Here is a 56,631-nt window from a genome sequence, read left to right on the forward strand (position 1 = left end):
CGGTGCGCTGCCCGCCACGCCCGCGGTGCGCTGCCCGCCACGCCCGCGGTGCGCTGCCCGCCACGCCCGCGGTGCGCTGCCCGCCACGCCCGCGGTGCGCTGCCCGTCCCGCCCGCGGTGCGCTGCCCGTCCCGCCCGCGGTGCGCTGCCCGTCCCGCCCGCGGTGCGCTGCCCGTCCCGCCCGCGGTGCGCTGCCCGTCCCGCCCGCGGCCGTGCCTCTGCGGGACGATGGTGGGTGACGCGCGTGCCGCGCGCGCCGCGGATCTCCGTTGACGCGCGGCGGCCCCGGTCGTACGGTCTGGGCGGGGAAAGCGCTTTCCCAACCGGAGAGGAGAACGGGTGACCACTCTCGGCGTCGTCATGAACGGGGTGACCGGGCGGATGGGCTACCGCCAGCACCTGGTCAGGTCCGTCCTCGCGATCAACGAGCAGGGCGGGGTCCTGCTGTCGGACGGCCGCCGGGTGACGCTGCGGCCGGTGCTCGTGGGACGCAGCGCCGCCAAGCTGGCCGACATCGCGGCCAGGCACGGCGTCCCCGACTGGACCACCGATCTGGACGCCGCCCTCGCGGACGAGCGCAACGTCGTCTACTTCGACGCGCAGACCACCAACGCCAGGGTCGCCGCCGTCACCCGGGCGATCCAGGCCGGCAAGCACGTCTACACCGAGAAGCCCACGGCGGAGAACCTCGCCGGCGCGGTCGCCCTGGTCCGGGCGGCGCGGCAGGCGGGCGTCAAGAACGGCGTCGTCCAGGACAAGCTGTTCCTGCCCGGGTTGCTCAAGCTGCGACGGCTGATCGAGAGCGGCTTCTTCGGCCGCGTCCTGTCGGTGCGCGGCGAGTTCGGCTACTGGGTGTTCGAGGGGGACTGGCAGCCCGCCCAGCGCCCGTCGTGGAACTACCGGGCCGAGGACGGCGGCGGCATCGTCCTCGACATGTTCCCCCACTGGACGTACGTGCTGGAGACCCTGTTCGGGCGGGTGGAGGCGGTGACCGCGCGGGCGGTCACGCACATCGGCGAGCGGGTGGACGAGCACGGCCGGCCGTACAAGGTCACCGCCGACGACGCCGCCTACGCCATATTCGAGCTGGCGGGCGGCGTCATCGCCCAGATCAACTCATCGTGGGCGGTGCGGGTGAACCGCGACGAACTGGTGGAGTTCCAGGTCGACGGCACGCACGGCAGCGCCGTCGCGGGGTTGCGCCGCTGCCGCGCCCAGCACCGCGCCCTCACCCCGATGCCGGTGTGGAACCCCGACCTGCCCGCGACCGAGCCCTTCCGCGAGCAGTGGCAGGAGGTGCCGGACAACGCCGGCTTCGACAACGGCTTCAAGGTGCAGTGGGAGATGTTCCTCCGCCATGTCCTGGAGGACGCGCCGTTCCCGCACGACTTCGCCTCCGGCGCCCGGGGCACGCAGATCGCGGAGCTGGGCCTGCGCTCCTCCGAGCGGGGCACGCGCGTCGAGGTGCCCGAGGCGGCGGTGTGACCGCCGTCACGCTGCCGGGCCAGGACCGGGCACTGCGCACCTACCGCCTTCGCGAGCCGGTCGCCTGGACCCCGCCGCCGTCGCCGCCGCGCGACCGGGTCGCCTACGCGGCCGCGCACGTGGTCGCCGACCCGCTCGCCCCCCAGGCGCCCGGCTCCCCGGCCGCGCTGGACTGGGACGCCACCCTGCGGTTCCGCCACCACCTGTGGTCGTACGGGCTGCGGGTGGCCGACGCGATGGACACGGCCCAGCGCAACATGGGCCTGGACTGGGCGGCCACGCGGGAACTGATCCGGCGCAGCGCCGCGGAGGCGCGCCACCACGGAGACCCGGCCGACCTGCTGGCCTGCGGCGCGGGCACCGACCACCTGCCCGGGGCCGCCACGCTGGAGGAGGTCGTGGCCGGCTACCTGGAGCAGGTCGCCGTCGTCCAGGAGGCCGGCGCCCGCGTCGTCGTCATGGCGAGCCGGCAGCTCGCCCGCCTCGCCCGCGGCCCGGAGGACTACCACGCGGTGTACGGCAAGGTGCTCGGCCAGGCGGAGCGGCCGGTGATCCTGCACTGGCTGGGCGAGATGTTCGACCCCGCCCTCGCCGGATACTGGGGGTCGCGCGATCAGGACGCCGCCACCGAGGCGTTCCTCGCGCTGGTCCGCGACCACGCGCGCCGGGTGGGCGGCGTCAAGGTCTCGCTGCTGGACGCCGCCCACGAGGTGCGGCTGCGAGAGCGGCTGCCGGCGGGCGTGCGGCTCTACACCGGCGACGACTTCAACTATCCCGGCCTGATCCGCGGCGGCAGTCACGCGCTGCTCGGCATTTTCGACCCGATCGCGCCCGCCGCGGCGGCGGCCCTGCACGCGCTCGACGGCGGCGACGCCGAGCGGTTCGAGTCGATCCTCGCGCCGACCGTGCCGCTCGCCCGCAAGATCTTCGAGGCGCCGACCTACCACTACAAGACCGGCATCGTCCTGCTGGCCTGGCTCGCCGGCCACCAGGACGCGTTCGTGATGGTGAACGGCGCGCACAGCGCCCGGTCGATCGTCCACCTGGCGGAGGTGTTCCGCCTCGCCGACCAGGCAGGCCTCCTGCCCGACCCCGAGCTGGCCGCCGCCCGGATGCGCTGCCTGCTCGCCACCGCCGGGGTGACCGCGTGACCCCCGCCGCTTCCCGCCTGTCCCTCAACCAGTGGACGACCCGCCGCTGGTCGATGCGCGAGGCGGTGCAGGGTTGCGTACGTCACGGCGTTCCCGCGATCGGGGTGTGGCGGGAGGCCGTGGCCGAGCAGGGCCTGGCCGCGACCGCGAAGCTGATCACGGACGCGGGCCTGCGGGTCTCCTCGCTGTGCCGGGGCGGGTTCATGACCGGCCCCGGCCACGCCCTGGACGACAACCGGGCGGCGGTCGACGAGGCGGCCGCCCTCGGCGCCGCCTGCCTGGTGCTGGTGGTGGGCGGCCTGCCCGGAGTCGCCCCAGGTGGGGCTCGCGAGGACGGCTTCAGCCGTGACCTGCCCGCCGCGCGGGCCCGCGTGGCGCAAGGACTAGCCGAACTGGTCCCGTACGCCGCCGAGCGCGGCGTGCGGCTGGCCCTGGAGCCGCTGCATCCCATGTACTGCGCCGACCGCGCCGTGCTGTCGACGCTGCGCCAGGCGCTCGACCTTGCGGAGCCGTACCCGGCCGGGCGGGTGGGGGTGGTGGTCGACACCTTCCACCTGTGGTGGGACCCCGATGTCCTGCCGCAGATCGAACGGGCCGGCGCCCGCATCGCGAGTTACCAGGTGAGCGACTTCCTGGTGCCGCTGCCCGCCGACCCGTTGCTCGGCCGCGGCATGATGGGCGACGGCGTGATCGACTTCCGGCCCCTCACCACGGCCGTCGAAGCCGCCGGCTACCGGGGCGACATAGAGGTCGAGATCTTCAACGCCGACATCTGGGCCACCGACCCCGACGACGTGGTCGCCACGATGAAACGGCGCTTCGCCACCGAGGTCGGCTGAGTTCGTCAGCGGGAGAGTCTCGCCGGGTCGGCCGCGGATGTCACCGCGTCCTTCTCCGTGGGAGTCAGCAGTCCGGTGTCGGCCCAGTCGCTGGCGATGCCGGCCACCGCGGACCGGAACCGTCCGTGGTCGGCGAAGGACAGGCTCCACATGCGGTCCAGCTATGAGCCGGCCTCAACTTGGCCGTCGGCTTGAACGAAGCGCGCGGCGAAGGCGTGGCGCCGTCCCGCCTGAATAACGGGACATCGCCGCGTGGCGGAGGGGGCCCGCGCCTCCTCCGCCACGCGGCGCGCCCGGCGGGACCCGCGCGCCGGGACGGGCCACGCGGCGACGGGGCCGAGCTCAGATCAGAGCGCCTGCACCCAGTAGGGCGCGACGTCCATCCAGCCGTTCGCGGCCGCGCCGTTCAACCGGCCACTGCTGCCGGTGGACAGCGTGTACCAAGAGTCGACGTAGTCGGGATCGTCGGTCCACCAGGAGGTGGGGATGGCGGACAGGATGGCGCTGACCAGCGGGATGTACGCGCCGCCGTCCGCGATCGTGAGCAGCGCGGCGGTGATGGCCTGGGCGAGCTGTTGATAGTTGGTGTCCCCGTCGTCCTCCATCATCACGACGTCGGCCAGGTTGTACTTGTAGGCGGAGAAGTGCACGAGGAGCTGGTTCGGGTAATAGGTGGTGCCGTCGTTGTCGAGGTAGGGCATCTGGACGACGTTCACGGTGGCCTTGCCGTCCAGGCCGAACCCGCCGACGATGCTGTAGATCTCGGCTGATCCCTTGATCCAGGGCTCCTTGTCGTCGGACAGCCGGACGGCGTTGACCTTGGTCGCCCAGTACCCGCCGCCCTGGGCGGTGGCGAGCGGCTCCGCGGCCGTCACTCCGCCGGCGGCGAGGGTGTCCCGCATGACGTCCAGCCCCATGGGAAGCGCCTTGGCCACGTCGACCTCGACCACCAGCACGGGACGCCTCGGGGCCTTCGCCGGGTCGAGGACGACCTTGCCGCCGAGCGGGTCGTAGGCGGTGATCGGCGCGGGCTCGTCGTCGGTGGGCGCGGCCGCGACCAGAGGCACCTCTCCGCGCGCCAGCGCGGCGGCCATGTCCGGGGTCGCCGGCCGCAGCCGCAGTAGCGACCCGCCGGACGCGGGGAGCCCCTTGGCCGCGAGGACGGCCCGGTTGGCGGCCTGCGCCGCGCGGCCGAGGCTGGTGCCGGATCCGAGCGCCAGCAGGTCGGCCGGTCCGGACGCGGTGGCCGAGGCCGTGCGGTCGCGCACCGTCCGGTCGGCCAGGGCGGCGGCGACCTGGCCGGCGAGACGGTCGGTGGCGGTGAACACGGCGTAGGCGGGCGCCGCGGCGGATCCTGCGCGCGACGGCTCGGTCAGGGAGGCTGGGGAGCCGGAGACCGGAGTGGTGGAGGCCGGGGAGGTGGAGGCCGGGGAGGTGGACGGCGGGGAGGTGGGGGCGGCCGCGGCGGTGCCGCAGGTCAGTGCCAGCGCGGCCACTGTGGCGACGGCGGTCATGAGGACTCGGGTCACGAGCCTTCTCCTTCTGCTCAGGGTTCCGGCTCGGAGGGGTGTCCTGGCCGGAGCAGCGAGACAGATGGAGAGTGACAAGTTTTGACGATCTAGGAAATGTAGAGACTTGCTGAGGAGTCAATGGTGCTTTAGCGCCTTTTACCGCTCACCGAGACCGGAGCGCCGCCCTTCCGACCTGCTTGGAGGGGAAATAGTGCTGCACCATCCGGACGAGACCCCGCGTCCTGCGCGATCCTCCCGCACGGTCGCCCCCTTGAAGCTCCGCGCAGCGAACTGCCGCAGTGCGGCGTCCCGGATGTGCTCCCGCGGTCTCGCGCCCACAGGCCCCGGCTCGACGTCCACGCGCGACCAGGCTTTCGAGGGCGGCCGCCCGCCGCGAACTTGACGCCGCCGCGAACACCGTGACCTCGCCGGCGCCGCCCGTGGCGGCCGGCTCGGAGGCGGTGGCCGTGGAGGCGGCCGGTCGGACTCGGCGAGCCGCTGGGTGTAGCGGATCGCTCGCGAATCCGGGCCGCACGCCTGATGGGCTCCGCTCGCCGAGCACGCGCGCGGTGTACGCCTCGAAGGCCGCGGAGTCGACCAGAGCCCGCGGGTCGACATCATCGACGAACCAGGGAACCGGATAGTCGGAGTCGGCGCGGAACTCCGCCACGGCGGCCAGGAACGATGTCATCAACCTGCTGGTCGGATCGACGAATGCCGGCATGGCGACCATGATGCCTGCGAAGGCGGGCAGGGCCACACTGTGCGGCGCCGCCCACCACCGCCGGCAGACCTACCGTGTGCGGGCCGAAGTCGGGGTCGGGCATCCACCAACTGCGCCACGCCCACGCCATGGAGCTCATGCATCTCGATCCACTGGTGCCGTCCGAGACTCCGGACCATGATCGATTGAAGATCTGGACGTGTGTGATGGGAGGTGGCCGGCGCGATGATGGACGGCGTGATCGGATGGATGCGGCGGATCCCGCGATGGGCGGTGGCACTGGTACTCGTGTACGTCGTCATCCTGATTTTCGTAGGCACCGCGTCGCACCTCACCGATTTGGTCCGCGGCGGCCTACGGCCCTACCACTGGGCTCCCGGCTGGCTGAACCTGTTCTGGACCTCATTGATGATCTTCGATACGGCGGCGGCTGCGCTTCTGACCCTCGGCAGGAGGGTCGGTGTGGATCTGACCTGCGCCATCATGGTGACCGACCTGGCGGCCAACTGGTACGCGGTGTACGGCATCCAGCACAGCGACTTCTCGGCCCAGCCCGGCTTGCAGCGCATCACCGCCTTCGCGCTGTTCGTCTTCATCACCGCCCCTCTCCTGCGCCGCCGCGGCTTTCGCGCAATGCCCGCCGACGCCGCCGCACAACAAGCGCGACCGCAGGTCACGACGCCCGAGCCATGATCGAATGCAGATTCTCTGAACCAGATCAAGGCGGCCCCGCCGACGGCGGGGCCGCGGGGTGCTACCCGTATTCGCCACGCTCGCATTTCGCTCGGTGTGCTTGAGATCAGCAGGTGGTGTCGGCGGGCGGAAGTTCACCGGTGGTGAGGTAGCGGGTGACCGTGGCGTTGAGGCAGGGGTTTCCGTAATGCGGGAACGGGGCGTGGGTCTGGGCGTCGATCGTGACGAGGCGGGATCCGTGGATGCGCGCGGCGACGGCCCTGCTCACGGACACCGGCACCGCCACGTCCCGTAGGGCCGCCACGACCAGGGCGGCCGGCGCGCGGTTGTGGTCGAGCCGCACCGGCTCGTCCTTGGCGGGCGGCCAGAACGCGCAGGGGTTGATGTTGGCGTTGCCCGGCCCGAACAGCGGGTGACGCGCCCGGTAAGCGGCGATGTCGCGCAGGTAGACGCGCGGGTCGCGCGGCCAGGGGGCGTCGGCGCAGCGGTAGGCGGTGTTGGTGGCGGTGTGGTGGCCGGCGGGCACACCGGGCACGCCCTCCGGCGGCGCGGGACGGATGGGAAACGGCACGAACGGCTCCCGTCCGGCGGCGACGGCGGCGAAGGCCGCGGCGACCATGCCGAAGGCACGCTCGTCGTAGATCCCGGCGACCAGCAGGGCGCCCAGTTCGCCGCCGGTCCAGGCGTGGCCGGCGATGACGATGGGCGCCCGGGTGGCCCGTTCGAGGATGCCGGTGAGCGCGGCATGCGCCTTCGCGGTGGTGTCCCCCAGGCCGTATTCGGCGTGCCGCGCGGCGACCCAGGCGGCGAAGGCCATCGTGCCCTCCTCGAACGCCGGGGTGCGGCTCAGCTCGAACGGCCGCCAGATCGTGTCGGCGTTCACCGGGCTGTCCAGCACGAACCGGTCCACGCGGTGCGGGAACAGCGTGCCGTAGACGGCGCCGAGCAGTCCCGCGTACGAGCCGCCCAGGTAGGAGATCTTCTCCTCGCCGAGGGCCGCACGGATGAGGTCCATGTCGCGGGCGGCGTTCGCGGTGGTGGCGTGCGGCAGGGCCCAGCCGGAGGCGCGCACGCAGTCCTCGGCGTACCGCCGGGCCTCGGCAGCCTCGGCGGGGAAGCGTCCGGGTGTCGCGGGCCGCACCCAGAACCCGCCCGGCTCCTCCTCGGGCCGCCCGCAGCCGATGGGTGTGCTGCGCTCGACGAACCTCATGTCGAATCCGACCAGGTCGTAGGTGGCGCGGACGTCGGCGGACAACGCGGTGGCGAGGCTCGCGGGCAGCGGAACGCCCGGCCCGCCCGGTCCGCCGCCGGTGGTGAGCAGCACCCCCCGGCGCCGCTCCGGGTCGGTGGCGGGCAGCCGGGAGATCACGATGGAGATCTTGTGGCCGGACGGGCGGCGGTGGTCGAGGGGGACGGTTACCCGGGCGCACAGCAGGTCCGGCGCGCTCACTCCGGCGCACGCCTCCCACCGCAGCCCCGGGCGTCCAGCAGCGGCGGCGGTGCCGGGGGCGGCGACGGTGGAGACCGCGAGGGCCGCTGCGACGACCGGTGCGAGCGCGGCGACCGGCACCGCACGGGCGAGGCGTCCGAGCCCGGCCTGCCCGCGCGCCGTACGGGTGAGCCACCCGAGCCCGATCCGTCCGCGCGCCGTAGGGGTGAGGCGCCCAAGCCGGCCCCGTCCGCGTGCCGTAGGGGCGAGTGGCCCGAGCCGGTCCCGTACGCGCGCCGTTCGGGACAGGGCCGCGCTCGCACCGTCCTGCTCTTCGTCGACCGGCACGGTCGCAACGGTGGGCGAGGGGTAGGCGCCGAGCGGGGCTTTGCGTACGGGCATGAGTTCCCCTGTCGTGCAGGCGGTCCGCGATCGGCTCGGGGGGAGCCAAGCCCTGACGATCACCTGGCGCGCGGGCCGCGTCAAGCCAGGGGCACCGACCTGATCATGTCGGCCCTGGTCAGGGGATCGCCGCTCATGATCGTTTTCATGGCGTTTTCATGGCTCCGTAAGGACGTCCGGCTATGGCGTGGAGGTCAAGGTGGCGTCCGGGCGGTCGACGTACAGCTTGCTGGATTCGGCGAGTGGGGCGGAGCCGGAGAAGTTGGTGTTCACCTCGGTGCGCTCGGCGGCGCTGGGGTTGGCGTTGGTGCAGCTCACCGGAGCGCTGGAGCCGGACATCAGGTCGCCGCAGCGGCCCGTCCGGCGGTCGGGGAGGCCGAGGATGTGGCCCATTTCGTGGGTGGCGATGCGCAGCGGGTAGTAGCCCTGGGCGGTCGCCTCGCGGCCCATCCAGATGGTCCCGCGGCCCAGGCCGGTCACCTGGGTGCGCGGCCAGCCGTTGTCGGCGAGCACGACGAAGTCGGCGGGGGTTCCGGCGACGAGCCGGACGTTGGTCACCGCGGCGTTCCATACCTGTGCGGCCTGGTCCATGACGGCGCGGAACTCGGCGGCGCGGCCGGCGTCGTACCGCAGCACCCGCACTGCGACTCCGGCCTGCGCGGAGGCCGCCGGTGCGGGTGAGAGTGAGATGAGGAAGGCCAGTCCAAGGAGCAGGGCAGAGACGGTGCGAAGGATTCTTGACACGAGAATCGAGTCTCCTCAGGGTGGGGGACGGCCACCGCGAGGCGCACCGGAGGGGTCATCGGCGCGGCGGGCGCCGATGACCTGCGGAGTCCTCAGGTGGGGCTGGTGCCAAGGTATGCGCGGCGAGACCCACAGGGGATACGCCAGTTGTCCCCTACCACCGAGTTATGGACTGCATCAGCGTCTTGGGCGGCTCGGTTCGGCTCAGCGTTATGGGTGGCGCGCTGGGGGCGCGCTGTGAAGCGGCTCATGGGCGGGGACGGGGTGGGTGGGTACATGGGCGGAGCGAGGAGGAGGGCAAGGGGTATGGGTGGACGCGGTGGGCAGCCGGCCTTTGGCGGTGGCTGAGGGCGCCGGGGGACGGGGTGCGGGCGGATCAGGGGGTTTCGAAGCCGGCGTTGGTCAGGGCGTTCTTGCCTTGGGGGGAGAGGACCAGGTCGGTGAACTGCCGGGCCAGGCTCGCGGCGGGTGCCTTGGTCAGCGTCGCGATCGGGTAGTCGTTGATCGCCTTGTCGGCCTCGGGGAAGGCGATGCCCCGCACCTTGCCCGCCGAGGCGAGCACGTCGGTCGTGTAGACCAGTGCCGCGTCCACCTCGCCCAGCTCGACCTTCGTCAGCGTGGCCTTGACGTCCTGCTCCAGCGTGACCGGCTCGACCTTCAGCCCGGCGGCGTCCAGCGCCTTGACGGCCGCGACCCCGCACGGCACCTGCTCGGCGCACAGCGCCACCTTGACCTTCGGGTCGGTCAGGTCGCGGAGATCGTCCACCTTGGCCGGATTGTCGGCGGGGACGGCGATCTGCAGCTTGTTGCGCGCGAACGTGGCCGGCGCGCTCGCCAGACCGGCATCGGTGACGATCTGCATGGTGGCCGGGCTGGCGGCGGCGAACACGTCCGCCGGCGCACCCTGGACGATCTGCTGGGCCAGGGTGGCGCTGGAGCCGAAGTTGAACCTCACCGAGGTGCCCGGGTGCGCCGCCTCGAAGGTCTCGCCCAGCTCGGTGAACGTGTCGGTCAGTGACGCCGCCGCGAACACCGTGACCTCGCCGGCGCCGCCCGCGGCGGCCGGATCGGAGGCGGTGGCCGTGGAGGCGGCCGGTCGGACAGAGCCGCACCCGGAGAGCCCCAGGGCGAGCACGAGGGCGACGCCCCACCGGGAAGGACGGCCGAACACCGCGGGCCTTCTCACTGGCCACCGGCCGCGCGTTCGTGGCCGGGGAGCTCGACGACGACGTTGGTGGACTTGATCACGGCGACGGCCACCACGCCCGCCGTCAGCCCGAGCTCGTCGACGGCCTGCCGGCTCATCAGCGACACCACTCGGAACGGCCCGGCGGCGATCTCGACCTGGGCCATCACCGCGTCCTTGATCACCTCGGTGACGATGCCGCGGAAGCGGTTGCGCGCCGAGGAGCGGCCGCCGTCGACCACCTCGACCTGCGAACGGGCGAAGGCCGCAAGATCGGCGCCGTCGACCCGCCGGTGACCGTGCTCGTCACGCTCGGCCGCCAGCCGGCCCGCGTCCACCCAGCGGCGGACGGTGTCGGAGCTGACCCCGAGCAACGCGGCGGCCTCACTGATCCGGAACGTCGTCACAGGCTAACCATATATTCCGCATCTGCGAGGTCAATAGCGATCATTCGCCGCAGAAGCGGGTCGTATGACGGTTGTGCCATCGCGTCCGCAAGAGCTTGGTGCGGGTACGCGGCCGCTCGCCTCGCCGAGGATCACACTGCTTGGGTCCGTGGTCTCGGCGCCGGGTGCGCGTCGCGCGTGGCCGGTGGGTAAGGCGGCGGAGGCCGAGAGGCCAGGTAGCGGAGGTCGAGGGTCAGGCGGCGGAGGCTGAGGGGTTGTCGGCGGCCCAGTCCAGCAGGGACTCGGCGGTGGAGAAGCGGCGGTTGGAGACGTCCTCGCCGAGGATCACGCCGACCAGGCGGCGGCCGTCGCGGTCGGCGGCGAAGGTCAGGCAGAATCCGGCGGCGTTGGTGAACCCCGTCTTCACGCCGAGCACGCCCGGCTCGCCGAGCAGGTGGTTGGTGTTGGTCCAGGTGTAGGCCCCATGCTCGGCCGTCTCGTCGAGCGAGTGGCTCGCGGTCGAGGTGACCTTCGTGAAGGTCGCGTCGCGCAGCGCCGCCGCGGCCAGCCGGGCCTGATCCCGGGCCGTGGAGTAGCCGTCGCCGCCCGGCATGGGCAGCCCGTCGGCGTTGACGTACAGGGTGTCGCGCAGGCCGAGCCGCTTGGCGGCGGCGTTCATCTTGGCGACGAAGCCTTCGACGCCGGGGCCGTAGGTGCGGGCCAGGGCGTGGGCGGCGTCGGCGCCCGAGGGCAGCATCAGCCCGTAGAGCAGTTCGCCCACCGGGACCCGGTCGCCGGGACGCAGATCGGCGCTCGTGCCGCCGTGGTCGTCGGCGTAGCTCTGGTCCGCGCCGGTGATCTTGATCGTGTCGGTGAGCCGGGCCTCCTGCAGGACGACGTAAGCGGTCATCACCTTGGTCAGGCTCGCGATCGGCAACCGGTCGCCGGCGTTGTCGTCGAGCAGGGCCTTGCCGGTCGAGGCGTCCAACAGGTACGCGGCGCGCCCGTAGACCTCCGGTTCCAGGCGGGTCGCGCCCGCCTGGGCGGTGGCGATCGTGCCCGGGGCGGAGCGGGCCGGCGCCTGCGCCGACTGGGCCGACGCGGGGGAGGCGACCCCGATGACCAGGGCGAACATGGCCGCGCACGCGCCGGTGATGATGTTCTGTCTACGCACGAGCTTCAGGCTGCCATGGCGTTATGAGTGGTTTCGTGGGCCTTTGTGGAAAACAGTCCTGTTCTTTACGGCTGGAGGAGGTTAGTGGGGCTGTTGCGGCCCGGGGTGCGACGACCGGCCCGCCGACCGGCGCTGGCGTCCGGCCGCCGTCCGGTGTGGCGTCGGGCGCGGTGACTGGCGCGGTGACCCGGTGCGGTGCGAGAGCCGTGGTCGGCCTTGTGTCGGCTGTCCGGCTTGTTCCACTTGACCTTGAATCGTAGCCGCGCGATCGTCGACCGGGTTAGGCTGCCAAGCCCTGCGACCGGGCGCGGCGATCGGAAGGGCATCTCATGGACGGTGGTCCTGGCGGCGGATCGGCGTCCCAGGCCGGCGGCGGGGCCGGCAGTGGCCGGTTCCTCGCCCTGACGGCATCCCCAATGGCCGTCCTGACGGCCGCCCCACCGGTCGCCTCGACGGCCGCCCTGATGGCCGCCCCGCCGGCCGCGGTGCTGACGCTGACCCCGGCCGCGGTGCCGACGCTGATGCCGGTCGTCGATGCCTCCGCCGGCCGCGTCGTCGGCGTGGTCCGGCGAGCCGGGTAGAACAGGAGCCGGAGATGCACGATCCAGTCGATTCCGCCGAGTCGCCGTTACCCCCGTATCCCCTGCTGGAGGCGCTGCGAAGCGCGCCAGGCAGCCCCGCCTTCGAACACCGGGGCGCGATCACCTCACGCGGTGAGCTGCTGGACCTCATCCGGCGCCTGGCCAACGCGCTGCGCGACGCGGGGCTCGGTCCCGGCCGGGGCGTCGCCCTGTACACCGGGGTCTCCCCGGAGGCGTTCGCCGCGCACATGGCGGCGCTCGCGCTGGGCTGCCGCGTGTTGTGCGTACGCCCCGGGTACACCTACCGCCGGCTCGCCCATGTGCTCGGCATGCACATCGACGCCGTGGTCGTCGACGGGTCGACGGCGACGCCGGAGCTGCTCCGCGCGGCCGGGCCGGCCGCGGTGCTGTCCCTCGGCCCCGTCACGGGTGCGGCCGACCTGATGGCGCACCCCGGCGGCGACCGCTTCCCCGCCGTCACGGTCCACCCGCACGACGTGGCGCTGCTGACCTTCACCAGCGGCAGCACCGGGGAGCCCAAGGGCTGTGCGTTCACCTACCGTGCGCTCGACGCGCACTGGTCGTGGCAGCCCCGCGTGTGGTCACCGGTCGCGACCACACTGGCCGGGTCCTTCGAGCGGTTCCTCGTGTTCGGCACCCTGGCCGCCACGGTGATCATGGACTACCTGATGCTGTGCCTGCTCGGCGGCGGCACCGCGGTGATCCCCGAGGAGGACGGAAGGCCGCTGTTCCCGTACGTGATCGAGCGGCACCGGATCACCGGCTCGGTCATGGCGGCGCCCCGGCTGTGCCGCATGCTCGACCTGCTCCGCACCGAGCGGGCCGACGTCGGCAGCCTGCGCGCGCTGATGGTCGGCGGATCGTCGATCAGCGGTCACCGGCTGAGGGAGGCGGTGGACCGGCTGGGCCCCGTGGTCTACCACGGGTACGGGACGACCGAGTCCGGGCTGATCTCCATCCTCACCCCGGCCGACATCGCCGCCCTCCCGGACAGCGCGCCGGACTCGGTCGGCCGCCCGCACACCGGGGTCGAGGTCGGCGTACGCGACCAGGAAGGCCGCCCGGTCGCCGCGGGAGAGTCCGGCGAGGTCCACGTCCGCACCCCGTACATGATGACCGGCTACTGGGGCCGGCCGGAGGAGACCCGTGAGGTGCTGCGGGACGGCGTGCTGCGCACCCGCGACCTCGGCCGTCTCGACGAGGACGGCCTGCTGCACCTGGACGGCCGCATCAGGGACGTCATCATGGTCAACGCCGCGGTGGTGTACGCGGGCCCCATCGAGCGCGTGCTGGCAGGCCACCCCGACGTGGCGGAGGCGTACGTGGCCGGCGCGCCGGACGAGCGCACCGGGGAGTCCGTCCACGCGTTCGTCGTGCCGGCCGCCGGCCGCACCCCCGACCCGGACGCGCTGGCCGCGCTGGTGCGCGCCGAGTTCGGCCCTGAGGAGGTTCCCGCGACGATCACGACGGTGTCCGACGTGCCGGTCGCGCCCAGCGGCAAACCGGACAAGCGCGCCCTGTTGGCGCGGTATGGCCCGGCAGCGGGTTGATCGATAGATTTCCGGCTACTTGTACCGACTGTTCGTCGTCTCTCCTATACAACGGTCGAGGAGCTACCGGAGGGCGGCACGTGCTGGCGCAGGTTGAGGAATGCATCACGGCCGGACGGCTGGACCAGGCGCTGAGCCTGCTCGGCGACCCGGCCGGCCCCGATGCGCTGCGCCTGCGGGCGGTGACGCTGCTGAAGATGGGGCGCAGCCGGGAGAGCGAACGCGTCTTCGACGCCTACCTGGCCCGATGCCCGCCCGGCGAACTCCGCGACCGGAACCTCGAGGCGGCCCTGGCGTTCGGGGACGCCTGGGAGAACGTCCGTGCCGCCCGCTACGCCGCCCGCGCGGTGGCGGCCGATCCGTGTCACGCCGAGGCACACGAGCGGCATGTCACCTTTCTGGCGTTCGCCGGCCGTACGGGCGAGGCGCTGCGGGAGGCTCGTGCGGCGGTCGAGCGCTGCCCGGACAGCGCACCGCTCTGGCTGCTGCTGGCCCGGCAGGCGGCCGAGGCCCGTCTGCCCGGTGACGCGCTGCGGGCGGCCCGCGCCGGTCTCCTGCGCGAACCCGGCGATCCCGGCCTGACGATGGTGTGCGGCGTCGCCCTTCTCGACCTGCTGCGGCTTGCCGAGGCCGGCGAGGTGTTCGCGTCGCTGCCGCCGGACAGGTGGCGGGAGGCCGCCGGCGCGCACACCGCCCGCGGCCACCACGCGCTCGCGCTGCCCTTCCTCGACCGGGCGTTCCAGGCGGGCCGCTCCGCCGGCTCGCCGCCGGACATCGGGGCGATCTTGGGCCGGCTCTCCTGCCTGCGCGCCCTCGGCAGGCACCAGGAGGCCGAGGCATGGCGGGCGGACCCCGGGTTCCCGCCGGAGGCCGGGGCGGCCGATCTGGCCGCCCGGGGACACCCGGCGCGGGCCGAGCGCGCGGCGGACGCGGCCGGCGAGCAGGTCACCGCCACGACCTGGGCGGACATCGCGGAAGCCTACCGGGAACGTGGCCGCGAGACCGACGCGCTGCGCGTCATCGAACACGCCCTGCGGGTCTATCCCGATGACGCGGCGCTGCTCAGGTCGCGAGCGTCGTCGCTGGTCGGCCTCGGCCGCAGGGCCGAGGCGCGGGAGGTCCTGGAACGGCTCCGCCAGGAGGCCGAGGGCGTGGAAGCCGAGGGCGTGGAAGCCGAGGGCGTGGAAGCGGCGCGGCTGTACGCGGACGCGGGCCTGACGGACGACGCGGTCCGGCACTACAGGGCGGCGGTCGCGCGGCACCCCTGGGACCCGGACGCGTGGCGTGTCCTGGTCGGGCTGCTCATCGAGGACCGGCGTCACGGCGAGGCGGTCAGGGCGGCGAAGGCGGCGATCAGCAGCAGGCCGGGCGATTCCGGGATGTGGGACCTCGCCCGCGAGGCGCATCTCGCCCGAGGCCGGCGGCGCCGCGCCCTGCGGGCGGCCCGCCGCGCGGCCACCTGCGAACCCGGCCATATCGAGGTCTACCGGGGACAGCTCGCCCTGCTCATCGAGCTCGGCAGGTGGCGCCGGGCCGAGGCGCTCGCGCGGACGGTGGCGGCGCGTCACCCCGACGGGGCCGACCTGCTGTGCGACGTGGCCGAGGCGCTGGACACCCAGCGCGCGGACACCTCCTTACGGCTGCTGGACGAGGCGGCCCTGCGCGACCCCGAGGCGACACGTCCCCTGGCGGCGCGGGCGAAGGCGCTGCTCGCCGTGCACGCCTTCGCCGAGGCGGAACGGACGCTCGAAGAGCTGGTCGCCCGGTGCGGCGGCGGGGGCGAGGTCCTGCTCACGGCCGCGCAGCTGCTGTCGGACATGGACCGCGACGAACGGGCCGCCGCCTACGCGCAGAAGGTCATCACGCGGGTCCCCGGCCACGCCGAGGCGTACGCGGCCCGGGTCCGCTATCTCTACTACGCCGATCTGGAGGACCAGGCGCAGAGCACCGCCCGCGAAGCGGTCACCCGGATGCCGGGGAACGTCGCGCTGTGGGAGCAGCTGATCCGTTACGGCCCGGCGACCGAGGCGATGCGGACCGCCGAGGAAGCGCTCGCCCTGTTCCCCCGGGAGCGGCACGCGGAGATACTCCCTCAACTGGCGGACGCGGTGGAGTCCAGCGGGGCGGCGGAGGCGGCGCTGACCCTGCGGCGGCGGGTGCTGGACCAGGAGCCGGGCGACCCCGCCGTGCTCACGGCGCAGGCGTCCCTGCTGGAGACGCTCGGCTGCACGGTGGAGGCCGTACGGCTGCTCACCGCGGCGCCCGGCGACGACGCGGCGGACCGGCTGGCCCGCCTGTATGAGCGTCACCGGTTCTACGCGCTCGCCGGCCTGGCGTACGGCCGGCACGCGGGGACGTGGAGCGTGGCGGGCACGTGGCTCCGCAGGGAGGGACGGCTCGGCGGCGGCCCTGTGCGGTGGCTGCGCCGCCGCGTCCTCGCCTTCGACCGCAGCGTCATGAGCACCTGGCAGAGCTGGCACTTCAACCTGCGGGTGCTGGACTCCCTCGACATCCCGCAAGACGGCCGCGCGCCGGCCGTGCGCGCCGAGGTCGAGTCGTACCACCTGCGCTGGGCGCGAGCCGAGCAGCTGATGAGCACGCTCCTCGACCCCGGGCGGCGGGTCGCCGCCGGGCTCGGGGCGCTCGCCGGCGGAGTGGCCGCCGTGCGGGCGAACGTCGCCTCACCGGGGGCGGCGGTCACGGCCGCCCTGGCCGCCGCGACGCTGCTCGCCGTGATCGCGGCCGGATACCGGGTGACGTTCGTCAAAGGCGCCCTGATCGCGGGTGGTTGCGCGGCCGCCGCCATGGCGCTGTCGAGGACGGGCCTCGGCCCGGCCGCGGCGACCGCCGGGGTCATCCTGCTGGGTCAGTCGTCCGCCTACGCCGCGCGCGGCGCGTTCGTCTGGCTGCACAGGCGCCTCGGGAGCGTGCCGGTCAAGGTCATCCGCCGGCGCAACGCCCGGGCGGCCGTCCTCGACCGGCTCTTCGACCTGATCCTGCGGCTGGAGCGGCCCGTCGCCGGAAGCTCTCCCATCGAGCGCCGATATGACGCCTGGTTGCTCGAACAGGCCGCCCAGGGCATGGAGCGCGACCTTCCCCGGCAGCTCAGGGCATCGGACGCCGGAATGGACCAGTGGCTGACCGAGCGGGCCGCCGCGGCCGCGTGCGCCCTGCGCCGGCTCAAACGGCAGATCCTCACCTCCGGGCCCGGCGATCTCGGACCGGTGCGCGCCGAGTTGCGCCGCTGCGCCGGCGCCATCGCCGGCGGCGAGCTGTCGCGCCTGCGCCAGGCGAAGGCCGAGGCGGCGGTGGCCGCACCGGGGTGGCGCGGCCGCGTGCTGCCCGTCACCCGGGCGGTCGCCGTCATGGGCCTGCCGGTCCTCGGCGTGATCGCCGTCCGGCCGCTGCTCGGACTGGACGCCGAGACCTACCGCTCGGCCCTGCTCGCCGGCCTCGTCTGGGCGCTGCTGTACCTGCTGCTCGTCCTCGACCCCGCGCTGCGCGACAAGATCGAGACCGCCCGCAGTCTGCTGTCCTCGGCGTCCACCCCCGCCAAGCCGGACGCCCCGGCCGAACCGAAGCCCGACGGGCGTCAGGGATCGGGGACGTAGCGGGCGGCGAGCTCGGCGGCGATGCGGGCGAGCTCGCGCCGGACGGAGGGAGGTTCGAGAACCTCGACCATCGACCCCCAGCCGGCGAGGTGGCGGGCGATGTCCAGCGGAGTCGGCGCGGCGAGGCGCACCCGGGTGCGCCCGTCGCCGGCCTCGCCGTCGGTGCGGCAGTGCCGGCCGAACTGGTCGTGGAGCACCCGCGCGAACCTGGTCTCGACCAGTACGGTCGCCCAGGTGCGTGAACGCCGCCGTTCCATCTCGCCGACGACCTCCTCCCAGGCGGCGGCGAGGGTGAAGTCGTCCGGACGGTCGGCGGGCAGCGCGGTCGGCTCGGCCTCGGCGATCCGGTCGACCCGGAAGGTGCGCCGCCCGCGCTCGGTGCCGGCGAGCAGGTACCAGACGTCGTCCTTGGCGACCAGCCCCCACGGGTCGACCAGCCGTTCGCCACGCTCCCGCCCGCGTCCCGCGTAGGTGAGACGGACCTTCTGCCGGCGCACGACGGCCGCCTGCAGCAGGTCGACCAGCGGCGGCCGGTCCCGGTCGCGCTCGCCCCACCGGGCCGGGTCGACCACCGTGGCCTGCGCGGCGGCCTCGGCGTCGGCGCGGAACGTCGTCGGCAGTGCCCGCACGAGCTTGCGCAACGCCGTCCTGGCCTCGGCGGAGACGGCCGCGGCCGGGCCGAGGAGGAGGAACAGCGCCTGCGCCTCGGCCGCCGACAGGCCGCTGAGGTCGGTGCGGGCGCCGCCGACGAGCGACCAGCCGCCGCCGCGTCCGGGCTGCGGATAGACCGGGACGCCCGCGGCGGACAGCGCCTCCAGGTCGCGGCGGGCGGTGGCGACGGACACCTCCAGCTCGGCGGCCAGCTCGGCGGCGGTCACCCGGCCGCGGGACTGCATGAGCAGCAGGACGGCGACAAGACGGTCGGCTCGCATGCCGGAAGCCTGCCAAACAAAGTGCTCAATCGGTGAGCACTTTGACGGAGAGGATGGTCTCAGAAGCGGACGAGAAGCCGACGAGAAGGGCACGACATGCTGCGAGGACCAGCCACCGTCAACCTCTGGGCCGACGATCTGGAGGCGGCCAGGAAGTGGTACTCCGACCTGCTGGACGCCGAGCCGTACTTCGAGCGGCCGGGCGGCGGGCGGCCGGCCGCCTACTACGAGTTCCGGATCGGCGACCACCAGACCGAGCTCGGCCTCATCGATCGGCGGTACGCGCCGCCGCAGGCCGCCGAGGGCCCCGGAGGAGTGGTGCTCCACTGGCACGTGGACGACGTCCAGGCCGCGCTGGAGCGGCTGCTGGCCCTGGGCGCCACGCCGTACCTGCCGCTCACCGAGCGCGGCGAGGGGTTCGTCACCGCCGCGGTGGTCGACCCGTTCGGCAACGTGCTGGGCGTCATGTACAACGAGCACTACCTGGAGAGGCTGGGCGGATGACGCACCGTGCGTGGTCAGGTGGTCGCAAAGCGGTGACAATCTTCTGGGTGCGAGGGCCGTCCGGGCGGGGCGCGCGCCGGGCGGGAGGGTATGGGCTGGGCAACGCCGCCGCCGGAACGCATCGGACGGGCCGGCGGGCGCCTTCTCGGATCGGACGGGCCGGCGAGCGACTTGTGGAGGCAAGGTGCGAAATGCGATGAGACGCCGCAGGGAGGCCGGCTGCTCGCCCGCCAGGGTGTCGCCCGGCGCCGGGTGGCAGGCGTGCGCGGTGCTCGTGTTCGCGGTGTCCGCGGCCCTCGCCTTGCCACAGGCGCCCGCGCGGGCCGGGGCGGTTCCCCGGCGGCCGCACGCCGGCCTGGTGGCCGGCGACCGGGGGCCCATCGTGATCGGCAACGGCCGGCGCAATTACAACTACTCGCAGGTGCTGAGCCCCACGAATATGCGCGGCATCCAGCACGTGTCCAACGCGAGCGTCACCGGGCACGCCCCGTCCCAGTCCGGCTACTGCAACAAACGTCGCCGGGTCTGCCACATTTCAGAGAAATTCTGGATCGTCCGCAAGCGCTGACGCGCCGCCCCGGAGGCCTCCCGCCGAAGGCCAGGGCCGTGGCCCGCGTCCGGGCCCGCCGGACGCACGGCCACGCAGGGGGGTCGGTTGGGACCATGACGTGACCGGTTTAGATGACGAAACGGGCTCATAGGGCGCTACCGTTTACGGAGTGGAGGAGATCGATCGTCGAATAGTGATGCTGCTGGCCGCGGACGGCCGCATGAGCTTCACCGACCTCGCCAAGGAGACCGGCCTGTCGGTGTCGGCCGTGCACCAGCGGGTGCGCAGGCTGGAGAAGCGCGGCGTCATCCGGGGATACGCGGCTCTCGTCGATCACGACGCGGTCGGCCTCCCGCTCACCGCGTTCGTGTCGATCAAGCCGATCGACCCTTCGGCCCCCGACGACGCGCCCGAGAAGCTCGAACATCTGACGGCGGTCGAGGCCTGTCACAGCGTCGCCGGCGACGAGAGCTACATCCTGAAGGTGCGGGTTGACTCCCCGATCGCGCTGGAGCACCTGTTGCAGCAGATCAGGGCGTCGGCGAACGTCTCCACCCGCACCACCATCGTGCTGAGCACCCCCTACGAGCACCGCACCCCCGACCTCACCGCAGAACCCTCGTAGCCTTCCCCGCCCACCGCGGGCGTCCGGAACCGCGTGCGCGTCTCCCGGCGACAGAGGTGGAGCGCATCCGTGACGCGGTCTTCGCATTGCGGCAAAAAAGCGAAAAATCATGCTATATCACCTCCAGTCGCGCAGGCGTCCATGCGACGGTGCAGGTGGAGGTGGTTGTGATGACCACGATGCCGAAAGCGTTCGCGCGGGTCGCGAAGAAACACGGCGTACCGGAGAGCGTCCTGCTCGCCGTTTCCTACATGGAGTCGCGCTGGGACTGCAACGACGGCAGGCCCAGCACGGCCGCCGGCTTCGGCCCCATGCACCTCACCGACGGAGCCGGGCTGAGCCGGACGCGGCACCACCACATCGACGGTGAGGAGGACCCGCGCGGCGACGACTCCCGCCCCGCGCCGCGTCCCGCCGGGCCGGCCGGGCGGCGAGACGGCCTGCCCGGGTCCCTGCACACCCTGGAGCGCGCCGCCGAGTTGACCGGTGAGAGCCTCAGGCGCCTGCGCGAGGACCCCGCGGCCAATATCGACGGCGGCGCGGCGCTGCTCGCCCACTACCAGCGGGCCCTCGGCGCACCGCCGAGCGCCGACCCCGCCGACTGGTACGGCGCGGTGGCGCGCTACTCGGGCGCCGCGGCCGAGGAGATCGCGGCCGACTTCGCCGACGAGGTGTACGAGGTCATCCGCGAGGGCGCCACCCGGATCACCGACACCGGCGCGGAGGTGACACTGCCGCCCTCTCCGCAGGTGCGCCCGTCCCGCGCGTGGCTGGCACGGCTGAACCTGCCGCACCTGGAGCGCGCCGACACCGTGGAGTGCCCCGAATCGGTCTCCTGCGAGTGGATCCCGGCGCCCTACCAGAGGGTGCCGGCGGACACCTACGGCAACCACGACATCGCCGACCGTCCCTCCAGCCAGACGATCCAGTACATCGTCATCCACGACACCGAAGAGGTGTACGACACGACGGTCGACCTCGTACAGAACCCGGCGCGCAAGGCGAGCTGGCACTACACGCTGCGCTCACACGACGGGCACCTCGCCCAGCACGTGCGCACCAAGGACGTGGCCTGGCACGCCGGCAACTGGTACGTCAACACCAAGGCGATCGGCCTGGAGCACGAGGGTTTCCTCGCCGCCGGCGGCGCCTGGTACACCGAGGCGATGTACCGCACGTCCGCCAAGCTCGTGCGCTACCTGGCCGATCGGTTCGGCGTCCCGCTGGACCGCGCCCACATCGTCGGCCATGACAACGTGCCCGGCCTGCTGCCGGACAAGGTGGCGGGGATGCACGAGGACCCGGGTCCGTACTGGGACTGGGCGCATCTGTTCGACCTGATGGGCGCTCCCTTGCGCCCGGACGGCGACCCCGGCACGGCCACGGTCATGATCCTGCCGGACTACGCCCGCAACCGTCCGCGTTACGACGGCTGCGACGAGGTTCACCCCGCCTCGCCCTGCCCGCCGCACGGATCGGCCTCGGTGTGGCTGCACACCGAGCCGCGCGAGGAGTCGCCCCTGGTGAAGGACATCGGCAAGCACCCGGCGGGCGAGTCGACCTTCAGCGTCTATGATCACGCCGCCCGCGCGGTCACCGGCCAGCGCTACGTCGTCGCCGGGCGGCGGGGCGACTGGACGGCCATCTGGTACCTGGGTCAGAAGGCGTGGTTCCTCAACCCGGGGTCCGGCCCCGTGGCCGTGCCCAGCCGCACCCTGATCGCGACGCCCCGGCCCGGTCTCGCGTCGGTTCCCGTGTACGGCCGCGCGTACCCGGAGCCGGCCGCGTACCCGGCGGACGTGCCGGCGCAGCCGCTGGTGCCGCTGCAGTACACCTTCCCCGCCGGACAGTCGTACACGGTCGGCATGACCACGACCGGCGAGTTCTACAAGGCGAACACCTTCGACAGCACGCTGCATCGCGTGGTCCGCGGCGCCGATGAGTACCACCAGATCCAGTTCGGCCACCGCTTCATGTTCGTCAGGAGCGAGGACGTGGTGGTGACCGAGACCTGAGCGTCCGGCCGTACGGCGTCGCGCGTGCCGTAGGCGGCATATGGCCATAGATGGGGCTTATATCGGGTATCGCAGGGATTGGCTTCCTTTGTCATGTTTCGCTGCTCAGGATGGTAGGCGTAACTCACTTTGGGAGATGCGGTCATGCCTATCGGAACAAGCAGCGGCTTCCCTCCGACCGTGGACACCGTGGACGTGCACGCCCATGTCTGGCTGCCCGAGGTCCACGCGATCGCCGAGGGCCGCGCCGGGTGCACCGCCTACGAGGCGCTCCAGCGCAGGCGGTGGGGAGCGGCCTCGGCCGAGGTCAGCGCGCGCCGCTTCGACGAGTGGCGGGAACGGCTGACCGACCCCGGCGCCCGCATCGCGACGATGACGGCGGCGGGCGTCGACGCCCAGGTCGTCTCGGTGGCGCCACACCTCTACCATCCGTGGGCCGGACCCTGCCTGGCCTGGGACATCGCGCAGGCGACCAACGAGGGCGTCGCGGCGCACTGCGCCACCCGCCCCAAGCGGCTGTGCGGCCTCGGCGTCGCGCCCCTGCGGCATCCCGAGGTCGCCGTCGCGGCGCTGGAGGACGCCGTCCACCGCTGCGGCCTGCGCGGCGTCGAGATCACCTCGCACGTCGCCGACCCGGAGGGCGGGCCGCCGACCGAGCTGTCGGACCCGCGGCTGGACCGGCTGTGGCGGCGCGCCGAGGAACTCGACGCGGTGATCTTCCTCCACCCGTGGGGATGTTCGCTCGACGACCGCCTGGACCGCTGGTACCTGTCCAACAGCGTGGGGCAGCCCATCGAGCACGCCATCGCCCTCTCCCACCTGATATTCGCCGGCGTGCTCGACCGCTTCCCCGCGCTGCGCCTGCTGGCCGCCCACGGCGGCGGGTACCTGCCGGCCTTCGCCGGGCGCGTCGACCACGCCTGGCTCGTCCGGCCCGAGGCCAGGTCGTGCAGGCACCTGCCGAGCAGCTACCTGCGCCGCCTGTACTACGACTCCCTCGTCCACACCCCCGACGCGCTGCTCGCGCTGATCCGCACGGCCGGCGTCGGCCGGGTCGTCCTCGGGTCGGACTACCCGTTCGACATGGGCGTCGAGGACCCCGTACGGCGGCTGCACGAGGCCGTGCCCGACCCGGTCGCGGCGGCGGCGATCAAGGGCGGGAACGCCGCCGACCTGCGCCTGCTGCCCGCGGCCCGCGCCCTCGGATAGCGCCCACCGGCCCGCCGCGCGCCTCGCGGGGGCGCGTAGGGTGCTGACGTGGGCACGGAGCGGCCGAGGACGTCCCTGGAGGCGCAGTCCGCGCACCTGCACGGCCTGGACACCGTGCACCTTCAGGCGCTGCACGCCCTGCTGGCCGAGCGCACGGTCACCGGGGCGGCGCTCCGGCTGGGACGCACCCAGCCCACCCTGTCGGCCGCGCTGGCCCGGCTGCGCCGCCACTTCCGCGACGAGCTGCTCACCAGGGTGGGCAACCACTACGAGCTGACGCCCTTCGCCCAGCAGCTGCGCCCGCTCGCCGCCGTCGCCGTCGCCGCGGTGGAGCGGGTGTTCTCGGCCCAGGCGGGATTCGACCCCGCCCGGTCGGGCCGCACCTTCACCATCGTGTCCTCCGACTACGGGGTCGGGGTCGCGGGGGAGCACCTGGTCGGGGCGGTGGAGCGCTCGGCGCCGCACGCCCGCGTCCGCTTCGAGCCGGTGACCCCCGAGGCGTTCGCCAGGAACCCCGACTTCTACCGCACCGTCGACGGCGTGTTCATGCCGCAGGGCTACATCGAGCTGCCGCGGCGGATGGACCTCTTCCAGGACCGCTGGGTCTGCGTCGTCGCCGAGGACAACCCGGCCGTCGGAGACCGGCTGACGATGGCCCACCTGGAGGCCCTGCCATGGGTCACGACGTTCCAGGACCCGATGGGCAGGGCCGCCCCGTGGCGCCAGATGGAGCTGCTCGGGATGCGGCTCAACGTGATCGCGGTCGTCGACTCCTTCCTGGCCGTCCCCTGGCTGATCCGGCGCACGCGCGCCCTCGCCCTCATGCAGGAGAGGCTGGCCGCCGGGATGGCCGGGGCGCTGGGCGTGCGCGTGCTGGACGTTCCGTTCGAGGCCGTCCCGCTGGTCGAGGCGTTCTGGTGGCACCCCATGCACGACGCCGACCCCGGGCACGACTGGCTGCGCCGCCGCCTGGCCGAGCTGCGTACCGGCTTCGGCTGACCACCACGGCCGGGCGCGCCGATCAGCCAGAGGAGGCCCCGGTCAGGCGGAGGGGGCGGCGGTGGGCGCCGGCCGGCCGCCGGGGGCGCCGGCGAAGGCGTCCCTGAGCCGCTCGGCGGCGGCGGGCCCGGCGCCGAGACGGTCCAGGCCGAGCAGCGCGGCCCCCGCGATGGGCGGCAGCGCGGCCACCACCAGCACCGCCCGGGGCGCCCGCGCGGCGTACCGCTCCTCCACCAGTGACATCAGCAGGGGATCGCCCGCGGTGAGCACGCCGCCGCCGAGCACCACCTCGCAGGGGTCGTCCAGCATGCCGAGGCGGCGCATCGCCGCCACGCCCATCACGGCCACCTCGTCGGCCTGGCGCTCCACCACGCCCCGCGCGACGGCGTCCCCGCCGGCCGCGGCGGCCAGCAGCTCGGGCACCAGCCCCAGGAGCCGGTCGCCTCTCAGCTCGCCGAAGTGCAGGGCGATGGTGACCTCCTCGGCCGTCCGCACGCCGAAGAACCGCCGGATGACATCGAGCAGGACGGTGCCCGGGCCCCGGCCGTCCTCGGCGCGCACGGAGTGCCACAGCACCTCCTCGCCCAGCCCGAGGCCCCCGCCCCAGTCGCCGCTGATCCTGCCGAGGGCCGGATAGCGGGCCACCTGTCCGGTTGGGGAGACCGCGACCGCGTTGATCCCGGCGCCGCAGACCACCGCGACGCCCCACGGCCGGGAGGTCCCGGCGCGCAGCAGCGCGAAGGTGTCGTTGCCCACGACGGCCTCCCGCCCGTACCCGCGGGACAGGATCTCCTCGCGGAGCAGCTCCTCCTCGACGGGCAGGTCGGCTCCGGCCACGTACGCCGCCACCAGGTCGGCGTACGGCGGACCGGCCTGCGGGCCGAGCGCCAGGCGCGCGCTCTGGCCGAGGACGTCGATCGCGGCCGGCACGCCCGCGCTCTGCGGGACGAACGCCCCGCCCCGCCCGGTGGCCAGCACCGTGCCGTCCTCCGCCACCAGGGCGACGTCGGTCTTGCTGTTGCCGCCGTCCACCGCGAGCACGGTCCTCACGCGGGCACCGCCCCGTCGCCCGCCCAGGGCAGGAAGGCGCGGTTGGCGGCGACCAGCCGCCCGGCCAGCTCCGCCGACAGCGACGCCTGCCCGACCAGCGGGTGGGCCAGCAGCGCGTCGGTGACCCGGTCCACGCCGCCGTGCAGGGCGGCGTCCAGGGCCAGCGCCTCGTAGGCGGTGACGTGCGCGATCAGCCCGGCGTACAGCGGCTCGACCGGGGCGACCGGCAGGGCCGCGGCGCCCGCGGCGCCGACGCGCGCCGGCACCTCGATGACCGCGTCGTCGGGCAGGAACGGAAGCGTGCCGTCGTTGCGCAGGTTGACCACCTGCACGTCGCCCCGGTCGCCGGCCAGCGAGGCGATCAGCGCCACCGCGGCCTCCGAGTAGAACGCCCCGCCGCGCGCGCCCAGCAGCTCGGGCTTGGTGTCCACGGCCGGGTCGGCGTACATCCGCAGCAGCGACTCCTCCAGGGCGGCGACCTCGGCGGCCCGCGAGGGCTTGCCGAGCTGCTCGGCCACGACGGCGTCGTGCTCGTAGAAGTAGCGCAGGTAGTACGACGGCACGACGCCGAGCCTGCGGATCAGCGGCGCGGGCAGGCCGATGTCGGCGGCGATCTCCTCGCCGTGCTCGGCCAGCAGCCGGGGCAGGACGTCGCGCCCGTCCACGTGGACGGACCGTTCCCACGTCAGGTGGTTGAGTCCGACGTGGCCGAGCGAGACGCGCTCGGGGGCGACGCCGAGGTGGGCGGCGAAGCGCCGCTGGAAGCCGATGGCCACGTTGCACAGGCCGATGGCCCGGTGCCCGGCCTGGAGCAGGGCGCGGGTGACGATGCCGACGGGGTTGGTGAAGTCCACGATCCACGCGTCCGGCGCCACCTTGGCGACGCGCTCGGCGATGTCCAGCACCACAGGGACGGTGCGCAGCGCCTTGGCCAGCCCGCCGGCCCCGGTGGTCTCCTGCCCGACGCAGCCGCAGGCGGCCGGCAGCGTCTCGTCCACGTCGCGGGCGGCCTGCCCGCCGACCCGCAGCTGCAGCAGCACCGCCTGTGCCCCGGCCGCGCCCTCGTCGACGGTCGCGGCCGTGGACACGACGGCCGGGTGGCCTGCCCGGCGCAGCATGCGCGACGCCATCGCCGACACCAGCGCCAGGCGCCGCTCGTCTGGGTCGATCAGCACGATCTCCGACACCGGCAGCTCGTCGCGCAGACGGGCGAATCCGTCGATCAGCTCGGGCGTGTAGGTCGAGCCGCCCCCGACAACGGCCAGTTTCATCACTTGACTCCCGTCAGCTTGACGCCCTCGATGAAGGCCTTCTGGGCGAAGAAGAACACGACGATCACCGGTGCCATGGCCAGCAGGGTGGCGGCCATGGTGAGGTTCCACTGGGTGTGGTGCACGGCCTTGAACGATGCCAGGCCCAGCGACAGCGTCCAGTTGCCGGGTTCGGTCCCGGCGTAGAGCAGCGGACCGTAGTAGTCGTTCCAGCAGTAGAAGAACTGGAACAGCGCCACCGCGGCGATCGCCGGCCGCGCCATGGGCAGGATGACCCGCACCAGCGTGCGGAACTCCCCGCACCCGTCCACCCGGGCCGCGTCGGAGTACTCCCGGGGGATGGTCACCAGGAACTGCCGCAGCAGGAAGATCGAGAACGCGTCGCCGAGCAGCATCGGGAGGATGAGCGGCCACAGCGTCCCGGTGAGGTGGAACCGCGCCCACAGGATGTAGATCGGCACCGCCACGACCTGCGGCGGCAGCATCATGGTGGTGATGACCAGCAGGAACGCCAGCCTTCGCCCGGGAAAGCGCAGCCGCGCCAGCGCGTAGGCCACCGGGATCGACGACAGGAGCATGAACGCGGTGGCGAGCCCCGCGTACAGCAGCGTGTTGGCGATCCAGGTGAGCAGCGGCGCCCGCCGGAAGATGTCGGCGAAGTTGCCCCACTCCCACCGCTCGGGCCACAGCTCGGAGGTGAGCGCCTGGTGGTCGGTCATGACCGCGGTCAGCGCGATGAACACCAGGGGGCCGACGAACATGATCGCCAGGGCGATGGCGATCGCGTGGGTGGCGATCCACCCGAGGGCGGCGCGCCGGCGGTGACCGCGCGGGGTGCGCGGGCGGACGCGGCGGGCGGCCGGGGCCGGCGCGGCGGTGAGGGTCATGACTCCTCCTCGACGCCGCGGAACTGGCGCAGCAGGAACAGGGTGAACACCATGGACACCGCGAAGAGGATGAGCGCCAGTACGCACGCGTAGCCCATGGCGAAGTCGCGGAACCCCTGGTGGAACAGCCACTCGGGGAAGGTGAGGGTGGACTGGTCGGGGTAGCCGGGCACGAAGACCGATCCGGCGGAGTCGGTGCCCCCGGAGGCCACCCGGGCCGCCACCATCGCCTGGGTGAAGTACTGAAGCGTCTGGATGACGCCGGTGATCGCGGCGAACATCAGCACCGGGCGGATCACCGGCAGCGTGACGCGGAAGAACTGCTGCCAGGCGCCGGCGCCGTCCAGCGACGCGGCCTCGTACAGCTGCTTGGGCACGTCCAGCAGCGCCGCCAGGAAGATGACCATCAGGTCGCCGACCGACCACAGCGCCAGCAGCGTCAGGCCGGGCTTGGCCCACGCCGGGTCCCCGAACCAGTCGGGGGAGGGCAGGCCCACCGCCGACAGCAGCGCCGGCACCGGCCCGCTGGCCGGGTTGAGCAGGTACACGAAACCCAGCGTCCCGGCCACCAGCGGCACCAGCGACGGCAGGTAGAACACCGTGCGGAACAGGCCCGCCCCCGCCTTCAGCCGGGTGATCAGCTGGGCGACGCCCAGGCCGAACAGCACCCGCAGCGGCACCATCACCGCCACCAGCCACAGCGTGTTCCTGATGGCCGTCCAGGCGGCCTGGTCCTGCAGGAAGTACCGGTAGTTCAGCAGCCCCACCGGCTCCAGGCTGAACAGGTCGTAGCGCTGGAAGGAGAAGTAGACCGTCGCCAGCAGCGGGTAGGCGAAGAACACGCCGAAGCCGACGAGCCAGGGGGACAGGTACAGCAGGGCCACCACGCCCGGACGGTGCCGGAACGCCCGTGCCCGGCCGGGCGCCGCGTCCCCGCGGCGCCCGAGCGTCGTCGTCGCCATCGGTCAGCCGCCCGCGGTGAGCTTCAGCTTGTCGTCGATCTTCTTGTCGACGTCGGCCAGCAGCGCGTCCAGGTCGGAGGCGCGGCCGGACTCCCACTTGATCTGGGCCTCCTGCAGCGTCTGCTGGTTGAACGCCGAGTTGACGTGCGCGGGCAGGGTGCTGCTCGCGGGGTGGGCGAAGATGTCGAGGAACGTCTGGAAGTTCGGGTCCTTGTCCAGCGTGGGCGACTGCAGCGCCGGCAGCGTGCTGGGCACGTTGCGCAGGGCGTTGGACAGGGTGACCAGGGCGTCGGTGTCGGTGGTCAGATGGCGCACCAGCTCCCAGGCGGCCTGCGGGTTCTTCGCGCCCCGCGGGATGCCGATGACGGTGCCGGCGATGAAGCCGCCGCCGTACAGGTCGGGCCGGTCGTCGGCGACCGGGAGCGGGGCGGTGCCGTAGTCCAGGTCCGGCGCGTCGGCGGCGATCATGGCGTTGCGCCATTCGCCGTCGATCGCCATGGCGACCTTGCCCTTCATGAACGGGTTGTCGGCCGACCACTCGTCGCCGAAGCTCTTGCGGAACTTCTCCAGCTTGTCGTAGCCGAACCAGTCGCCCAGGTCCTTCTGCCAGGTCATGAGCCGCTTCCACGCCGCGTCGCCGCCGATCGCCGACGTGCCGTCCGGGTTGGTCCACTTCGCGCCGACCATCGTCCCGGTGTGGATCGGGGCGTTCTCGTACATCTGGCTGGTCGGCACGAACCCGGCGACCTTGATCTCGCCCTTGGCGTTGCGCACGGTGAGCTTCTTGGTCAGCGCGGCCAGCTCCGAGAGGTTCTTCGGGGGCTGCTCGCCCTTCATGAGCTTCTTGTTGTAGTACAGGCCGTAGGTGTCGGCCAGCATGGGCATCACGCACCGCCGGCCCTTGTACCGGGTGTACTCGGCGATCACCTTGGGGAACAGCGACTCGTCCACCTTGCTCGCCGCCATGTACGGCCCGAGGTCCTGGAAGATCCCCGTCTTGCAGAACGTCGCCACGCTGTCGGTGGTGAACGACAGCGCCACGTCCGGCGGGTTGCCGCCGCGCGCCGCCTGGATGATCTGGTCGTCCTGGACGGCCTTGGTGGTCTTGACGGTGATCCAGGGGTACTTCGCCCTGAACCCCGCCAGGGCGTCGTCGAACGCCTTGAGCTCGTTGTCGGCGACGAATCCGTGCCACATCGTGACGGTGACCGGGGTGCGGTCGGGCGTGGTCCCGGCCTGCGGCTTCGCGGGCGCGTTCTCGGTGCCGGCCGTGCAGGCGGCCGCGGCGAGCAGGGCCAGGGCCGCCGCCGCGAGCTTGTGACGTGATCTCACAGGGGTGCCTCCCAGGGGCTGGACGATCAGGAGGGGGGAGCGGGGAGGAGGGGAGCGGGGGAGCGGACGGGCCGGGGCGGGCGGCGCCGGACGGTCCGCGGGTGTGGATGCGGTGGGCGAACGGCGGTCGATGAACAGGGGCCGGTGAACGGCGGCCGGTGAACAGGGAGGAGGGGACGGGACGGGGGAAGGGCGGTGGTCAGGCCGGGCCGGCGGCCCGCGCGGAGACGGTCGAGCCGAAGACCTCCTCGCGCGTGACGGACAGGGCGAGGCCGAGGGCGCCTGTGAGCACGGGGGAGCCCTCGACGGCCGACAGCCGCACCGGAGGGCGGGGCAGGGTGAGCGCGTGCAGTTCCTCCTCCACCAGCGCGGAGAGCACCTCGCCGCCGGCCAGCAGCATGCCGCCGGTCAGCACCACGATCTCGGGGTCGGCCACCGCGACGATCGGCGCGAGCCCCACGGCCAGCCGCGCCGCCAGCTCGCGCAGCGCCCGGCAGGCCCGCTCGCCCCGCTCGCCCTCGCGCGCGGCGTCCCGGACGGCGGCGCGCACGGCGCGGGACGGGTCGCCGCCGCGCAGGCCGTGCGAGCGCAGCATGCGCAGCACGGCGGGGCCGCCCGCCAGGGCCTGGAAGCCGTGGTCGCCCCGCTTGCCGGTCTGCTTGGCGGTCGGCGCTCCGGCGATCGGCATGTACCCGACCTCGCCCGCGCCGCCGGTCGCGCCCCGGTGCAGCCGGCCGCCGAGCACCAGTGCGGCTCCTATGCCCTCGTCGGCCCACAGCAGCACGAAGTCGGCGTGGCCGCGGGCGACGCCGTGGGACCGCTCGGTCAGGGCGACCAGGTTGACGTCGTTCTCGACGCCGACCGGCACGCCGAGGCCCTCGCGAAGGGTGCCCACCAGGTCGGGGATGTGCCAGCCGGGGATGTGGGCGGCGTACCCGAGGCGGGCGGTGGCGGGGTCGACCGCTCCCTGGATGCCGATCACCACCCGGTGCAGGTCGTCGACGGCGATGCCGGCCCGCAGGCAGGCGCCCTCGACGGCGGCCCGCACCTTGGCCACGACGTCGCCGCCGCTGCGGCCCGGGGTGGGGTGGACGTGTTCGGCGAGCACCGCGCCGGTGATGTCGGCCACCGAGGCGGCGACGCGCGCCCGGGTGACGTCCAGCGCGGCGACGTGCGCGGCGGCCGGGTTGATGCGGTACAGCTCGGCCGTGCGGCCGGGCAGGCCCTCGCGCACCCCGTCCAGCACGACGAGGCCGGCGCTGCGCAGGCGGGTGAGCAGCTGGGAGGCGGTCGGCTTGGACAGGCCCGTGAGGGCGCCCAGCTCGGGCCGGGTCAGCGGCCCGCGCTCCAGCATGACCCGCAGCGCGGCGCGGTCGTTGATCTCCCGCAGCAGTTGGGGCCGTCCCGGTCGCGCGTCCGCGTTCGTGCTGGTCACCGGATTCCTCCCCTCGGCAGGCCGTCGCGGCATCCCGTGTGGGAGTCGGTCCGCGTGCTGGAGTTAGGAAACCTTCCTAACTACAAGGGAGAAGGTACAACCGGCGCGCCGAGCGCGGTCAAGGGGCGCTACCAAGCTGTGACAAGGAGGTTCGCGGCGGCGAGGCGGCCGGAAAGCGAGAACGCCGCCTCGGAGGGCGGCGCGGGCATGAAGCGACCGGTGGCCGGTCTGCTATTCTGGGCCCTTGTCCTCATATTCACCATAAAGCGCATAAAGGCCCGGAGTTTCACATTACCACCAATAATAATGAAGCAGGGGCTTCCCGTCAAATAGAGCTCGCGAAGGAGCAGGAATACGTCACCGCGCTTTACGAGCGGCTCGACGTGCTGCGCGCGCGCACCCGCAAGCAGCTCGACGACGTGCTCGCGCAGGGCGGCGGCGGCACCCACCAGAACCGCTCAGAACGCGATTCCTTCGCCGGAATGTACGCCGAGCGGCTCGCCCGGCTGTGGGCCGTCGAGAACGGCCTGTGCTTCGGGCGCCTGGACCTGACCGAGGAAGGGCACCTCTATATCGGCCGGCTCGGCCTTTCCGACGACGACCAGGCCCGCCTGCTCATCGACTGGCGCGCCCCCGTCGCCCAGCCGTTCTACCGCGCCACGCCCACGGCCCCCATGGGCGTCACCCGCAGACGCCACCTGCAGACCAAGGGCCGGCGGGTGATCGGCGTCGACGACGACCTGCTCGACCTCGACCGGCTGAGCGAGGCCGATCGCGCCACCTTGAACGGCGAGGCCGCCCTGCTGGCCGCGCTGGGCGAGAAGCGCACCGGGCGCATGCGCGACATCGTCGCCACCATCCAGGCCGAGCAGGACCGCGTCATCCGCAGCGACCTCAACGGCGTCCTGGTCGTCCAGGGCGGCCCCGGCACCGGCAAGACGGTCGTGGCCCTGCACCGGGCCGCCTACCTGCTCTACACCCACCGCGAGCGGCTGGCGCGCAGGGGAGTGCTCATCGTCGGCCCGAACCTCACCTTCCTGCGCTACATCGAGCAGGTGCTCCCCTCGCTCGGCGAGACCGACGTGCTGCTGTCCACCGTCGGAGAGCTGTACCCGGGCGTCACCGGCATCGCGCGCGAGCCGTCCCAGGCCGCCGCCGTCAAGGGATCGGCCCGCATGGCCGAGGTGGTGGCGCGGGCGCTGCGCGACCGCCAGCGCGTCCCCCGCAAGCCGGTCGACATCCCTCTCGGCAACTACACCCTGCGCCTGGACCAGCGCACCTGCGAGGCCGCCCAGAACCGTGCCACCCGCAGCCGCCGCCCGCACAACCAGGCCAGGGCGGTGTTCGTCCGGCACGTGCTGAACGTGCTCGCCAAGCAGGCCGCCAAGGCGCTCGGCCGCGGCATGCTGGAGGAGGACGAGCTCGCCGACCTGCGCGAGGACCTGCGCACCGAGCCGGCGGTCAAGGCCGCGCTCAACCGGCTGTGGCCCTACCTCACCCCCCAGCAGCTGCTCATCGGCCTGTTCTCCTCCCGCGAGCGCATGGCCTACGCGGGCCTCACCGAGGCCGAGCAGGACGTTTTGTACCGCGAGGTGCCGCGCGGCGGAGTCCGCTGGACCGAGGCCGACGTGCCGCTGCTGGACGAGGCCGCCGAACTGCTCGGCGACATCGACCCGCAGGTGCTGCGGGCCACCGCCATGCAGGCCGAGGAGGAGCTGGCCGCCGCCCGGCGCGCCGAGGAGGCCGAACGCGACGCCGAGCTCACCTACGCCCGCGAGGTGCTGGAACTGACCGGCATGTCCGACATGATCGACGCCGAGCGTCTCGCGGCGCGGCACCGGGGCGACGACAACTACCTGACCACCGCCGAGCGCGCCGCGGCCGACCGCACCTGGGCCTACGGGCACATCATCGTCGACGAGGCCCAGGAGCTTTCGCCGATGGCGTGGCGGATGCTCATGCGCCGCAGTCCCAACCGTTCCATGACCATCGTCGGGGACATCGCGCAGACGGGGTCGGCCGCCGGCGCCGCCTCCTGGGGGCAGGTGCTGGACCCCTACGCGCGCGGACGCTGGCGCGAGGAGACGCTGACCGTCAACTACCGCACCCCCGTCGAGCTGATGGCCGTGGCCGCGGACGTGCTCACGCTGGTCGGCCCCGGCCTGAAGGCCCCCGACTCGGTCCGCGAGACCGGGGTGCGGCCGTGGGCGAGGAAGATCCACGACACGCGCGAGCTCGGCCCGATCGTGAACGCCGAGATCGTGGAGGGCGGCCGGCTCGTCGTCATCGTCCCGGCCTCACGCGCCGAGGAGCTCGGCGAGGCCGTCACCTCGGCGGTGCCCGGAGCGGTCGCGGGCCCGGCGCCCAGTGCTCTGGAGGCCCCCGTCGTCGTCCTCACCGTGGCCGACGCCAAGGGCCTTGAGTTCGACGGGGTCCTCATCGTCGAGCCGGCCGAGATCCTGGCGGAATCCCCGCGCGGCCCCAGCGACCTCTACGTGGCCCTCACCCGAGCCACTCGCCGCCTCGGCATCCTCCACACCGGCGACCTCCCCCCCGTCCTCTCCCGCTGCGAAGAGCCCCCCATGCCCTGACCCCAGCCCACCCTTTTTTGTTTCCCCGCCACGCCCCGTGCTCGGGCGCGCCGGTGTCCTGACGAGGAGGGAGCGAGTGCGAGGAACGAGCGGTCGTGAATGACGAGGAAGGACGCCGGCTCAAGGGCGCCCGGGCACCGCGCGAGCGGAGCGAGCGCCATGAACACAGCGAGCGCCAAAAAACGCTGTAAGATTGATCTCCTTACCGACCCCATGGCCGCATTGACGGCACTCGCGTCTCCTGTCCTAGCTGCGAAAACTTGGTGTTTCCGCTGATCGGGACACGGTTGACATCTGAGCTGAGGTCGGTAGTTTGCTGGACAGTCCAGCACGGGACTACCGGTTGGCCGTCTTCAGACATCGTCGGATTCTGCGTCATGACGGAGCATGACTCCGTCTGCTCAGCCAGGCGCAGCGCTGGCGTTCCGTCGAGTCGGGGCACCCCAGCCGGATGGGGGGTTGGACCCGGGAGGGGCCTGGACACCCAGTAGACAACGGATTTCCGCGCTCGCCGCCGACGGGACGGGTCCGGTCCGAAGGGTCGTCCGGGCCCTCTTCCCGTCTCGTGCCAGAGCCGCAGCGTGGTTCCTGGGTTCCCGCCGGAACGGGGGGAGACCCAGGGATCACCATGCGTCGTCTTCCGCCGTCGTGCATGCCCGGCGGTTGGAGCCGGGTCCTCAGGGCGGTAGCGTTCGGTGGTTACCGAACAGCCCGAGGAGAAGACCGCCCCTGTGGCCCACTCCAGTGTGCAGGACATCGAGCAGGCCCCGGTGGAGTCCGGCGTGCCGCGGGCTCCGCGCGCCTTGTGGCGCCTCGGGGCAGGGGCGGCCGGCGGGCTGCTGCTCTTCCTGGCCTTTCCCCCTATTGACCTGTGGTTTCTCGCGCCGCTCGGCGTCGCGCTGCTGACTTTGGCGGTGTACGGCGCAGGGGTGCGCCGGGCGGCCGTGCTGGGGTACGTCGCGGGCGCGGTCTTCCTGCTGCCGGCGCTGGCCTGGGTGCGTCCCATCGGTGACGACGCCTGGCTGGCGCTGGTGGCCGTCGAGAGCCTGTTCTTCGCCGCGATGTCGGCCGGTGTGGCCCTGGTGACCAGGTTGCGGGCCTGGCCGCTGTGGGTGGCGGCCCTGTGGGTGGTCCAAGAGTGGGCCAGGGGTGCGTTCCCGCTCGGTGGGTTCCCGTGGGTGCGGGTGGCGTTCAGTCAGGGCGGGTCGGCGTTCACTCCGTACGCGGCTCTGGGCGGCGCTCCGCTTGTAACTTTCATGGTCGTCCTGTGCGGCGGGCTGCTCGCGTGGGTGCTCGCGAGGGCCGGTTCGGGGTGGGTGGCGCGGGCCGGTTCACGCGTCGTTTCCCGGGCGGCGGTGTGGGCGCTGGCGGGTGCGCTGGCGGTGCCGCTGCTCGGGTACGCGGTGCCGCGCCCCGGGGCGCAGACGGCGCGCACCGTGCGCGTCGGGGTGATCCAGGGCAATGTGCCCGGCACGGGCTTGGGGTTCCTGGGCGACGAACCCGCCGTTGTACTGCGCAATCACGCCGACAAGACCCACGAGCTGGCCCAGGCGGTGCGCGAGGGCAAGGTGGAGCGGCCCGACATCGTGGTGTGGCCGGAGAACTCCACTGACATCGATCCCTACCACAGCGCCTACGCCCGTTCGGTGATCGACGGCGCCGTGCGCGACATCGGGGTGCCCGTTCTGGTTGGCGCCGTGGCCCGCTCCGCCGACGGGCGGCACAGGTACACGCGCGGAGTCGTGTGGGATCCCGCCACCGGGCCGGGTGCTTACTATGACAAACGGAAACTCGTGCCGTTCGGCGAGTTCGTCCCGTACAAGGAGTTCTTGGAGAAGTTCATCAAGCGTGTCGAGCTGGTCGGCCTGCAGTCGTTGCCCGGCGACCGCGAGGGCGATCTGAAGATGGGGTCGGTGACGGTGGGCGCGGTCGAGTGCTACGAGGTCGCCTTCGACGGCGTCGTCCGCGGCACCGTGCGCACCGGCGCGAGCCCTCTGGTCGTGCAGACCAACAACGCGACCTACGCGCTGACGAACCTGCCGCCGCAGCAGCTCGCCATGTCCCGGTTGCGCGCCGTGGAGCACGACCGTGCGGTGATCACCGCCGCCACGACCGGCGTCTCGGCCTATGTCGACCCCGATGGGGAGGTGCGCTGGAGCACCGCCGAGCGGGTGGCCGACATGGCGGTGGTGACCGTGCCGGTCCGCACGGGCGAGACGATCGCGACCCGTGTGGGAGCGGCGCCGGAGTGGGCGCTGGCGCTCATCGGGGCCGGAGCCCTGGCCGTCGCCGCCCTCCGGCGGCGTCCGACGCCAGAACACGACAGTTCCGACGAAGAGGATGGGTGATGGAGGAGCGGATTCTCGGGCGGGTACTGGTCATCGTGCCGACGTACAACGAGCGCGAGAACCTCCCCATGATCACTGGACGGCTGCGCGCGGCGGTGCCGGACGCCCACCTGCTGATCGCCGACGACAACAGCCCCGACGGCACCGGCGAGATCGCCGACCGGCTCGCCGCGGAGGACGACCACGTCCACGTGCTGCACCGTCCGGGCAAGCAGGGCCTCGGCGCCGCCTACATCGCCGGGTTCCGCTGGGGACTGGCCGAAGGGTTCGACGTGCTGGTCGAGATGGACGCCGACGGCTCCCACCAGCCCGAGGAACTGCCCCGGATGCTGGACGCGCTGGCCGAGGGAGCCGATCTGGTCATCGGGTCCCGCTACGTCCCCGGAGGCGAGCTGGTCAACTGGCCGGCCTCGCGCAAGGCCCTGTCGAAGGGGGCCAACACCTACGTCCGCGTCATGCTCGGGGTGCCGACGCACGACACCACGGCCGGGTTCCGCGCCTACCGCGCCTCGGCGCTGGAGAAGATCGCGCTGGACGAGGTGCAGTCCCAGGGATACTGCTTCCAGGTCGACCTGACGCTGCGCACCGTGCGGCAGGGCCTGCGGGTCGCCGAGGTGCCGATCACGTTCGTCGAGCGGACGGCCGGGGCCAGCAAGATGAGCCGCGCCGTCTTCGCCGAGGCCCTGTGGCTGGTCACCCTGTGGGGCCTGGCCTCCCTGCCCCGCCGCTTCAGAGGCACCCGCCGCCACCGCTGACGGCGCGCCGGCCGGATGGGCGGCGCGTAGGCTCGGGTCATGTCGGAAGTGATCATCGCGGCTCGCGGTGTCGAGGTGCGGTTGGGCGGCACCCCCGTGCTGCGGGACGCCGGCCTGGAGGCCGCCGCGGGGGAGATCGTCGCCGTGGTCGGGGAGAACGGCGCGGGCAAGTCGACGTTGCTGCGCTGCCTGGCCGGTCTGCACCCGCCGCTTCGCGGGCGGATCGACGTCCTGGGCGGGCCGCCGGTCGACGCCGCCCGCTTCTGGAAGCAGGTCGTCCTGGTCGGAGACGAGCCCGCCTGGTACCCGGGTCTGAGCGTCGCCGAGCATCTGGAGCTGACGCGCGTCGTCCACCGGGGGGGCCGGCTGACGGTGGAGGAAGGGCTGGAGACGTTCGGGTTGCGCGGTCGTGCCGACCAGTCCCCGCCGGCCCTGTCCACCGGCCAGCGGCAACGGCTGTCACTGGCGATGGCACTGCTCAGGCCGAGCCGCGTGCTGCTGCTCGACGAGCCCGAACGCGGGCTGGACGCGGCGTTCAGGGAACGCCTGGCCGCGCTCTTGAACGACTACGCCAGGGACGGCGGAACGGTGGTCATGGCGACGCACGACCTGCGGCTCGCGCTGGACACCCGGGCCCGCCTGATCACTTTGGCGGCCGCGCCGTGAACGCCGCGCGCGCCTACCTTCGTTCCCGCCGGGGACGGCCCATGACCTGGTCGGACCGTTACGCCGCGGTGTTCGGCCTGGCCCTCGCCGCCGCGGTTCTGGGCCAGCCCGTGGCCACGGTCCTCAGCGGGGTGGCGGCGCAGGCCGACGCCTCGCGGGTGGGCGCCGGGCTCGCGCTGGTCACCGCGGCCTACGCGGGGTACCTGGCGCTGGCCCGCACCCTGGGTCCGGTCGTGCTGCCCGCCGCCGACGCCGCCTGGCTGTTGCTCTCGCCGTTGCCGCGCCGTTCGGTGCTCGGCAGGACCGTGCTGGTCCTGCTCGCGGTCTCGGTGGGATGCGGGGCGGTCCTCGGCCTGGCCGTGCTCGGCACGCTCGGCGCCCCGGACGGCTTCGCCCTCCGCCTGACCTCGGCGCTGGTGCTGGGCGTCGGCGCTGGGGTGGGCGGTATGGCGATGGCGGTTCTGGCACAGGCCTCAGAAGCGTGGGACTCCTGGGCGCGGGCGGTGATCGCGGGCACCGTGCTGGTGGCCGTGCTGATGCTCGTGCTCGGCGGCGGACCCGGCCGGCAGGTCCTCACCGCCGCCGCCGGCGCGCCGGTCGCCCTGGCCGCGGCGGCGGCCGGCCTGGCCGCCGCCCTTGCCGCCGTGCTCATCCGCCGGGCATGGGGCGCGCTCGACCGCATCCCCGCCCGGAGGATCCTCGGCTCCTCGGCCAGAGGCGGGCGGGTGGTCTCGGCGGCGCTCACCATGGATCCTGGCGCGCTGACCTGGATCGCGGAGGACCACCACTGGCGTGCGCGAACGCTCCGCTCCCGGCCCTGGCCCGGCTTCACCGCCGTCAGGGGCGGATGGGGCGGCGCGTCGGCGCAGGCGTGGCAGGAGTGGCGGCGCGTCGGCAGACGCCCGGGACGGCTGGCGGTGCTGTCCGGCTCCACCGCACTGCCCGCCGTGGCCGCGCAGGCCGCCGGAGGCCTGTCCGCGCTGTCGGTCGGCTTCCTGCTGTGCGGTGCGCTGACGTCCGCCGTCGTGTGCACCTCAGGAGCGCGCCGCGACGGCGAGGATCCCCGCCTCGCCCGGCTGCTGGCCGTGGACGCCCTGGCCCTGCTGACGGCGCGTGCGCTGCTGCCCGCGCTGCTGGCCGCCGCCTGGTCGGGCCTCGCCTTGGCCGGCCTGGTGGCCGTCGGCGTCCTGCCCGGCGGTCCGTGGTTGCTGCTCGGGCCGGCGGCGGCGCCCGCCATGGCCGCGGCGGCGCTGCGGATGGCCTACCGGCGTCCGGTGGACCACTCGCTGCCGGTCGTCACGACGCCGGTGGGCCCGCTGCCGGCCGGGCCGGCGATCTGGGCGGTGACCGGGGTCGACCTCGCGGTGCTCGGCTGCCTTCCCACGCTGGCGGCGTTCACCGACCCGTCGGCGCCGTCGGCGCCGTACGTGATCACGCAGGCGCTGGCCGCCGGCGGCGTGCTCGCCGCCTTCCTGCTGCGCAAGGGCCGGAGCGGGCGCGGCGGGCTCCAGGCCTAGCTTCAGACCTCCGGGGGAGGGAACCCTCGGCGGGGTCCGGACGTTTCAAATTGGGAGGTGGTGTGAGGCCATGCTGCGTGTGCTGTTGTTCCTGTCTTTCCTCATCGTGCCGGTGCTGGAGATCTGGTTGCTCATCCAGGTCGGCCAGGTGATCGGCGGGTGGCAGACCGTCGGGCTGCTCATCTTGGACAGCCTGCTCGGCGCCTGGCTGGTGCGGCGAGAGGGCCGGCGCGCGTGGCGGGCGCTGCGGCAGGCCCTGGAGTCGGGCCGAATGCCCGACCGCGAGCTCGCCGACGGGGCGCTGATCGTCGCGGGCGGCACCCTGCTGCTGACTCCCGGCTTCGTCAGCGACGTGCTGGGCTTCGTGCTGATCCTGCCCTTCACCCGTCCTTTGGCGCGCCGCGTCCTGGGCTGGTTCCTCGGCCGCCGTGTGCGCGCCATGGCGTCGGCGTCGCCGTTCGGCGTGATCTTCTCCGGAGCCGGTCCCGGCGGGCCCGCGAGACGGCCGGGAGGCGTCCGCGTGGTCAACGGCGAGGTCATCGACGAGGACGAGCCGCCCCGCGGCGCCGCTCCCGGCCCGCGCCTCATCCAGGGCGCCGCCAGGCCCGCCGACGAAGGCTCCGACGGCCGCCTCCGCTGATCCCGGCGGGTCCGTCGCGCCGACCCGGGGAAGGCTGGGGTGACCCCACTCCCGGGCCGTCGCCCCCTACGGCGTGTCGACCCGCCGCCGGGGCCCTGCGACACTCCAGAGATCGAACCGCCGCCGGACGCGGGACGGCCGGCCGCACCTCCGACGATCGAGCACCCCGGGACCGGCGCGCCGCCGCGCGCGCCGCTGAGCACTCCTTCGCACCCGGCGTGTCCTGGGCCATCGCCGATGGCCGCGTCGGGGTGAGTCCGCCGGTCCGGCCGGTCGAGGCGGCGGGAACCGCCGGCTCACGCCGGCGTCCGAGGGAATGGAGTGAGGTTAATGACGACCGCCCTGGCCGAGCCCGACCTGATCATCCGCCCGTGTCTGCCCCCGTTCGGTGGCATCTTCGACCTGCCCGGCCGGGAGACCCCGGTCGCCACCCACATGCCGCACGCGCCCTTCGAGAACCTCGAGGAGCACCTGCACGAGCACCTTCCGCACCTGCACATCAGCTACGGGTTCGAGATCGCCCAGCACAAGATGGAGCAGCTTCCCGAGAGCACGCACCTCGAGGTCGTCATGGCCATCAAGAAGGAGCACCGGGTCGACTGCAACCCCATCTTCGTCAACCGCAAGAACGCCAGCGAGGGCGAGTGCCTGAAGATCGGCGGCGATGTAGTCCACTGGATCCACAGCGAGGACACCGCCCGCAAGGCGACCGAGCTGTTCGCCCGCACCGGCCGCAGGCTGCCCGACGACATGTACTTCTCCGGCTTTCTGACCAGCACTCCCGACGAGCGCGAGACCCGCGCCTACACCCGCGAGGAACTGTACGAGGCGATCGGCACGGGGCTGCTCGTCGAGCAGCACTTCCAGGCCACCTGGCTGGAGCCGCGCGAGGAGCCGATCGACCCCTACGACGTGATCATCTACCTCGGCAGCAGCGACACCAGGTACCACACCTTCTTCCGGCTGCCGGCGATCGTCCCGCTCGGCGCCTCCTGAGGCTCCCCGGACGCGTGTCACGGTCCGGCGCCGGCGTCGCGGCCCGGACGGTGACACGCCCACTGTTCTTCACCACCGACGACGGCACGGGAGTGATCGCCATCATGTCCGAGATCACGATGACGGGCGCGCTGATGGGAGTGCGAAGGGCCCAGGGCGGCGGCGCCACAGAGAAGATCGTCTACATCGACGTGGAGCAGCGGCCCGGCGGCGGCCCGGCGACGCCGAGCATGGTCAGCGTCCTGGAGCAGGACGGCAGGCGGATCGCCGGATACGTCCCCTGGATCAACTACTACGACATCGACGAGGCCGCCCGGCAGGAGCCGGGGGCGTGGACCACCGTCGAGCCGGCCGAACGCTACGACGCCCTGGTCGAGTGGCGCCCCTACGGCATGCGCGCCGGCGGGCGCGCCGCGTCCCTGGAACTGGCCGGGCTGCTGGCCGACCTCGCCCAGACCCCCGCCAAGCTGCGCCGCACCGCCGGCATGGTCGGCCAGGACACCGTGACCCGCCCCGGGCCGGGCGAGTGGACGATCACCGAGGTGGCGCTGCACATCATCGCCGCCGACTCGATCATGGCGCCGCGCGTTCTGCAGGTGCTCGCCCAGCCGGGGGTCACCCTCCCGGACATGGACGTGACCGAGGTGCAGCGCGTGCTGGGCCGGGCCAGGACGCCGCTTTCGGAGCGGCTGGCCGCCTTCGAGGCCCGCCGCAAGGAGTGGATCGCCGCGCTGGACCAGATGACCGCCGAGGAGCTGGAGTACGCCGGCGAGCACACCCGCGACGGCACGGTCACCATCCTCGACATCTGCCGAAGCATGTCCCTGCACGAGCTGGAGCACAAGAAGCAGATCGAGTCGATCGCCACCGCACTCGGCCACACCCTCGGCTGATGGCCCGGCACACCCGCGCCGGACTGGGCGGGCCCTACCGGGTGTTCCTGGCGGCCCAGTCGGTGTCCAACCTGGGCTCGGCGGTGTCGCTGGTCCTGATCCCCCTGCTGGTGCTGCGGCTCACCGGCTCCCCGCTGCACCTGGGGATCACGATGGCCGTGGAGTTCCTGCCCTATCCGCTGTTCGGGCTGGTCATCGGCGCCTACGTGGACCGGCTCTCCCGCCGCCAGGTCATGATCGCCGCGGACGCCGGGCGGGCGGCGCTCATCGCCTCCATCCCGGTGCTGGCGCACCTCGGGGCGTTGGAGGTCTGGTGGATCTACCTGACCGGGTTCGCCGTCTCGACGCTGACCATCGCGTTCAACGCCGCCGAGTTCGCGGTCATGCCGTCGCTGGTGGGCCACGACCGGCTCGACACGGCCAACGCCCGCCTGTCGGCCGCCTACTCGGCCGTGGGCGTCCTCGGCCCCGCGCTGGCCGGCGCGTCCCTGACGGTCATGCCGGCCGGCTCGGCGCTGCTGCTGGACGCCGCGTCGTTCGTCATCTCCGCCTGCTGCCTGGCGGGGCTGCGCCGCTCGCTGCCCGAGCGCGTCGCCGGCGGCCCGCGCGAGCCGGTCCGCACGGCCATCGCCGAAGGCGTCCGCTTCGTGTTCGGCCACCCGGTGCTGCGCGCGTGCGCGATCATGCTGGCGCTGACCAACCTGCTGGTGGGCGCGACGGCGGAGAAGCAGATCGTGACGCTGGCCAAGCAGCACTACCTGGCGGCCGACAGCGCCGTGAGCTGGCTGTTCGTCGCGGCGGGGGCGGGCACCGCGCTGTTCTCGCTGCTCAGCGACCGGCTGGGCCGGCGCCTGAGCGCCGGGCAGGCGATCTTGATCCCGTTCTTCGGCGGCGGGGTGTGCATGTTGTGCATCGGGATGGTGGAGTCCTACCCGGCGGTCGTGCTGCTGTGGGCGCTCGGGTCGGGCCTCGGCATGTTCTTCGTGGTCAACCTGCGCACGCTGCGGCAGCGGCTGGCGCCGGCGGGGATGCTGGCCCGGGTGGTCACCGTCAGCCAGGTGCTGTCGTGGACGCCCGTGCCGCTCGGAGCGGTGCTCGGCGGGTGGGTGACCGCCAGGGCCGGGGACGCCGCGCCGGTGTTCGCCGGGCTCGGCGTCATCCAGCTCGCGATCGCGGCCGCCTTCCTGGCCGGTCCGCTCCGCCGCGCGGGCGCCTACCTCGGCGCGGCGGACGGGCGTCCGCCCGCCACCGCGGCCGTGCCCGCCGCGCCCGTGCCGGCGGAGTCCGGCGTCTGACACCAGGGGTTCCGGACCGCCGGTCACGCCGGCGCAGGGGGAGACGATGGAGATCACCGAGTTCCGCGGCATCAGGATCGGCCTGGTCGACGCCGCAGAGGCCCTCGACGGCGGCTGGCGGGCCCACCGCGGCGACCTGGACGTGGTGCGGGTGCCCGACCCGCCCGTCGGCCACTGGCCGCTGCTGCGCGAGGCGGGGTTCTGTCCCAAGCCGTTCCTGGTCACCTGGGTCGCCGGCACGGGCGGCTGCGAGGAGGAGTTCCTCGCCCGCCTGTCGGCCAAGGAACGCCAGAACATCAGGACCGCGCGGCGGCGCGCCGCCGCCGAGGGCCTCGCCGTGCGCACCCAGCCGGCGGACGAACGGCTGCTGGAGGCGTTCCTGCCGCTGTACACCGGGCGCGTCGCCCGGATGCGGCACGGCTGGGCGGTGGCCGCCGAGCAGAAGGAAGCCCTCATGCGGGCCGCGGGGGAGCACTTCGCGGTGTGCGCCTATGACGGCGAGGAACTGGCCGGCTGCTGCCTGGCCTGGCAGCGGCCGCACCTGGACGCCGTCCAGCTGCGCTTCTCGGCGGTCGACCCGCGCCGCAGGGAGTCGAGCCTGGCCAGGGTGCTGTACCTGGCGGCGGCCCAGGTGGCCAGGGAGCGCGGCTTCGCGACGATCACCCTGGGAATGGACCCGAACATCTACGGCCACGTCGCCAAGCCGGGCCTGTTCGGGTTCAAGTGGCGCCTCGGCTTCACGGGCGTCCCGTCCCAGAGCGTCGACCCCGAGACCGGCGCCGACCACGCCGACCTGCTGGTCGACCTGGACCGGCTGTCCGACCCGTCGTTCTTCCTGGCCTACGCCGGTCCCCGTCCCGGCCCCGACCTGAGTCTTGAGGTGTTCAGCCGCGGCGGGGACGTCGACACCCGCCCGTTCGAGGCGCCCTTCGTCCACGGCCGGACGGTCCGTCTCGTCCCGGCGGAGATGGCCGCCGCCCGGTGACAACAAAGATGCCCCCGGCGCCGCCCGTGCGGGCGGCTCGGAGGCATCGGCCGGTAGGTCAGGCGCTCTTGCGCCGTTGTGCCCGAAGGATGGCCAGACGCTCGTTCAGCACCTCTTCGAGGTCTTCGATCGTGCGGCGCTCGAGTAGCATGTCCCAGTGAGTGCGCGGTGGCTTGGCCTTCTTCTGCTGCGGCTGCTCGGCGTCCACCCTTAGGGCGGTGGCGCCGCAACTGCGGCACTCCCAGGTCGCCGGGATCTCCGCCTCCGCGGCAAGGGGCACGTCAAAGCGATGGCCCTTCGGGCAGGTGTAAGGCACCTCCTGGCGCGGGGCCAGATCGGTGTTGCGGTCGTTCTCGTAGCTGGTGGCTCCGAGACGGGTACCGCGAAGTGCACGCTCGCCCATGTTTCAATGCCTCCTGAGGGCCCCATCGTGAGGGGTGGGTCTCCACGGCTTACAACGCTTGATACCGTGGATGGATTCCCACCCTGAGGGTGATCCAATCGCGCCATTTCGCACGGCCCTCGATATCCGCCGATCTCCCGCTCCCCGCCGGCCGGACGCGCGGGCGCCCGGCCTGGCCGGAGATCAGATGTGCGAAGGCACCTGGTTTCCCGCCTCCCTGATCGTCCGTGGAAGATTCACCGCCAGCAGCAGCGCGAACCCCGCCACGAAGAACACCAGCAGCGACAGGATGGCCACGCGGTAGCTGCCGGTGAGCTGCAGCGCCAGGGTCAGCGTGAACGAGCCGAGCAGGGCCGAGCCCTTGTCGCTGATCTCGAACAGGCTGAAGTACTCCGCCTCCTTGCCCGGCGGGATCACCAGCGAGTACAGCGACCGCGATAGGGCCTGCGTGCCGCCGAGCACGATGGCGATGAGGAACGCGATCGCGAAGAACGCCGCCGCCGCGCCCTTCGGCAGGAAGTACGACACCGCGACCACGCCCGTCCAGACCACCAGGCTGGCCAGCACCGTGCGCTTGGTGCCGTATCGCGCCCCCAGCCGGCCGAGCAGCAGGGCGCCGCCGAAGGCGACGAACTGCACCATGAGGATGGCGCCGATCTGGACGTTCTTGCCCAGCCCCAGCTCCTGGTCGGCGTAGGTCGCCGAGAACGAGATCACCGTCTGCACGCCGTCGTTGTAGACCAGGTAGGCCAGCAGGAACAGCAGGCTGCGCGGGTAGCGGCGCAGGCCGGCGATGGTGCGGCCGAGCTGGCGGAAGCTGCCGGTGACCGCCCGGACGGGCGTGGCGTCGTGGGCCTCCACCGGGCGGTTGCGCAGCCGCAGCAGCGGGATGATCGTGAACACCGCCCACCACACGCCCGCGGAGGCCAGGCTGATGCGCACCGCGAGGCCCTCTTCGATCCCGCTGCCCAGGTAGAGCGCCAGGTTGATCGCCAGCAGGGCGAAGCCGCCGAGGTAGCCGAAGGCCCACCCGCGCGAGGACACCGCGTCGCGCTCCTCGGCCCCGGCGATCTGCGGCAGGAACGAGTTGTAGACCACCATGGCGGCGCCGAAGGAGACGTTGGCGATGATGAAGAGCACGCCGCCGAGCAGGTAGGCGTCACCGGCGACGAAGTAGAACCCCAGCGTGGCCGCCGCGCCGAGGTAGGCGAACAGCGTGAGCAGTTCCCGCTTGCGTCCGGTGTGGTCGGCCAGGGCGCCGGCGATCGGCATGATCAGGATCTGCAGCACCACGGACGCCGACACCACCGCGGAGAAGTACGCCTCGGCGCGGACGTCCAGACCGAGGAAGCCGACGAAGCCGTCCGCGCCCGCCGCCCGCCTGGCCAGCGAGGTGAGGTAGGGGCCCAGGAAGACCGTGACGACCGTCGTCTGGAACCCCGAGTTGGCGAAGTCGTACCAGTACCACCCCCTTTGCTCGCGCTTGCGAATCTCTGCGGAGTCTTCGACGACGGAGGTGCTCATTGGGGTCTCCTGATGGGGGATGCAGGGGCACAGGGCGAGGTCACAAGGTCACGGGCTCACGGCGGAGGGGGACAGGCCGGGGGCCTGGCGCGGTGGACGCGGGGCCGTGGCGGAGCCCGGCGCGAGGGGGCGCCGGCTCACGAGGAGCACGGGAAGGGCCGGCCGCGGGTCCGGTGTCCGCCCCCTCCCGAGGGGCGCGGCCGGGCCCCTCGCGGGGAGCCGGTCACGCGCGGGCGGCCGGCTGCCGGGGATGCCACTGGCCCCGGGCCTGCAGGACGTCGCGCAGCCCCGAGATGTTGTCGGTCATGATGCCGTCGACGCCGAGGTCGAGCAGCCGTTCCATGACGCGCGGGTCGTCGACGGTCCACACGTGCACCTGCATGCCGAGGGCGTGGGCCGTGCGGACCAGAGCCCGGGTGGTCACGCGCATCCCGCGGAACCCGACGGGCACCTGCGCGCAGGGGACGCCCTCCCGGGCAAGGCCGCCGAGCAGCCGGCCGTACCCCGAGCCCATGGCGGCGGCCCGCAGCCGGGCGACCCCGCGCGGGCCGAGCGCCGAGCAGATCGGGCGGCCGACCGCCATGCGGGCCCGGGCGAGGCGCATGTCGGAGAAGGACGTCAGGCACACCCGGTCGTAGGCGTTGGTGTGGCGGATCGCCTCGGCCAGCGGGCCGATCGCCGGGGCCTCCTTGACGTCGATGTTGACCCGCACGTCCGGCCAGGTGCCGAGGACCTCCGTCAGCAGAGGGATCTCCTCCACGCCGCCGATGCGGGCCCGGCGCACCTCGCGGTAGGGCAGGGCGGCGACCCGGCCGTGACGGTCGGTCACCCGGTCGAGCGTGTGGTCGTGGAAGGCCAGCAGCACGCCGTCGGACGTGGCGTGGGCGTCGGTCTCCAGGTAGGAGTACCCCATCTCGACGGCCCGGGAGAAGGCGGCCATGGTGTTCTCCCGGCCTTCCGCGGCTCCGCCCCGGTGGGCGAAGGCGAGCGGTCCGGGATGGTCCAGGAACGGGTAACGGCGTTGCACGACGAGGAGTATCCCCTGAGTAAGGCTGTCACGTCAGCCTACCCAGGTGAACATTCGGGCACGAACCCCGCGCAAGGTCTCGGCCGGGGTGTTCCGGCGCGGGACGCGGAGCCGGCGTCAGTCGATCTCGGCGTCGGCGTCGGCGGGATCCAGGGTGGTGGAGGGGTCGGCGGCGGACCATTCCTGGCGGCGCGCCTCGGCCAGGACGATGGCGGCGGCCACTCCGACGTTGAACGAGCCCACGCGGCCCACCTGGGGGATGTAGAGCACCTCGTCGGCGGCCTCCAGGAGCGCGGGGGAGCAGCCGTGGTCCTCGCTGCCCAGCACCAGGCACACGTCGCGGTCGAGCCGCGCCCGGTGCAGCGGCACCGCGTCGCCGGTCAGCTCGATGGCGACCACGGTGTAGCCCTCCTGCTTGGCCGCGCGGACCGCGTCCAGGGCCGGGACGGCGTCGTGCCAGGTGACCAGCCGGTCGGTGCCGAGCGCGGTCTTCTGCACCTTGGGGTTGGTGGGCGGGGTGGCGTTGCCGGCCAGCCACAGCTGCTCGGCGCCGAACGCGGCCGCTGTGCGGAAGATCGAGCCGACGTTGAAGGGCCCCGTCACCGACTCCAGGATCAGCGACAGCCGGTTCTGGGTGCCCCGGCGCCAGACGCGGTTGAGCCGCTTGACGTCGGTGGGGCGCAGCTGCCTGCGGGTGCCTGTGCTCATCGGGCGTTCAACGCTCCTCGTCTTCTGTGACGGCGTCTTCTGCGGCGGCGCCGTCTGCGGAGAACTGGTCTGCGGCCGGCTCGGCCGAGGGGCGCGCGGCGACCCGCAGCACGCGGTAGGCCGACCGGGACGCCGCCCGCGTCGCCTCCCAGCCCTGCTCGCCGAGCCACCGCTGCAAGGAGTCGGAGCCGAGGTGCTTCTGCACCACCAGGTACGCCGTGCCGTCGGGGGCGAGCAGGTCGAGCCAGCGGGTGAGCATGGCGTGCAGGGCGGGCTTGCCGATGCGGATGGCCGGGTTGGACCAGATCGCCGAGAACCGCACCTGCGGCGGCACCTCGTCCACATGCACCGCTCTTACTTTGTAAAGGCCGGCGCTTCGGGCATTGCGGTCACACAGCTCCAGCGCCCGCCGGTTGACGTCCACCGCCCACACCGTCGCCTCGGGCGCCCGGGACGCCATGGTGAGCGCGACCGGCCCGTACCCGCAGCCGAGGTCGAGCAGGTCGCCCTGCTGGGGCGGAGGCGGCACGCTTTCGAGCAGCACGCGGGTGCCGGCGTCCAGCCGGCCGGGGGAGAAGACGCCGCTGTCGGTGGCGAGGCGCAGGTGCAGATCAGGCAGCACCACGTCGACCGTGCCCGGCCGGGCGGCCGCGCCGGGCCGCTCGTCGAAGTAATGTGCCCCCTTGGACGTCACGTGCAGAGACGTTACCAACCGCGCGGCGGTGCTCGTGATCCGGCGGCGCCGCGCCGTCCCCGGCGGGCCGCCACCGCCGCCGTCGGGCCGCCGCCGTCGGGCCGCAGGCGGCGGACGTCGTCAGGGCAGGCGGGCGCCGAGGAGCATGGCGGCCCCGGCCACCAGCAGGCCCGCCAGGACGCCGGCCACGGTGAACCACTGGCCGATCTCCTGGTGGACGATGCGGTAGCCGAGCGAGCTGCCGATCTGGCTGTACACCTCGCGCAGCTGGTCCCCCGACTCGGCGGTGTAGGCGCGCCCGCTGGTGCCGTCGGCCAGCGTCTGCAGCGTGGTCTTGTTGACCGGCACCTGCACGTCGCGCCCGTCGATGCTGACCGTTCCGTCCGGAGTGCCGTAGGCGATGGTGGAGACCGGGACGTGCAGGGCCGCCGCGGCCTGGACGGCCTCGTTGACCGAGCGGCCCGAGGTATTGTCGCCGTCCGACAGCAGCACGATGGCCGAGGGCGGCGGGTCGGTCACCGCGCGCTGGTCGAACGAGCGCACCGAGTCCAGCGAGTTGAACACCGCCTCGCCGATGGCGGTCCCGGGCCGGGTGGACAGGTTGCCGATCGCGGTGATCACCGCCAGGTGGTCGGTGGTCGGCGAGATGACCACCGCCGCCGAGCGGGCGAAGGAGACCAGGCCCACGTTGAACCGCTCGGGGAGGTCCTTGACGAACTGCTGGGCCGCCTGCTGGGCGGCCACCAGCCGGGTGGGGGTGACGTCGGCGGCCTCCATCGACAGCGAGATGTCCACCGCGATGATGATCGTCGCGCGGTCCCTGGGCACCCGTGTGGCGTCGGCCGGCCGGGCGGCGGCCGTGATCAGCAGGGCCATCATCAGCAGGAACAGCGCCGCGGGCACATGGCGCCGCCACCCGGGCCGTTCAGGGGCGACCAGGCTGAGCAGCGCCAGGTTGGTGAACCGCATGGCGTAGCGGCGGCGGGCGAACTGCGTGTACACGTACGCCGCCACGACGAGGGCGAGCGCCGCGAACAACCACAGCCATCCGGGAGACAGAAAGATCACGCGCCCGCCCTCCTGGTGGGGTGCCGCCCGGCGAGATGGGCGGTACGCCGGTGCCTGAGGGTGTACTGGACGATGTCGTACACCCAGTCGCGGTCGGTGCGCAGGACCAGATGGCCGGCGCCGCACCGGCGCAGCGCCAACCGGTTGGCGTCCCGCTGCGCCGCCGCCGCCTCGGCGTACGCGCGGCGGATCTTCGGGGTGAGGCGGACCTCTCTCGTGCGCCCGGTCTCGGGGTCGGTCAGGGCGACCAGCCCCACGTCCGGCAGCTCCAGTTCGCGCGGGTCGAGCACCTCCACGGCGAGCACCTGGTGGCGGGCGGCCAGGCGGCGCATCGGCCGCTCCCAGTCGCGCTCGGTCTCGGGGGCGCCGTCCCGGCCGAGGTCGAGGAAGTCGGAGACGACCACGCGCAGGCCCCGCTTGCGCCGTGCCCTGCTCAGCAGGTCGATGGCCTCGGCCAGGCGGGTGGGCCCGGAGACGGGGGCGCCGCGCGGGGCGTCGAGCAGGCTCTGCAGCAGCGCGTACATGGCCGGGCGGCCGGTGCGGGCGGGCAGGCGGTGGACCTGGTCGCCGTGGATGACGTAGGCGCCGAACCGGTCGCCGATGCGGCTGGTGAGAAAACCGATGGCGCCCGTCGCCGCGACGACCAGGTCGCGCTTCTCCATCTCGGCGGTGCCGAAGTCCATGCTGGGGGACAGATCGGCCAGCACCCACGTCTCGAGCTCGCGGTCGGCGACCAGGTCGCGGACGTGCGGGATGGTCGTGCGGGCGGTGACCGACCAGTCCATGCGGCGCACGTCGTCCTCGCCGGGCACGTACACCCTGCTGTCGCCGGGCTCGCTGCCCGGGCCGGGCAGCAGCCCCTGGTGCTGGCCGTGCAGCAGGCCGTCCAGGCGGCGGACCACGGTGAGCTCCAGGCGCCGCAGAGCGTGCTCGGGACCCGCCGCGTGCCCGCCGCCGGTGGCCGGAGCGTCCAGGCCGGCCGGGGCGTTCGGGCCGCTCATCGCTGCGCCTGGTTCCAGACGACGAGCGGAGGCGGCACGGCGGCCAGGATCTGGCGCACCACGTCCTCGGGCTCGACACCGTCGGCCAGCGCGTCGAAGGTCAGCATCAGGCGGTGGCCCATGACGTCCAGGGCGACGTCGCGGACGTCGTCGGGCAGCAGGTAGTCGCGTCCGCGCAGCAGCGCCAGCCCGCGCCCGGCGGCCACCAGGCCGAGGGTGGCGCGCGGGCTCACCCCGATCTCGATGGCCTCCTCCAGCTCGCGCAGCCCGTACTCGGCGGGGGAGCGGGTGGCCATGACCAGGCGCACCACGTAGTCGGCGACGAGCTGGTGCACCGAGACCTGGTCGGCGAGCTTCTGCAGCGCCATCAGCCGCGCCGGGTCGAGCACCTGGGAGGGCGACGGCGGTGAGACGCTCATACGGTGCAAAATCTCGAGCTCCTCACCGGCGCTCGGGTGGGCGACGGCCACCTTGAACAGGAACCGGTCGCGCTGCACCTCCGGCAGCGGATAGACGCCCTCGGACTCGATGGGGTTCTGGGTGGCCAGCACGATGAACGGCTTCGGCAGCGGGTGGGTGCGCCCCGCCAGGGTGACCTGCCGCTCGGCCATGACCTCCAGCAGCGCCGACTGCACCTTGGCCGGGGCCCGGTTGACCTCGTCGGCGAGCAGGAAGTTGACGAACACCGGGCCGAGCTCGATGTCGAAGCGCTCGCTCGACGGGTGGTACACCCGGGTGCCGACGATGTCGCTCGGCACCAGGTCGGGGGTGAACTGGATGCGCGCGAACGTGCCGCCCACCACGGTCGCCAGGGTGGAGGCGGCCAGGGTCTTCGCGACGCCGGGCACCCCCTCCAGCAGGCAGTGACCGCGTGCCAGCAACGCCACCAGCAGCCTTTCGATCATGTGGTCCTGGCCGACGATCACGCGCCGGACCTCGGCGAGGGACTGCTGGAGGAGACGGAGGTCCGCGTCGGCACCTTCGTCCGGCCCGGGCCCGTCACTGCGCTCTTCGGCAACGGTCATGCGGCCATTCCATCAAACACGACGCAAAGGTGCACGGCACCGTCGCGGTGAGCCGGGTGTCGTGGTGTGCTTTCATGGCTGCGTGGCCACTCCGCTCCAGTACGGCGACCCTCCTCGGCTGGGTTCGTACGTCGTGCAGGCGCGGCTCCAGTCGCTCGCCACGGGGTTCGTCTACCTGGCGCAGGACGACGAGGGGCGCGCGGTGTCCATCGCGCTGCTCACCCGCGGCGCCGCGCTGGACGCGGCGGCCCGCGAGCGGTTCCTGGCGGCGGTCCGGCTGGCCGCGCCCGCCCGCGGCGGCGTGCGCGGGTGGATGGCGCGTGCGCGCGGCCGCGCGCCGGCGGGCGCGCCGCAGGTCATCGCCATGGACGACGGGCCGGCGCCGTGGGTGGCGGTGCCGTACGCCCCCGGCGGAGTCGGCGCGGCGTGGTTCCTGCGGTCGGTGCTGGTCAGCGGCACGCTGATCGGCGAGGCCCACGGGCCCGACTTCGTCCCCTACTGGCTCGGCGACCGGGCGCCCGCGGTGCCGGCGCCGCCGCCCGCCGCGCCGCCCGCGACCGAGACGCGGCGCGCGGTGCTCGTGGCGTTGTCGACGCTGGTCGTGCTGCTGGTGCTGACGGGGGCGATCTCCTGGCTGCTGCTGGGCCGCGACGACGACACCCTGCCGCCCTCGCGGCCGCTGCCGCCGACGATGTTCGTGCCGACGCCGCCGCCGCTGCCCTCGCCCGACGACACCCTGAAGCCCTCGCCGACCCCTTCCCCGGGGGACAGCGACAGCAGTTCCCCGCGCCCGAGCCTGCCCGACGACAGCGGCGAGCCCATTTAGATGGCGCTCGCTCCGCTCGCGCGGCGTGAGACCGCCTTTGAGCCGGCGGCCTTCGGTCGTCCCCCTGAAGCACTCGTTCCTCGCACTTCAGGGCTCCTCCCTCAGACCACCGGCGCGGTTTCACGCGCTAGATGGCGCTCGCTCCGCTCGCGCGGCGTGAGACCGCCTTTGAGCCGGCGGCCTGCGGGCTGAGACCGGGGCGGGCGTCAGCGGGGTGGGACGCGGACGGCGGGGGCGGCCAGCGCGACGAACAGGGCGAGCACGGCCGGGATGGCCAGCGCGCGCGACAGGCCCAGCAGCTCGGCGGCGGCGCCGATCAGCACCGGGCCGGTCAGGAAGCCCAAGTAGCCAATGCTCGCCACCCGGGCGAGGGCCCGCCCGGCGCGGGACGGGTCGCGGTTGCCGGCCGCGGAGAACACCTGGGGGACGATGCACGACAGACCGGCTCCGAAGCAGCCGAACCCGATCACCCCGGCCAGTGGATGGCTGATGAGCAGGGCCGTCGCCAGCCCGGCCCCGGCGAGCGTCCCGCAGGAGCGCACGAGCGCCACCGGGCCGAAACGGGCCGCGAGGCGGTCGCCGGCCAGCCGGCCGGCGGTCATCGCGATCGAGAAGGCGGCGTAGGCGGCGGCGGCGAAGCCGGGCGAACTGCCGAGGTCCTCGCGCAGGTAGACCGAACTCCAGTCGGCCGAGGCGCCCTCGCCGACCATGCAGCAGAAGCCGAGCAGGCCGAGCAGCAGCACCCATCCGGCTCCCTGGCCGAGTTCCGCCTTCCCGGCGTCCGCGGCGCTTCGCGGCCGGGGGGTGTCCTGGGGCGCGGTGGCGGGCAGCAGGCGCGCGGTCAGGACGGCCGGCACGGCGAGCAGGACGCCGCCGGCGGCGAAGGTGGCCGCCGGGCCGGCGCCCGCGTGCGCGGACAGGCCGCCGAGCGCGGCGCCGAGGAACCCGCCGATGCTGAACACGGCGTGGAAGGACGACATCAGCGGGCGTCCCCACTCGCGCTCGACCTCCACGGCGCGCGCGTTCATCGCCACGTCGAGCATGCCGTGGACGACGCCGAACACGACGAGCGAGGCGGCCAGCGACGCCAGTGAGGGCATGAGGGCGGGCAGCGGCAGGACGGCCGCCTGGGTGAAGCCGAGCGGCACCGTGATCCGCGTGGCGCCGTACCGGTCGACCAGCCGCCCGACGAGCTGCATCCCGGCGAGCGCGCCCGCCGCGATGGCCAGCAGGGCGACGCTGAGCTGCCCGTCGCCGAGGCCCAGACCTTCCTTGAGCGCCGGGATGCGGGAGGTCCACACGCCGATGGCCGCCCCGGGGATGAGGAAGGCGAAGGACACGCCGATGCGTGAGCGGCGCAGGGCCGCTTGGCGGTGGACGGTGAGCGTCATGCGGCGACGCGCACGGTGACGCCGGCGGCGGTGAACGCCTCGCGCTGGTCGCGCGGGATGCCCGCGTCGGTGACCAGCACGTCGACCCGGGCGGGCGGGCAGACGGCGGCGAAGGCCGTCTGGCGGAACTTCGCGGAGTCGGCGGCGACGACGACCCGGCGGGCCGAGGCGATCGCGGCCTGCTTGACCGCGACGTCCTCCAGGTCGTGGGCGGTGATCCCGTGCTCGGCCGACATGCCGCAGCAGCCGATGACGGCGGTGTCGAAGCGCAGGGAGGCGATGGTGTTCACGGCGAGCGGCCCGGCGATGTTCAGTTCGCCGTGCCGCACCTCGCCGCCGGGCAGCACCAGCCGGATGCGAGGGCCGTCGCTCAGAGCCTGGATCGCCTGCACCGACAGCGGCAGCACGGTGAGCCTTCGATCGCGGATCTCGCGGGCGACGGCCAGCGCGGTGGTGCCGCCGTCCAGCAGGATCGCCTCGCCGTCGGTGAGCAGGCCGGCGACCTCCGCGGCGATGCGGCGCTTGGCGTCCTGCGCCTCGTGTTCGCGCACGCCGAAGGGCGGCTCCTCGCCGCGCAGCAGCAGGCTCTGGGCGCCGCCGCGGAAGCGCCGCACGATGCCCTGCTGGGCGAGTTCGTCCAGGTCGCGGCGGATGGTCATCTCCGAGACGCCGTGCTGCTCCGCCAGCTCGGCGACCGACACGCTGTCCGCGGTCATCAGGGCGTCCATGATCGCCCGCAATCGATCCATATGTTCATATGAACATTTTTGGTGTTTGTTTGGCAAATGATGGAGACTGGGGGTGTGCGTGCGAGCCGGTTGATCTCCTTGCTGCTGCTCCTCCAGGCGCGCGGCCGCATGACGGCCACGGAGCTCTCGGAGGAGCTCGAGGTGTCCGTGCGCACCGTCTACCGCGACGTGGAGGCGCTGTCGTCGGCCGGCGTCCCGGTCTACGCCGACCGGGGCCCCGCGGGCGGTTACCGGCTGCTGGACGGCTACCGCACCCGGCTCAACGGCCTGACCGCCGAGGAGGCGTCCTCGCTGTTCCTGGCCGGGCTGCCCGGCCCGGCCGCCGAGCTCGGCCTGGCCGAGGTGGCCGCCGCCGCCGAGCTCAAGCTGCTGGCCGCCCTGCCGCCCGAGCCGCGCTCGCAGGCCTCGCGCATGCGCGAGCGGTTCCTGCTGGACGTCCCCGGCTGGTACCGCGACGCCGACGCCGCGCCCCACCTGGGGGAGGTCGCCGACGCGGTGTGGGAGGGGCGCAAGCTGCGCATGGTCTACCGGCGCTGGGGTCCCGCCGACGTCGTGCGGCAGGTCAGCCCGTACGGCCTGGTCCTCAAGGGCGGCTCGTGGTACCTGGTGGCGGCGCCCGACGGCGCGGCGGCGCGCACCTACCGCGTCTCGCGCATCGTGTCGCTGGAGGTGCTGCCCGACCGCTTCGCCCGTCCCGAGGACTTCGACCTCGGCGCGTTCTGGCAGAGGTACACGGTCGAGTTCCTCGACCGCATGTACACCGCCGAGGCCACCGTACGGGTGGCGCCCGGCTTCGAGGAGCTGCTGCGCTACACGCTGGGGTCGCGGCCGGTCGACGCGGCGCTGGCCGAGGCCGGCGCGCCGGACGAGGACGGCTGGACGATCCTGCGGCTGCCCGTGGAGTCGGTCAGGCACGGCTGCCGGCAGCTGCTGCGCATGGGCGCGGACCTGGAGGTGCTCGGTCCGCCGGAACTGCGCGAGCTGATGGCCGACACGGTGTCGCGCCTGGCGGCCATGTACGGCGCCGCCGCCCGCGACGACGCCGGCGAGATCACCCGGTCGGCGCCACGCTGAGGGCCCGCTGGTTCGTCCGGTCGGCGCCGCGCTGAGGGTCCGGCGAGGTCATCCGGTCGGCGCCACGCTGAGGGTGACGTCGTGGGAGGGGAAGGCGGGCCGGGGGACCGACTTGGGGGAGACGACGACGACCGGGCAGGGGGCGCTCATGATGCACGCGGCGAGCACCGGGGTGGCGGCGACCGGCGTGCCGGGCTGGGGGTCGCGGATGCCGAGCACCAGCATCTCGGCGCCCTCGCACTCGGTGAGCAGCACCTGGGCGGGCGGCCCGTGCGCGACGATCGGCTCCAGGTAGGGCGCCACGCGGGCGACGGCGCGGCGGGTCTGCTCCCTGGCCGCCGCGTACTCCTCGTCGTGGGAACGCCAGGTGCCCATCGGCGCGTACGACGCGCGGTGCTGCCCCGACCACTGCCAGGCGTGCACCGGGTGGATCGTCGCCCCCCGGAGCCGGGCCTCGCCGATCGCCCAGCGCAGGGCGGCCGTCGCGGCGGGGGAGTGGCTCACGCCCACGACGATGCGTGGCCGAGTCGTGTTGTGCGTCACGGGGACCTCCTCCCCATCGATCATCGCGTGAATGAGGTGACGAGCCGCCAAAGCTCCGGGAAATACTCACTAAATGTCACAATACTCGCACAATACGTCACTGACGGTTGTGAGTCCGTCACCCACCCCGCCGCCACGCCCGCTCCTGCGCGCCTCGCCGGCACTGAAGTGATCTACAATGTAAAGGCGGCGGCATCGTTCTGTTCACGATTTCAGCAGGCGATGCGCACCCGGCCCCCGCTCGCCGAGAGCGTCCTCGGGGTTGGCCAGAGCGCAGATGTCGATCGACAGGCAGCCGCAGCCGATGCAGTCGGCGAGGCGGTCGCGCAGCTGCTCCAGTTGCCGGATGCGGGTGTTGAGGTCGTCGCGCCAGCACTGCGACACCCGGGCCCAGTCCTCGCGGGTGGGGGTGCGTTCCTCGGGCAGCAGGCCGAGGACCTCCTTGATCATGGCGAGGGGGATGCCGACGCGCTGGGACGCCCGGATGAAGGCGACCCGGCGCAGGGTGTCGCGGGTGTACCGCCGCTGGTTGCCGGCCGTGCGATCGCTGCGGATCAGGCCCTGGCGCTCGTAGAAGCGCAGGGCCGACGCCGGCACCCCGCTGCGCTCGGACAGTTCGCCGACCGTCAGCCGCGTCGCCTGCCAGGAGACTCG

The 56,631-nt window shown here is 73.3% G+C and carries 52 protein-coding genes (1 of these 52 only partly in view); 26 read left to right on the top strand and 26 right to left on the bottom strand.

Features of this window, described 5'->3' with window-relative positions; genetic code table 11:
- Nucleotides 1–360: 360 nt before the first annotated feature.
- From ACZ6QO_RS12430 to ACZ6QO_RS12440, 3 genes are read left to right on the top strand one after another with little or no spacing between them, the layout of a single operon-like run.
- Nucleotides 361–1,485: a Gfo/Idh/MocA family protein gene (locus tag ACZ6QO_RS12430; protein ID WP_465850687.1), complete on the top strand. Its 1,125-nt coding sequence runs from the start codon at nt 361–363 to the stop codon at nt 1,483–1,485.
- Nucleotides 1,482–2,636 (top strand): dihydrodipicolinate synthase family protein, encoded by a 1,155-nt coding sequence (locus tag ACZ6QO_RS12435; RefSeq protein ID WP_465850173.1) that lies wholly within the window; start codon nt 1,482–1,484, stop codon nt 2,634–2,636. The genes ACZ6QO_RS12430 and ACZ6QO_RS12435 overlap by 4 nt, the downstream gene beginning before the upstream one ends.
- Nucleotides 2,633–3,475: a sugar phosphate isomerase/epimerase family protein gene (locus ACZ6QO_RS12440; protein ID WP_465850174.1), complete on the top strand. Its 843-nt coding sequence runs from the start codon at nt 2,633–2,635 to the stop codon at nt 3,473–3,475. Before ACZ6QO_RS12435 ends, ACZ6QO_RS12440 begins: the two co-directional genes overlap by 4 nt.
- 5 nt (nt 3,476–3,480) lie before the next feature.
- Here ACZ6QO_RS12440 and ACZ6QO_RS12445 read toward each other — a convergent pair whose 3' ends face one another.
- Together ACZ6QO_RS12445 and ACZ6QO_RS12450 are read right to left on the bottom strand one after the other, a co-directional pair.
- Nucleotides 3,481–3,627: a hypothetical protein gene (locus ACZ6QO_RS12445; protein ID WP_465850175.1), complete on the bottom strand. Its 147-nt coding sequence runs from the start codon at nt 3,625–3,627 to the stop codon at nt 3,481–3,483.
- Between the two features lie 195 nt (nt 3,628–3,822).
- Nucleotides 3,823–5,004, bottom strand: coding sequence for a DUF3103 family protein (locus ACZ6QO_RS12450; RefSeq protein WP_465850177.1), 1,182 nt, complete (start codon nt 5,002–5,004; stop codon nt 3,823–3,825).
- Nucleotides 5,005–5,935: 931 nt separating this feature from the next.
- Between ACZ6QO_RS12450 and ACZ6QO_RS12455 the strand changes: the two genes are divergently transcribed.
- Nucleotides 5,936–6,403, top strand: coding sequence for a hypothetical protein (locus tag ACZ6QO_RS12455; RefSeq protein WP_465850179.1), 468 nt, complete (start codon nt 5,936–5,938; stop codon nt 6,401–6,403).
- 106 nt (nt 6,404–6,509) lie between these two features.
- Here ACZ6QO_RS12455 and ACZ6QO_RS12460 read toward each other — a convergent pair whose 3' ends face one another.
- The 5 genes from ACZ6QO_RS12460 to ACZ6QO_RS12480 all read right to left on the bottom strand — a co-directional run bounded on the left by ACZ6QO_RS12460 (nt 6,510) and on the right by ACZ6QO_RS12480 (nt 11,724).
- Entirely contained in the window at nt 6,510–8,234 is a 1,725-nt protein-coding gene (locus ACZ6QO_RS12460; protein ID WP_465850180.1) for an alpha/beta fold hydrolase, read from the bottom strand.
- Nucleotides 8,235–8,414: 180 nt separating this feature from the next.
- Entirely contained in the window at nt 8,415–8,978 is a 564-nt protein-coding gene (locus ACZ6QO_RS12465) for a snapalysin family zinc-dependent metalloprotease (protein WP_465850181.1), read from the bottom strand.
- 376 nt (nt 8,979–9,354) lie between these two features.
- Nucleotides 9,355–10,149 carry a molybdate ABC transporter substrate-binding protein gene (gene modA / locus ACZ6QO_RS12470; RefSeq protein ID WP_465850182.1) on the bottom strand — a complete coding sequence of 265 codons (795 nt, stop codon included), beginning with the start codon at nt 10,147–10,149 and terminating at the stop codon, nt 9,355–9,357.
- A gap of 11 nt (nt 10,150–10,160) precedes the next feature.
- Nucleotides 10,161–10,571, bottom strand: coding sequence for a TOBE domain-containing protein (locus ACZ6QO_RS12475; protein ID WP_465850184.1), 411 nt, complete (start codon nt 10,569–10,571; stop codon nt 10,161–10,163).
- A 232-nt stretch (nt 10,572–10,803) separates the two neighbouring features.
- Entirely contained in the window at nt 10,804–11,724 is a 921-nt protein-coding gene (locus ACZ6QO_RS12480) for a D-alanyl-D-alanine carboxypeptidase family protein (protein ID WP_465850186.1), read from the bottom strand.
- Between the two features lie 329 nt (nt 11,725–12,053).
- Here ACZ6QO_RS12480 and ACZ6QO_RS12485 point away from each other — a divergent pair, with 329 nt between their 5' ends.
- The 3 genes from ACZ6QO_RS12485 to ACZ6QO_RS12495 all read left to right on the top strand — a co-directional run bounded on the left by ACZ6QO_RS12485 (nt 12,054) and on the right by ACZ6QO_RS12495 (nt 17,487).
- A complete protein-coding gene (locus ACZ6QO_RS12485) occupies nt 12,054–12,305 on the top strand; it encodes a hypothetical protein (RefSeq protein WP_465850187.1) in 252 nt (83 codons plus the stop codon).
- A 14-nt stretch (nt 12,306–12,319) separates the two neighbouring features.
- Entirely contained in the window at nt 12,320–13,876 is a 1,557-nt protein-coding gene (locus tag ACZ6QO_RS12490) for a class I adenylate-forming enzyme family protein (RefSeq protein WP_465850189.1), read from the top strand.
- 80 nt (nt 13,877–13,956) lie between these two features.
- Nucleotides 13,957–17,487 carry a tetratricopeptide repeat protein gene (locus tag ACZ6QO_RS12495; RefSeq protein ID WP_465850190.1) on the top strand — a complete coding sequence of 1,177 codons (3,531 nt, stop codon included), beginning with the start codon at nt 13,957–13,959 and terminating at the stop codon, nt 17,485–17,487.
- On the opposite strand, the gene ACZ6QO_RS12500 is transcribed toward ACZ6QO_RS12495, so the two are convergent.
- Nucleotides 17,469–18,419, bottom strand: a complete 951-nt coding sequence (locus ACZ6QO_RS12500; RefSeq protein ID WP_465850191.1) for a helix-turn-helix transcriptional regulator — start codon at nt 18,417–18,419, stop codon at nt 17,469–17,471. The two genes, ACZ6QO_RS12495 and ACZ6QO_RS12500, sit on opposite strands and share 19 nt — an antisense overlap.
- Before the next feature lie 96 nt (nt 18,420–18,515).
- Between ACZ6QO_RS12500 and ACZ6QO_RS12505 the strand changes: the two genes are divergently transcribed.
- The 6 genes from ACZ6QO_RS12505 (at nt 18,516) to ACZ6QO_RS12530 (ending at nt 24,321) form a co-directional block, all read left to right on the top strand.
- Complete coding sequence (locus ACZ6QO_RS12505) at nt 18,516–18,923, top strand: VOC family protein (RefSeq protein ID WP_465850193.1); 408 nt, start codon at nt 18,516–18,518, stop codon at nt 18,921–18,923.
- A gap of 196 nt (nt 18,924–19,119) precedes the next feature.
- Complete coding sequence (locus ACZ6QO_RS12510) at nt 19,120–19,491, top strand: hypothetical protein (protein ID WP_465850195.1); 372 nt, start codon at nt 19,120–19,122, stop codon at nt 19,489–19,491.
- 151 nt (nt 19,492–19,642) lie between these two features.
- On the top strand, nt 19,643–20,098 hold the full coding sequence (locus ACZ6QO_RS12515) for an Lrp/AsnC family transcriptional regulator (protein WP_465850196.1): 456 nt from the start codon (nt 19,643–19,645) through the stop codon (nt 20,096–20,098).
- 170 nt (nt 20,099–20,268) lie between these two features.
- On the top strand, nt 20,269–22,113 hold the full coding sequence (locus tag ACZ6QO_RS12520; protein WP_465850198.1) for an N-acetylmuramoyl-L-alanine amidase: 1,845 nt from the start codon (nt 20,269–20,271) through the stop codon (nt 22,111–22,113).
- Between the two features lie 144 nt (nt 22,114–22,257).
- Nucleotides 22,258–23,322 (top strand): amidohydrolase family protein, encoded by a 1,065-nt coding sequence (locus tag ACZ6QO_RS12525; protein ID WP_465850199.1) that lies wholly within the window; start codon nt 22,258–22,260, stop codon nt 23,320–23,322.
- A gap of 48 nt (nt 23,323–23,370) precedes the next feature.
- Nucleotides 23,371–24,321 carry a LysR family transcriptional regulator gene (locus tag ACZ6QO_RS12530; RefSeq protein WP_465850200.1) on the top strand — a complete coding sequence of 317 codons (951 nt, stop codon included), beginning with the start codon at nt 23,371–23,373 and terminating at the stop codon, nt 24,319–24,321.
- Between the two features lie 42 nt (nt 24,322–24,363).
- Here ACZ6QO_RS12530 and ACZ6QO_RS12535 read toward each other — a convergent pair whose 3' ends face one another.
- The 6 genes from ACZ6QO_RS12535 to ACZ6QO_RS12560 form a co-directional block, all read right to left on the bottom strand.
- Nucleotides 24,364–25,371: an N-acetylglucosamine kinase gene (locus ACZ6QO_RS12535; RefSeq protein WP_465850202.1), complete on the bottom strand. Its 1,008-nt coding sequence runs from the start codon at nt 25,369–25,371 to the stop codon at nt 24,364–24,366.
- The gene (locus tag ACZ6QO_RS12540; RefSeq protein ID WP_465850203.1) at nt 25,368–26,642 is read right to left on the bottom strand and encodes a family 4 glycosyl hydrolase; all 1,275 of its coding nucleotides are present in this window, start codon (nt 26,640–26,642) and stop codon (nt 25,368–25,370) included. Before ACZ6QO_RS12540 ends, ACZ6QO_RS12535 begins: the two co-directional genes overlap by 4 nt.
- A complete protein-coding gene (locus ACZ6QO_RS12545) occupies nt 26,642–27,529 on the bottom strand; it encodes a carbohydrate ABC transporter permease (protein ID WP_465850205.1) in 888 nt (295 codons plus the stop codon). Before ACZ6QO_RS12545 ends, ACZ6QO_RS12540 begins: the two co-directional genes overlap by 1 nt.
- On the bottom strand, nt 27,526–28,491 hold the full coding sequence (locus ACZ6QO_RS12550) for a carbohydrate ABC transporter permease (RefSeq protein WP_465850206.1): 966 nt from the start codon (nt 28,489–28,491) through the stop codon (nt 27,526–27,528). Before ACZ6QO_RS12550 ends, ACZ6QO_RS12545 begins: the two co-directional genes overlap by 4 nt.
- 3 nt (nt 28,492–28,494) lie before the next feature.
- Nucleotides 28,495–29,823: an extracellular solute-binding protein gene (locus tag ACZ6QO_RS12555; RefSeq protein WP_465850208.1), complete on the bottom strand. Its 1,329-nt coding sequence runs from the start codon at nt 29,821–29,823 to the stop codon at nt 28,495–28,497.
- A gap of 199 nt (nt 29,824–30,022) precedes the next feature.
- Nucleotides 30,023–31,258 carry an ROK family transcriptional regulator gene (locus ACZ6QO_RS12560; RefSeq protein WP_465850210.1) on the bottom strand — a complete coding sequence of 412 codons (1,236 nt, stop codon included), beginning with the start codon at nt 31,256–31,258 and terminating at the stop codon, nt 30,023–30,025.
- A gap of 54 nt (nt 31,259–31,312) precedes the next feature.
- On the opposite strand from ACZ6QO_RS12560, the gene ACZ6QO_RS12565 reads away from it, so the two are divergent.
- The 11 genes from ACZ6QO_RS12565 (at nt 31,313) to ACZ6QO_RS12615 (ending at nt 43,944) form a co-directional block, all read left to right on the top strand.
- Nucleotides 31,313–31,591, top strand: coding sequence for a hypothetical protein (locus tag ACZ6QO_RS12565; protein ID WP_465850211.1), 279 nt, complete (start codon nt 31,313–31,315; stop codon nt 31,589–31,591).
- A 50-nt stretch (nt 31,592–31,641) separates the two neighbouring features.
- Nucleotides 31,642–33,849, top strand: coding sequence for a HelD family protein (locus tag ACZ6QO_RS12570; protein WP_465850212.1), 2,208 nt, complete (start codon nt 31,642–31,644; stop codon nt 33,847–33,849).
- A gap of 695 nt (nt 33,850–34,544) precedes the next feature.
- Entirely contained in the window at nt 34,545–36,197 is a 1,653-nt protein-coding gene (lnt, locus tag ACZ6QO_RS12575; RefSeq protein WP_465850215.1) for an apolipoprotein N-acyltransferase, read from the top strand.
- On the top strand, nt 36,197–36,952 hold the full coding sequence (locus ACZ6QO_RS12580; protein ID WP_465850217.1) for a polyprenol monophosphomannose synthase: 756 nt from the start codon (nt 36,197–36,199) through the stop codon (nt 36,950–36,952). The genes lnt and ACZ6QO_RS12580 overlap by 1 nt, the downstream gene beginning before the upstream one ends.
- A 39-nt stretch (nt 36,953–36,991) precedes the next feature.
- Nucleotides 36,992–37,618: a heme ABC exporter ATP-binding protein CcmA gene (gene ccmA / locus ACZ6QO_RS12585; protein ID WP_465850219.1), complete on the top strand. Its 627-nt coding sequence runs from the start codon at nt 36,992–36,994 to the stop codon at nt 37,616–37,618.
- 41 nt (nt 37,619–37,659) lie between these two features.
- Nucleotides 37,660–39,135 (top strand): DUF6297 family protein, encoded by a 1,476-nt coding sequence (locus ACZ6QO_RS12590; protein ID WP_465850220.1) that lies wholly within the window; start codon nt 37,660–37,662, stop codon nt 39,133–39,135.
- Nucleotides 39,136–39,205: 70 nt separating this feature from the next.
- On the top strand, nt 39,206–39,775 hold the full coding sequence (locus ACZ6QO_RS12595; protein ID WP_465850222.1) for an FxsA family protein: 570 nt from the start codon (nt 39,206–39,208) through the stop codon (nt 39,773–39,775).
- Between the two features lie 330 nt (nt 39,776–40,105).
- Nucleotides 40,106–40,771, top strand: coding sequence for a hypothetical protein (locus ACZ6QO_RS12600; protein WP_465850224.1), 666 nt, complete (start codon nt 40,106–40,108; stop codon nt 40,769–40,771).
- Nucleotides 40,772–40,821: 50 nt separating this feature from the next.
- The gene (locus ACZ6QO_RS12605; protein WP_465850226.1) at nt 40,822–41,664 is read left to right on the top strand and encodes a DinB family protein; all 843 of its coding nucleotides are present in this window, start codon (nt 40,822–40,824) and stop codon (nt 41,662–41,664) included.
- Nucleotides 41,664–42,959: an MFS transporter gene (locus ACZ6QO_RS12610; RefSeq protein ID WP_465850228.1), complete on the top strand. Its 1,296-nt coding sequence runs from the start codon at nt 41,664–41,666 to the stop codon at nt 42,957–42,959. The genes ACZ6QO_RS12605 and ACZ6QO_RS12610 overlap by 1 nt, the downstream gene beginning before the upstream one ends.
- 46 nt (nt 42,960–43,005) lie before the next feature.
- On the top strand, nt 43,006–43,944 hold the full coding sequence (locus ACZ6QO_RS12615; protein WP_465850230.1) for a GNAT family N-acetyltransferase: 939 nt from the start codon (nt 43,006–43,008) through the stop codon (nt 43,942–43,944).
- A gap of 58 nt (nt 43,945–44,002) precedes the next feature.
- Here ACZ6QO_RS12615 and ACZ6QO_RS12620 read toward each other — a convergent pair whose 3' ends face one another.
- The 8 genes from ACZ6QO_RS12620 to ACZ6QO_RS12655 all read right to left on the bottom strand — a co-directional run bounded on the left by ACZ6QO_RS12620 (nt 44,003) and on the right by ACZ6QO_RS12655 (nt 51,394).
- Nucleotides 44,003–44,347, bottom strand: a complete 345-nt coding sequence (locus ACZ6QO_RS12620) for an RNA polymerase-binding protein RbpA (RefSeq protein ID WP_184981820.1) — start codon at nt 44,345–44,347, stop codon at nt 44,003–44,005.
- Between the two features lie 183 nt (nt 44,348–44,530).
- A complete protein-coding gene (locus ACZ6QO_RS12625; RefSeq protein ID WP_465850232.1) occupies nt 44,531–45,871 on the bottom strand; it encodes an MFS transporter in 1,341 nt (446 codons plus the stop codon).
- Nucleotides 45,872–46,094: 223 nt separating this feature from the next.
- Nucleotides 46,095–46,898 carry a glycerophosphodiester phosphodiesterase gene (locus ACZ6QO_RS12630; protein WP_465850234.1) on the bottom strand — a complete coding sequence of 268 codons (804 nt, stop codon included), beginning with the start codon at nt 46,896–46,898 and terminating at the stop codon, nt 46,095–46,097.
- 117 nt (nt 46,899–47,015) lie between these two features.
- Nucleotides 47,016–47,606 (bottom strand): RNA methyltransferase, encoded by a 591-nt coding sequence (locus ACZ6QO_RS12635; protein WP_465850236.1) that lies wholly within the window; start codon nt 47,604–47,606, stop codon nt 47,016–47,018.
- Nucleotides 47,607–47,613: 7 nt separating this feature from the next.
- Nucleotides 47,614–48,300, bottom strand: coding sequence for a class I SAM-dependent methyltransferase (locus ACZ6QO_RS12640; RefSeq protein WP_465850237.1), 687 nt, complete (start codon nt 48,298–48,300; stop codon nt 47,614–47,616).
- Nucleotides 48,301–48,420: 120 nt separating this feature from the next.
- Nucleotides 48,421–49,368 carry a VWA domain-containing protein gene (locus ACZ6QO_RS12645; protein WP_465850239.1) on the bottom strand — a complete coding sequence of 316 codons (948 nt, stop codon included), beginning with the start codon at nt 49,366–49,368 and terminating at the stop codon, nt 48,421–48,423.
- Nucleotides 49,365–50,369, bottom strand: coding sequence for a DUF58 domain-containing protein (locus tag ACZ6QO_RS12650; RefSeq protein ID WP_465850241.1), 1,005 nt, complete (start codon nt 50,367–50,369; stop codon nt 49,365–49,367). Before ACZ6QO_RS12650 ends, ACZ6QO_RS12645 begins: the two co-directional genes overlap by 4 nt.
- Entirely contained in the window at nt 50,366–51,394 is a 1,029-nt protein-coding gene (locus ACZ6QO_RS12655) for an AAA family ATPase (protein ID WP_465850243.1), read from the bottom strand. The genes ACZ6QO_RS12650 and ACZ6QO_RS12655 overlap by 4 nt, the downstream gene beginning before the upstream one ends.
- An 82-nt stretch (nt 51,395–51,476) precedes the next feature.
- Between ACZ6QO_RS12655 and ACZ6QO_RS12660 the strand changes: the two genes are divergently transcribed.
- Nucleotides 51,477–52,220, top strand: coding sequence for a hypothetical protein (locus tag ACZ6QO_RS12660; protein ID WP_465850245.1), 744 nt, complete (start codon nt 51,477–51,479; stop codon nt 52,218–52,220).
- Between the two features lie 206 nt (nt 52,221–52,426).
- On the opposite strand, the gene ACZ6QO_RS12665 is transcribed toward ACZ6QO_RS12660, so the two are convergent.
- A complete protein-coding gene (locus ACZ6QO_RS12665) occupies nt 52,427–53,611 on the bottom strand; it encodes an MFS transporter (RefSeq protein WP_465850246.1) in 1,185 nt (394 codons plus the stop codon).
- The gene (locus ACZ6QO_RS12670; protein ID WP_465850247.1) at nt 53,608–54,360 is read right to left on the bottom strand and encodes a DeoR/GlpR family DNA-binding transcription regulator; all 753 of its coding nucleotides are present in this window, start codon (nt 54,358–54,360) and stop codon (nt 53,608–53,610) included. Before ACZ6QO_RS12670 ends, ACZ6QO_RS12665 begins: the two co-directional genes overlap by 4 nt.
- Nucleotides 54,361–54,414: 54 nt before the next feature.
- Here ACZ6QO_RS12670 and ACZ6QO_RS12675 point away from each other — a divergent pair, with 54 nt between their 5' ends.
- Nucleotides 54,415–55,434 carry a helix-turn-helix transcriptional regulator gene (locus tag ACZ6QO_RS12675; protein ID WP_465850248.1) on the top strand — a complete coding sequence of 340 codons (1,020 nt, stop codon included), beginning with the start codon at nt 54,415–54,417 and terminating at the stop codon, nt 55,432–55,434.
- Between the two features lie 48 nt (nt 55,435–55,482).
- Here ACZ6QO_RS12675 and ACZ6QO_RS12680 read toward each other — a convergent pair whose 3' ends face one another.
- Both ACZ6QO_RS12680 and soxR read right to left on the bottom strand, forming a co-directional pair.
- The gene (locus tag ACZ6QO_RS12680; RefSeq protein WP_465850249.1) at nt 55,483–55,977 is read right to left on the bottom strand and encodes a universal stress protein; all 495 of its coding nucleotides are present in this window, start codon (nt 55,975–55,977) and stop codon (nt 55,483–55,485) included.
- A 204-nt stretch (nt 55,978–56,181) separates the two neighbouring features.
- Nucleotides 56,182–56,631 carry the 3' portion of a redox-sensitive transcriptional activator SoxR gene (soxR, locus tag ACZ6QO_RS12685; protein ID WP_465850250.1) on the bottom strand. The gene runs 6 nt beyond the window's last position, so only the last 450 of its 456 coding nucleotides appear in the window; the start codon falls outside the window, past its right edge; the stop codon is at nt 56,182–56,184.

This window comes from Sphaerisporangium sp. NPDC049457 (assembly GCF_055586705.1).

What these genes read in the sequence shown, in the direction of transcription:
- ACZ6QO_RS12430 (WP_465850687.1), top strand. Translation starts at nt 361, where the DNA reads ATGAACGGGGTGACCGGGCGGATGGGCTACCGCCAGCACCTGGTCAGG.
- ACZ6QO_RS12445 (WP_465850175.1), bottom strand. Translation starts at nt 3,627, where the DNA reads ATGTGGAGCCTGTCCTTCGCCGACCACGGACGGTTCCGGTCCGCGGTG.
- ACZ6QO_RS12455 (WP_465850179.1), top strand. Translation starts at nt 5,936, where the DNA reads ATGATGGACGGCGTGATCGGATGGATGCGGCGGATCCCGCGATGGGCG.
- ACZ6QO_RS12460 (WP_465850180.1), bottom strand. Translation starts at nt 8,234, where the DNA reads ATGCCCGTACGCAAAGCCCCGCTCGGCGCCTACCCCTCGCCCACCGTT.
- ACZ6QO_RS12485 (WP_465850187.1), top strand. Translation starts at nt 12,054, where the DNA reads ATGGACGGTGGTCCTGGCGGCGGATCGGCGTCCCAGGCCGGCGGCGGG.
- ACZ6QO_RS12490 (WP_465850189.1), top strand. Translation starts at nt 12,320, where the DNA reads ATGCACGATCCAGTCGATTCCGCCGAGTCGCCGTTACCCCCGTATCCC.
- ACZ6QO_RS12500 (WP_465850191.1), bottom strand. Translation starts at nt 18,419, where the DNA reads ATGCGAGCCGACCGTCTTGTCGCCGTCCTGCTGCTCATGCAGTCCCGC.
- ACZ6QO_RS12505 (WP_465850193.1), top strand. Translation starts at nt 18,516, where the DNA reads ATGCTGCGAGGACCAGCCACCGTCAACCTCTGGGCCGACGATCTGGAG.
- ACZ6QO_RS12510 (WP_465850195.1), top strand. Translation starts at nt 19,120, where the DNA reads ATGAGACGCCGCAGGGAGGCCGGCTGCTCGCCCGCCAGGGTGTCGCCC.
- ACZ6QO_RS12520 (WP_465850198.1), top strand. Translation starts at nt 20,269, where the DNA reads ATGACCACGATGCCGAAAGCGTTCGCGCGGGTCGCGAAGAAACACGGC.
- ACZ6QO_RS12525 (WP_465850199.1), top strand. Translation starts at nt 22,258, where the DNA reads ATGCCTATCGGAACAAGCAGCGGCTTCCCTCCGACCGTGGACACCGTG.
- ACZ6QO_RS12540 (WP_465850203.1), bottom strand. Translation starts at nt 26,642, where the DNA reads ATGAAACTGGCCGTTGTCGGGGGCGGCTCGACCTACACGCCCGAGCTG.
- ACZ6QO_RS12545 (WP_465850205.1), bottom strand. Translation starts at nt 27,529, where the DNA reads ATGACCCTCACCGCCGCGCCGGCCCCGGCCGCCCGCCGCGTCCGCCCG.
- ACZ6QO_RS12550 (WP_465850206.1), bottom strand. Translation starts at nt 28,491, where the DNA reads ATGGCGACGACGACGCTCGGGCGCCGCGGGGACGCGGCGCCCGGCCGG.
- ACZ6QO_RS12580 (WP_465850217.1), top strand. Translation starts at nt 36,197, where the DNA reads ATGGAGGAGCGGATTCTCGGGCGGGTACTGGTCATCGTGCCGACGTAC.
- ccmA (WP_465850219.1), top strand. Translation starts at nt 36,992, where the DNA reads ATGTCGGAAGTGATCATCGCGGCTCGCGGTGTCGAGGTGCGGTTGGGC.
- ACZ6QO_RS12590 (WP_465850220.1), top strand. Translation starts at nt 37,660, where the DNA reads ATGACCTGGTCGGACCGTTACGCCGCGGTGTTCGGCCTGGCCCTCGCC.
- ACZ6QO_RS12595 (WP_465850222.1), top strand. Translation starts at nt 39,206, where the DNA reads ATGCTGCGTGTGCTGTTGTTCCTGTCTTTCCTCATCGTGCCGGTGCTG.
- ACZ6QO_RS12600 (WP_465850224.1), top strand. Translation starts at nt 40,106, where the DNA reads ATGACGACCGCCCTGGCCGAGCCCGACCTGATCATCCGCCCGTGTCTG.
- ACZ6QO_RS12610 (WP_465850228.1), top strand. Translation starts at nt 41,664, where the DNA reads ATGGCCCGGCACACCCGCGCCGGACTGGGCGGGCCCTACCGGGTGTTC.
- ACZ6QO_RS12615 (WP_465850230.1), top strand. Translation starts at nt 43,006, where the DNA reads ATGGAGATCACCGAGTTCCGCGGCATCAGGATCGGCCTGGTCGACGCC.
- ACZ6QO_RS12620 (WP_184981820.1), bottom strand. Translation starts at nt 44,347, where the DNA reads ATGGGCGAGCGTGCACTTCGCGGTACCCGTCTCGGAGCCACCAGCTAC.
- ACZ6QO_RS12625 (WP_465850232.1), bottom strand. Translation starts at nt 45,871, where the DNA reads ATGAGCACCTCCGTCGTCGAAGACTCCGCAGAGATTCGCAAGCGCGAG.
- ACZ6QO_RS12635 (WP_465850236.1), bottom strand. Translation starts at nt 47,606, where the DNA reads ATGAGCACAGGCACCCGCAGGCAGCTGCGCCCCACCGACGTCAAGCGG.
- ACZ6QO_RS12650 (WP_465850241.1), bottom strand. Translation starts at nt 50,369, where the DNA reads ATGAGCGGCCCGAACGCCCCGGCCGGCCTGGACGCTCCGGCCACCGGC.
- ACZ6QO_RS12655 (WP_465850243.1), bottom strand. Translation starts at nt 51,394, where the DNA reads ATGACCGTTGCCGAAGAGCGCAGTGACGGGCCCGGGCCGGACGAAGGT.
- ACZ6QO_RS12665 (WP_465850246.1), bottom strand. Translation starts at nt 53,611, where the DNA reads ATGACGCTCACCGTCCACCGCCAAGCGGCCCTGCGCCGCTCACGCATC.
- ACZ6QO_RS12670 (WP_465850247.1), bottom strand. Translation starts at nt 54,360, where the DNA reads ATGGATCGATTGCGGGCGATCATGGACGCCCTGATGACCGCGGACAGC.